Source organism: Cupriavidus sp. KB_39 (assembly GCF_052114485.1).
Classification (GTDB): domain Bacteria; phylum Pseudomonadota; class Gammaproteobacteria; order Burkholderiales; family Burkholderiaceae; genus Cupriavidus.
Map to the genome: position 1 here is coordinate 1 of NZ_JBFREV010000022.1, position 57,671 is coordinate 57,671.

A 57,671-nucleotide genomic window follows, 5' to 3' on the forward strand; every position below is an offset into this window, starting at 1 on the left:
TGGGCGTGATGATCAGCCTCAGCGCGCCGGTGCCGTTCTTCGACATCTCGGTGAACCGTCCGCAGTAAGCACTACACCGCTGTACGCATGACAGAAGCCCGCCTTCCGGCGGGCTTCTTCGTTTCTGCGCCCGGATCAGCCGGCTCAGGTCAGCGAGATGCCGCCGTCCACGCGCAGGTTCACGCCGGTGATGAAGCTCCCGGCATTGCCTGCCAGCATCACGGCGGCCGATGCCACCTCGTCGGCGCGGCCCAGCCGGCCCAGCGGGATGGCGGCGGCCATGGCGGCCTCGAAGCCGGGGCGCTCGGCCGGGCCGACGCCCAGCTTGGCCAGGATCGGCGTCTCGGTCGGGCCCGGGCTGATCACGTTGACGCGAATGCCGCGTCCCTTGAACTCCAGCGCCCAGTTCCGCGCGAASGCTTCGATGGCGGCCTTGCTGCCGGCATAGACCGCGTGGCCGTCGAGCACCTTGCCGCTGGCAATCGAGCTGACCAGCAGCACCGCGCCGCCGTTGCGCAGCACCGGCGCAATCTTCTGCACGCCGAAGAACACCGCCCGGGTGTTGGTGGCGAAGTGGGTGTCGTACTCGTCGATGCCGACCTGTGCGGATTCGGTGATGATGTTCATCCCGGCGTTGGCCACGTAGATGTCGGCGCCGCCGAAGCGCTCGGCAACGAGGGCGGCCACGCGGTCGTGGGTGGCGAGATCGGCGATGTCGCCGGTCAGGCCGACTGCCTTCGCGCCCAGTTCGGCCACGGCGGCCTCCACGGCGTCGTTGCGGCGCCCGACGATCACCACATGGGCGCCCTGGTCGACGAATTGACGGGCGATGGCGAAACCGATGCCACTGTTGCCGCCGGTAACGACGGCGACCTTTCCTGCTAGCGTGTTCATATGCGTTCCTCGATAACCCTGATGGGTTTGCCTACGCATTTAGCCAGAGCGGGCCGGGGCCTCCCAGCCCTACAATAGACCCATCACTTGTGCCAACCTGTCATCAATGTCGATCGAACGCCTGCATGGCTTGTCCGCCTTCGTCCGCGCCGTGGAAGCGGGCTCGTTCACGGCCGCCGCGCGGCGGCTCGGCACCACGCCCTCGGCGGTGTCCAAGAGCATTGCGCGGCTGGAGGCGCGGCTGGGCGTGAAGCTGTTCCACCGCTCGACGCGCGCCTTCGAGCTGACCGACGAGGGGCAGGCCTACTACGGGCGCGTGGCGTCGCTGGTGCGGGGGCTGGAGGAGGCCGCCGAGGTGCTGGGCACCCCGTCCACGGCGGTGGGCACGCTGCGCATCAGCATGCCGAGCGACCTCGCGCGCTCGCTGCTGGGGCCGGTCACGGCGATCCTGATGCCGCGCCATCCCCGGCTGGCGCTGGAGGTCAGCGTCAGCGACCAGCATGTCGAYYTGATCCGTGAAGGCTTCGACCTGGCCCTGCGCGCCGGGCAGGTGGTCGACAGCGGCCTGTTCGCCAAGCCGCTGGCGGACCTGCCGCTGGTGCTGGTGGCCTCCCCGGACTATCTGGAGCGGCACGGCGTGCCACGCACGGTGGCGGATCTGGCCGCGCACCGGCACGTGCGCTACCGGCTGGCCGGGCAGGTGGTGCCGATCGCCTTTGCCGATGGGGCGCGCGTGCCGCTGGAAGGCGCGTTCGACTCGGACAGCGGCGAGGCGCTGCGCACCGCCGCCGTCAACGGGCTGGGCATCGCCCAGATCCTGCGCACGGCTGTGCAGGCCGATCTCGACGCCGACCGCCTGCGCGTGGTGCTACCCGATGTCGGCCTGCGGCCCGTGCCGCTGCAGGTGCTGCACAGCTTCGGGCGGCGCCTGCCCGCCCGCGCGAAGGTGTTCATCGACTTCGTCGCGGCGGCACTCAACCGATCGGCGCCGGGATCAGATCCGGCTCGGGGTTGAAGTCGGTCAGGCAGTTCAGCGCCTGCGCGCGGATCGCATCGGTCATGAAGTCGATAAACACGCGGATGCGCGTGGGCAGGTGCTGCCGGCTCAGGTAGCAGAGGTAGTGCCCGCGGTCGTCGGGCGCGTAGCGGCCCATCGCCACCACCAGTTGCCCGGCGGCCAGGGGCTCGGCGATCTGGTACCCGGCCAGCTGCGCGATGCCCCAGCCCTGCAGGACCGCATGCAGGACCAGGTCGGCGTCGTTGAACGTGAGCCGCGCGGTCGGCATGACCTTGCGCAGTTGCCCCTCCACCTTGAACTCCCATTCGAAGACCCGCCCGCTGGCAAAGCGGAAGTTGATGCAGGTATGCCGGCTCAGGTCTTCCAGCGCATCGGGCAGGCCGTGCCGCGCCACGTAGGCGGGCGACGCGCACAGCGCCATCTGCATCGGAATCAGCTGCTTGGCGATGATGCTGGAGTCCTCGATGCGCCCGTTGCGGAAGGCCACATCGACCTGCTCGGAGGCGAAGTCGGTGGGCCGGTCGTCGAGCAGCAATTCGATGGCGATCTCGGGATAGGCGGCCATGAATGGCTCCAGCAGCGGTGCCACCACCTTCCGGCCAAAGCCCACGGTGGCGCTGATGCGGATCATGCCGCGCGGCGGGCCTTCGCGCAGCTCCAGCATGTCGTTCATGGCCTCGACGATATGCGTGACGCCCTGATGACAATTCTCGAAAAAGCGCTGGCCCTCGCGTGTCAGCTGTGTGGTGCGCGTGGTACGCAGGAACAGCCGCGTGCTCAGCTGCGTCTCCAGCTTCTGCACGTTGCGGCTCACCGCCGAGCGGCCGATGCCGAGGCGCTCGCCGGCCTTGGCGAAGCTGCCCTCGCTGGCCACCGCCATGAAGGCCATGATGCCGGCGTAGCTCGCCGCAAAGCCCGTGGACAGCGCATCGGCGCGATTCGGGAGGCTGACGCGGAAGCCACGTTCCATGGCCTCCCCGGGCGCCAAGGGCGTCGCCGGGACGATCGATGCCACGCCTGCCGCCGGGTCCAATGTGTCGGATCGGTTCATTCCTGCTGTTCCCCAGTCGAAGCGGTTGCGGATCGATATACGTAAGTCGTACGGGAGTCGCCGAGTGCATGACTGAGTTTCCGGGGCCGGACTGCTACTCTGCAATCCAAGCCCACCTCACCCTCGAAAACGCCATGGACACCCTCCCGAACCCCCTCACTTCCGCCACCGCCGCTGGCGATGCGTCGGGAGAGCAACCGGGCGCTCCGGTCATTGCGYTTCATCGTCGGCAGATGTACCCGCACCTGACCGCCGCAGACATCGCCCGGATCGCGCCTTATGGCGCTGAACGGACCTGGCGTGCCGGCGAACTGGTGGTGCGCACCGGCGACCCGGCCAGCGGGCTGGTGCTGGTGGTGGAAGGGCGGGTGCGCATCGTCCAGCGTGACGGCATCGGCGACAGCACGCTGGTCACGGAACACGGCCCGGGCAACTTCCTGGCCGAGATCGGCCAGCTTTCCGGCATGCCGGAACTGGTGGACGGCATCGCCATGGAGGATGTGCGCGCCATCGTCGTGCGCCCGGCCTGCCTGCGCTCCCTGATGGTGGCGGAGGCGGTGCTCGGCGAACTGATCATGCAGGCGCTGATCCTGCGCCGCACGGCGATGATCCAGCGCGGGCGCGGCCCGTCGCTGGTCGGCCACGGCAGCGACGYCGCCATGGTCGAACTCCAGGCCTTGCTGCGCCGCAACAATTACCCCTACTCGGTGTTCGATCTCGACACCGACGAGGACGCCGCCGGCATGCTGCGCAAGTTCGACGCCCACGAGGCCGACCTCCCGCTGATGATCTGCCCCAACGGCACGGTGCTGCGCCGCCCCGATACCACGCAGGTGCTGGCCTGCCTCGGCTTGCTGCCCGAACTCGACAAGGACCGCGTCTACGACGTCGGCATCATCGGCGCCGGCCCGGCGGGACTCGCCGCCGCCGTCTACGCGGCGTCCGAAGGCCTGCGCGTGATCGTGCTGGACGCCCTCTCGCCCGGCGGGCAGGCGGGCGCCAGCGCGCGCATCGAGAACTACCTCGGCTTTCCGGCGGGCATCTCGGGCCACACGCTGACCGCCAATGCCTACGCCCAGGCGCAGAAGTTCGGCGCGCATATCGCGAGCCCCGTCGAAGTCGCCCGGCTGGACTGCGGCACGGTGCACAAGGTGCGCACCAAGGCCGGTGATACGGTGCGCGCGCGCACGATGATCATCGCCAGCGGCGCCGCCTACCGTCGCCCGCCGATCCCGAACCGGGCGATGTTCGAGGGCCGGGGACTCTATTACTGGGCATCGCCGGTGGAAGCCAAGCTCTGCGCCAGCCAGGAAGTGGTGCTGGTGGGCGGCGGCAACTCGGCCGGCCAGGCCGCCGTGTTCCTCGGCGCGCACGCCGCGCACGTGCATATCGTGATCCGGGGGGCGAGCCTCGAACAGAGCATGTCCCGGTACCTGATCGACCGCATCGCCGCGCAGCCCAACATCACCGTCCATGCGCATACCGAAGTGACGAACCTGAGCGGCGACGCCCGGCTCACCGGCGTGGTACTCCGCAACCGCGAGACGGGTGTGGAAGAGAAGAAAGCGATTCAGCATGTGTTCCTGTTCACCGGCGCCGACCCGAATACGGCATGGCTGGGCGGTTGCCAGGTGGGCCTGGATCAGAAGGGCTTCGTGCTGACAGGCACCCTGGCAGGGCAGCCGACCAACACGCTGGAAACCTGCGTGCCGGGCATCTTCGCCATCGGCGATGTGAGGTCCGGATCGACCAAGCGCGTGGCCACCGCCGTGGGCGAAGGGGCTGTGGTCGTCTCGCAGATTCACGGCTACCTGGCTGCCGCGCAGGAAGCGGCCTGAGCGTGCCCACCTRAGGGTGCCCACCTAGGGCACCCACCCGGAGCCGGTGCGCGGGCCGCCGCGGGGATTACGCCGCCAGCGACAGCTTGGCCAGCTCGGCCCGGCCGGCCGCCAGTTGCAGGGCCACACGCGCCACGCGCGCACCCAGGTAGGCTGAAGTCTTGAGGTCCGCCGCGGTGGCGCCGTCATCGGCGCAGACATCCGCATCGCTCTGGGCCGCCGCGCCAAGGAAGTAGCCATGACGATTCATGCTGTCCTCGGTGGAGCCGGAGTGGTTGTGGCCGGGCGGCAGGCCCAGGTTGACCCAGTGCATGCCGAGCTGCGCGGCGTAAATCGCCAGTTGCTGCAGCGTGTTCAGCTTGTCACCGGAGCGCGAGGCCGCGTTGGTGAAACCGGCGGCCACCTTGTCTTTCCAGGCGCCGGTGGCGAACACGGTTTGCGACGAGGCGTCCATGAACGCCTTGAACTGYGCGGAGGCGCTACCCATATAGGTGGGCGTGCCGAAGATGACCGCGTCGACCGATTCCAGGTCCTTCCAGTGCGCGTCGACGTCTTCCACGGGAATCAGCACGCTCCTTACCCCCATGACACTGGCGGCGCCCGCGTGCACGGCTTCCGCCTGTCGGCGCGTGTGACCATACCCACTGTGGTACACCACCGCGACGCGTACTGCATTGTTCATGCTTGCTTCTCACTAAAGACTTCGATGCCGGCCGGTTTTTCGGCCTGTTCTGGACTTGCTTCGATGGTAATTAGGGGCCAATGTGACGTAAATGACAGCGTTCCCATAATTCCTGCCAAGCTGCCCGCCGCGTTCGGCACGTACCGGGCATCGGCCGGGCGATTGGTGCGTACGGGGAAACTTCGTGGCCGCGCCAGGTGTCTTGTTCACCATCCCGCGCCTGACTAGACTCGCTCTGACAGTGTCCCGATCCAGCCTGCGCCAGCGTGGGCCCCCCGACTCCCCGATGAGACAAGACCCGTATCGCGTGCCAACGGCTGTGCTGCCGACCCTGCTGCGCCGAATTCCCGCCGTGCAGCACACGCAGTCCCTGGGTGACGCGCTGCGGATCCTGGCCCAGCATCCCACCGCCAGCGCGGTGGCCGTGCTGAGGGGGGAGGTGCCGGTGGGGGTGATCTGCCGCGAGCTGATTGGCGAYGTGGTGCGGCTGCCGTGCTACCGGGGCTGGATCCATCGYGAACACTGCGTGCAGTTCGTCTCGCACGCGCCGCACCGGCTCTGCATCGATGCCACGGTCATCGAGCTGGCGCGGGCACTGAYGCCGACGCTGCACCGGCACCCGGCGGACCCGCTGGTCGTGACCCGGGACGGTGCCTACCTCGGCATGGTCGAACGCCCTGCGCTGATGCAGGCCGTGATCGATCTGCGCCACGTGCCGCCGGGTCCGCCGGGTCCACCAGGCAGCCCGACATCCGCCGGTCACGGTCTTGCGCCAGATTGTCCGCAAGACTTAACATCCACCGATTTCAGCGCTACCAGCCATGGGCCAGACACCTACGCCGTACGCAGGGAACATTGAACAGATGCCACGCAATATTCTTTTCGTGGTCTATCCCGAAGTGAGCCTGCTCGACCTGGCCGGACCGCAAACCGTGTTCTGGGCCGCTTCCCGCTACGCGCACGAGCACGGGCTGGCGGGCTACCGTTGTCATACCGCCAGCCTGGATGGGGGCGCCGTACCGTCGGCGGAAGGCACGATGCTGCAGGTCGAGTCGCTGGAGACGTTCGATCTGCGCCTTGTCGACACGGTGATCGTGCCGGGCTCCCCGAAGATCATCGACGTAGCCCAGCATTCCGCGTCGCTGATCGCCTGGCTGCACGACGCGCCGTGCAAGGTGCGGCGCGTGGCGTCCGTGTGCACCGGCGCCTTCCTGCTGGGCTTCGCCGGCCTGCTCGACGGCAAGCGTGCCACCACCCACTGGGCGATGCGCGACCGCTTCCACGAGCTGTTTCCCAGCGTGGACCTGGACGCCGACGCCATCTTCGTGCAACAGCAGCATCTCTGGACCTCGGCCGGCGTCACCACCGGCATCGACCTCGCGCTCGCCATGGTGGAGGCCGACTACGGCCACGAGGTGGCGCTGAACACCGCCAAGGAACTCGCGGTGTACATGAAGCGGCCCGGCGCGCAACCGCAACTGAGCGAGATGCTGATCACGCAGAGCCGGCAGGTGCCGGTGTTCGAGTCGCTCCATATGTGGATCGTGCAAAACCTGTCCCGGGCCGAGCTTTCCGTCGAGCAGCTGGCCGACTATGTCGGCATGAGCCCGCGCAACTTCGCACGGGTCTACAAGCAGAAGACCGGCCGCACGCCGGCCAAGGGCGTGGAGCTGTTCCGGCTCGAAGCCGCCCGGCGGGCGCTCCAGGACCAGAACCGGGCCATCGACCAGATTGCCAACGAATGCGGCTTCGGCAGCGAGGAGCGCATGCGCGTGACCTTCCAGCGCCACTTCGGCCTCTCCCCCAGCGAATACCGCCTGCAGGTGAACCGCTAGCCTTCTTTTTGTACGTCTCCTTGTGATTGGTGCGAAACAGGAAACACCGTGCGCTTGGCGTCGGTCTGGCGCCACGCGCCGCCGGTGTCTAGCATGAGGGTGAATTCATCCCCCCTCGGCAACGCAGCACTCAGCAAGGAGAAGCATCATGAAGATTGTGGTCATTGGCGGAACCGGCCTCATTGGCACGAAGGTCGTGGCGCGTCTCGTCGCGCAAGGGCATGACGTGGTGGCGGCCTCGCCGAAGTCGGGCGTCAACGCGCTGACCGGCGAAGGGCTGGACAAGGCGCTGGCCGGTGCCAAGGTGGTGGTGGACGTGGCGAACTCGCCSTCGTTCRCCGACGACGCGGTGCTGCACTTCTTCGAGACGTCCGGCCGCAACCTGGCCGCCGCCGAGAAGGCCGCCGGGGTCGCCCATCATGTGGCGTTGTCGGTGGTCGGCACGGACAAGCTCGCGCAGAGCGGCTATTTCCGCGGCAAGATCGCCCAGGAAGCGCTGATCCGGGGCGCCGGCATCCCCTACACCATCGTCCGCTCCACGCAGTTCCTCGAATTCCTCGGCGCCATCGTCCAGTCGGCGGGAGACAGCGACACGCTGCGCATCACGCCCGCGCTGATCCAGCCGATTGCCTCGGATGACGTGGCAGACGCCGTGGCGGACGCCGCCCTGGCCGCGCCGGTCAACGGCATCGTCGACATCGCCGGCCCGGAGCGTTTCCAGATGAGCGACCTCGTACAGCGCTACCTCAAGGCCACCGGCGCTACCAAGACCGCCGTGGCGGATCCGGACGCGCGCTACTTCGGCGCCGAACTCCAGGAGGGCACGCTGGTGCCGGAAGGGGAGGCGCGGCTCGGCCACATCAGCTTCAGCGACTGGATGCATCGATAACAACCAGCCGGGAGACACGATGGATAACGAGAGGCTGGAACCTCCACCGCTGACGCTGCTCGACCGATACCGGGGCCAGGGCTTCACCGCGCTGTATACGACCACCGTCACGGTATCGGGCGGCACGGCGGAGCACGGCCGTGCATCCGGGGTGGCGAGATCCGATGACGGCAATCTGATGCTGGACCTGCGGCTGCCCGCCGCGCTGGGCGGCCCGGGCAGCGGCACCAATCCCGAGCAGCTCTTCGCGGCGGGCTTTGCCGCCTGCTTCCACGGCGCGCTGAGCCTGATCGCGAAGCGCGCGCACGTCGATGTCGCAGCAATGACCGTGGCCGTCGAGGTCGCGTTCGGGCGCGACCCCGCCGATGGCGCCTACGCGCTGATCGCGGACGTCCGCATCCGCATGCCGGGTGTGGAACGGCACGTGGCCGAGGAGCTTGTGCGCAATACCGAGCGCATGTGCCCCTACGCCAAGATGGCCCGCGAGGGCATGCGAAGCGTCATCGCCATCGCCCACTGAGTACACCCTCGATTGGTGCCTGCGCGGCAACAGCGTGCGTACCGTGGCGGTACTTCCGGTCCACCGCCCCTCCACCTACGATTCATCCCAAGCAGGACGGCAACCAAGCCGCACCGCCGCAGTGTCCCCGCACTGCAGCGGTGCCCTGCCCTCCCGTAGGTATCCCATCGCTGCCGTGCCCGGCGGCACCCCTGGCTGAGATAAAGAGGAAACGACCATGAAACAAAGGATTCTGATTGTGGGCGGCGGCTTCGCCGGCGTCTGGTCCGCACTCGGTGCGGCGCGTGTCGTGGACATGGAGCGCAACGCGGACACCGTGGTCGAGATCACGCTGGTRTCGCCCAAGGCCGAGCTGCACGTGCGCCCCCGCCTGCATGAAGCCCAGCCTGAGCAGATGGCCGTGCCCCTGCTGCCGCTGCTGAACGCGGTCAACGTGAAGTTCATCGAAGGCACCGTCGACCGGATTCACCCGGGCGACCGCAGCGTCGATGTGACCACCACCTCCGGCGACACGCAGTCGGTCAGCTATGACCGCCTGGTGCTGACCAGCGGCAGCCGCCTGTTCCGTCCGCCCCTGCCGGGCCTGACCGAGCATGCCTTCGCGGTGGACCAGATCGACGAGGCCGTGAAGCTGCGCGAGCACCTGCAGGGCCTGGCCGCGCGCCCGAGCACGGCCTCCCGCAATACCTTCGTGGTGGTCGGCGGCGGCTTCACCGGCCTGGAAGTGGCGACCGAGCTGCCCGAGCGCCTGCGCGCCATCTTCGGCAAGGACTACCAGCCGCGCATCGTGGTCGTGGAGCGTAACGAGGCCATCGGCCCCGACCTCGGCCCGGGCCCGCGTCCGCAGATTCTGGAAGCGCTGGACCAGCTWCGCATCGAAACCCGCCTGGGTGCCGGTGTGGTGTCGATGGACGCCACCGGCGTGGTCACGGCCACCGGCGAGCGCATCGACACCGACACCATCATCTGGACCGGCGGCATGGTGGCCAGCACGCTGACCAAGCAGGTGTCCCCGAACCTGGACCGCCAGGGCCGCATGGACGTGACGCCTGACCTCCGCGTGATCGGCGCCAAGGACGTCTTCGGCGCCGGCGACGTGGTGCGCGCGCTCACCGACGACCAGGACCACTACTCGCTGATGTCCTGCCAGCACGCGCTGTTCATGGGCCGCTTTGCCGGCCACAACGTGGCCGCCGACCTGCTGGGCCTGCCGACGCTCGACTACAGCCAGCCGTTCTACGCCACCTGCCTGGACCTGGGCAGCTGGGGCGCGGTCTACACCGAAGGCTGGGACCGTCAGGTCAAGCTGACGCACGCCGAAGGCAAGGAACGCAAGATGATGATCAACACCCAGTGGATCTACCCGCCCGCGCCAGTGCGCGAGCAGGCGCTGGCCGCCGGGAACCCGAACATCACGTTCTAAGCCGTCCCGCTTCTCTCCATCCTGTCTCCTCCATCCCGTTTGACCGACGGCTTCCTCCTCCGGGGCCGTCGGTTCTTTTTTTGTCGTCCGTATCCGGGGCGATTGGTGCGGACTTGGAAACGCGGCCTCCCGGGCATGCGTCTTGTTGGCTGCCGTCTGCCTGCCTAGACTTCCAGCAACTGAAATTGTTGTCTGCAAGACCCGGAGCCCATCGTGAAATCCCTGCCACCGAAGTCCCCTCACGGCTGCGCCCCCCTCGAACCGCTGATCTACATCGTCGATGACGACCCCGGCATGAACGACGCCCTGGCGAACCTGCTGCGCTCCGTCGGCATGCGCTCGCGTTCCTTCCTCACGGCGGAAGAGTTCCTGGCGGTGAAAATCGACGACTCGCCCAGTTGCGTGGTGCTCGACGTGCGCCTGCGGGTGGCCAACGGGCTGGAGGTGCAGCGCGAGATGAACCAGCGCGGCATGTGCCTGCCGGTGGTCTTCATCACCGGCTATGGCGATATCGAGATGTCGGTGCGGGCGATGAAGGCCGGCGCGGTGGACTTCCTGACCAAGCCGTTCCGGGACCAGGATTTCCTCGACGCGGTGTCGGCGGCAATTGCCGTCGATCGCACCAAGCGTCACGCGCTGCAATGCGGCGACGACCTGCGCGCCCGTTATGCCACGCTCAGCGAGCGCGAGCGGGAAGTGATGACGCTGGCCGCCTCGGGCCTGATGAACAAGCAGATTGCCGGGAAGATGGGGATCAGCGAGGTCACCATCAAGATCCATCGCGCCCGGGCCATGCGCAAGATGGCAGCGCGCACCTTCGCCGATTTGGTGAAGATGGCGCTGGAACTCGGCCTGTGCCCGCCACGCGGGGCCAGCCCGGCCGCGCCGCGCCCGGGAGATGGCGCGGCCCAGCCGGCGGCGATGGGTTACTGAGTTACTGAGCGTCCTCGGCCTCTTGCCGATGGATGTCGTGCGTCACGAACGGTTCCTCATGCGTGGGCATGGCCAGCCATYCCGGACGGCTCAGCGTGTCGCGGATATCGTCCAACCCGCTGGTCCAGTGTTCCCGCATCGTCAGCGGCCCGAACTGGAAGTCCTTCGCACTGCCTTCGAACGATTTATCGCGGTAAATCAGCTGGATCACGTTGCGGCGCGCATCGCAGGCGCTTGCCGCCGCGCGCAGGTAGGCCTCGGTCTGGCGGCGCGCCGGGGGCACCAGCGCCAGCACGTCGTTGAGCAGGCGGCGGAAGTTCTGCTGCTCGCTCATCGAGTCGGTAATGAGGCGCGTGCGGCTGGAATACTGCACGTCCTTCTGGCGCGTGGCCACCGCCATCAGGTCTTCCGGTAGCGCGCCCTGGGCGCTCCACAGGTCCACCTGGAAGATCAGCGCGTTGCGGCGCGGCTTGGCCTGCAGGATGGCCGACAGCGGGGTATTGGAGACCAGGCCGCCGTCCCAGTAGTACTCGCCGTCGATCTCCACGGCCGGAAAGCCGGGCGGGAGCGCGCCGGAGGCCATGAAGTGCTCGGCGCGCAGCGTGATCTGGGTATTGTCGAAATAGACGAAGTTGCCCGTGCGCACGTTCACGGCGCCCACCGACACGCGCATGTCGGCATGGCGGTTGATGCGGTCGAAGTCGGCAAAGCGCTCCAGCGTGGCCTTCAGCGGCGAGGTGTCGTAGTAGCTCGCGCTGTGGGCGCCCGGCGTGCGCCACACGCGCGGCGAGAAGAAGCCGCGCTGGCCCTCGACCAGTGCGCGTGCGGCCTCGATGCCATCGAACCAGATGCGCAGCGGGTCTGGCCAGTGCTGGGCGCTGTCGGCAATCGTCTCGTACGGGAACAGGCTGGGCAGCCAGGGCTGCCGGCAGATATGGGCCCAGAACTCGCGCAGCCGCGTCACCCGGTGCTCGGGGGCGTTGCCGGCGATGATGGCCGCATTCAGCGCGCCGATGGAGATGCCCGCCACCCAGTTCGGCGCGATGCCGGCCTCGGCCAGCCCTTCGTAGACGCCCGCCTGATAGGAGCCCAGCGCGCCGCCGCCTTGCAGCACCAGCGCCCGCACGGCATAGCCGCGATCCACTTCGATTCTTGCCCGCGCGGCGCCGGAGCTGCCCTGCAGGGGTTGCTTCTCGAGAAACATGTCTTCTCCTCGCCTCGGTTGGCGTGTGGCGCCCCGGGGTTTCCCACGGGGCGCCCGTCGCCCTTACTGCATGTACCAGCCGTGGCTGACCACGAACGACTGCCCGGTCAGCGCGGTGGAGGGGAAGGCGCACAGGAACAGCGCCGTCTCGGCCACGTCCTCCACGGTGGTGAACACGCCATCCACGGTGCCGCCCAACATCACGCGGCGCACCACCTCTTCCTCGCTGATGCCCAGCTCGCGCGCCTGCTCCGGAATCTGCTTGTCCACCAGCGGCGTGCGCACGAAGCCGGGGCAGATCACGTGCGAGCGCACGTTGTGCTCGCCGCCTTCCTTGGCCACCACGCGCGCCAGGCCCAGCAGCCCGTGCTTGGCGGCCACGTAGGCGCACTTCAGCGGGGAAGCYTCGTGCGAATGGACCGAGCCCATGTAGATCACCGTACCGCCCCGGTTGTCGCGGTACATGTGCTTAAGCGCCGCGCGCGTGGTCAGGAAGGCGCCGTCGAGGTGGATGGCCTGCATGCGCTTCCAGTCCGCGAAGCTGTATTCGTGGATCGGGGCGACGATCTGGATGCCGGCGTTGGAGATCAGGATGTCCACGCCGCCGAAGCGCTCCGCCACCGCCGCCGTGGCGGACTCGACGGCATCCTCGTTGGTCACGTCCATGGCCACGCCCATGGCCAGGCCGCCAGCGGCCCCGATCTCGGCCGCGACCTTGTTGGCGGCGTCCGCGTTGAGATCGGCCACGGCTACGGCCGCGCCCTCACGGGCCAACGTTTCTGCGATGGCCTTGCCGATGCCGCTTGCCGCGCCGGTCACGATGGCCGATTTGCCTTGGAGCTTCATGTTTGTTTCTCCGAAAGAGGGGAAGGGAAAGAGAAAAGGGATTGGGGCTAGCGCTGGAGGTAGTCGAACACCACCTCGCCCAGCCCGAGGGTCAGGTCGGCCACGTAGTGCTTCGCGCCCAGCACCTCCAGCACGGGCAGGTCTGCCACCGGGGCCAGCGCGTGCGGGAACAGCGACAGTGCGGCCGGGCCGCTCCAGGCGCCCTTCACGTCCACATCCTTGAGGAAGTAGCAGACCAGCTCGCAGATGCGGGCCGTGCCGTCCACATGGGGGATGATCTTGAGCAGGTAGTTGGGCGTGTTCGCCAGCGCGTCGTGCACCTCCTGCTGGTCCAGCGCCTTGTGCTTGTAGCCCATGGTGCCGGTGGCCACGCGTACCGGACCGTAGTCGAGGGTGCCCAGCAGCGTGTCGGTCTCTACCGCCAGGCGTGGCGTGGCCAGCTTCTTCGGAAAACCCCACAGCTCGCGCCCCGCCGCCAGCGGCGGGTGATCGTCGAGGAACATCGCATGGGTGTAGTTGCCGCGCCGGCCCTGGTAGATCACCGGAATCACCTGGCCGGACTCGGTGTAGTCGCCAAAGCCGGTGGAGTCCGGCATGCGGATGAATTCGTAGTGGACCACCGGTTCGGCAATCTCGAGCGGCTCCGGCACCACGGCGCGCAGCCGCTCGGGGTCGGTGCGGTAGGTGATGACGAAGAACTCCCGATGGAGAAAGCGGTACGGTCCCATCGGATAGGCCGGGCTGCAAAGCGGCGCGGCGAACGCGCGCTCCCGGATGGTCTGGACGTCCATGTGCTTGTGCCTCCTGAAGGCGGTCCGTGCGGCGCGGTCGCTGTCCCCATGACAGTGAGCCGTGACGGTCCGGTTCATTCTGGAAGGCCGGCGGGGGGGAATCCATCAGACGTGGGTATCGACCGCCGCGCGGCCAGTGCTGGCAAGGGCTGGCGGCGAATTGCGGCGGATGGGGACGGGCCGGCGCTATACCGACGGCGCCGCCATCATCCCTGAGGCGTAGCCGATGGCGTCGGACGGATGATCGATTGTGACGACGACGGCACAGCCGGGGCCGCGCCCTACGCAATCCCGTCAGCCTTGTTACTCCCCAATCCCGACTCCGGGTGCCAAACTAGGCTGGGATCGCCCCGTACAGGACGCATAGGAGATAGCGAACCATGACGACATCAACCAAGGACATGAAGACYCCGCCGGTGGTATCGCCGGACGCCTGGGAGGCAGCGCGCCAGGCGCTGCTGGTGAAGGAGAAGGCCCAGACCCGCGCGCGCGACGCGCTGGCCGCCGAGCGCCGCCGCATGCCGTGGATGGCGGTGGACACCCCCTACACATTCGAGGGGCCCGACGGCAAGCGCAGCCTGGCGGACCTCTTCGACGGCCGGCGCCAGCTCATCGTCTACCGCGCTTTCTATGAGCCCGGCGTGCACGGCTGGCCCGAGCATGCCTGCCGGGGCTGCTCGCTGGTGGCCGACCAGATCGCCCATCCGTCCCACCTGAACGCCCGGGACACCACGCTGGTGTTCGTCTCGCGCGCGCCGCAGGCGGAGATTGCGGGGCTGAAGGCGCGCATGGGCTGGAAGGACATTCCGTGGTTCACCATCACGGACCGCTTCGATGCCGACTTTGGTGTAGACGAATGGCATGGCACCAACGTCTTTTTCCGCGACGGCGACCGCATCTTCCGCACCTACTTCCTGAACAATCGCGGCGACGAGCAGATGGGCAACACCTGGAACTGCCTCGACATCACCCCGCTGGGGCGTCAGGAACTCTGGGAGGATTCGCCCGAAGGCTACCCGCAGACGCCCACCTACAAATGGTGGAACTGGCACGACAGCTACGTGGACGGCGCAGCGCCCGACAAGAAGTGGGTCGAGATATCCACCGCCGGCGAGAAGGCATTCCGCGAAGCCTCGGCGGCGGAGAAGAAGCCCTGAACGCCGCCGCACCCTGCGGCGGCTTTCGGCAAGCCGCTTACGCCATCAGCACCGCCAGCGCGTCGCGTGCCTCCTGGCGCAACTTCTCCACGTCGAGCCCYACCACCTCGCCCTGGCGCACGACGTGCCGGCCGCGCACGAACACATCGCGTACTGGGGTCGGTTCGCCCGCCGCCACCGGGGCCGTGGCGATGTCGTGGAAGCCGGCAAAGCGCAGGCCGCCCACGTCGTAGATCGCCAGATCGGCGGACTGCCCCGGCGCCAGCGTGCCCACGCCGGGCAGGCCCAGCACCTGCGCGCCGCCGGCCGTGCCCCAGTGGATGACCTCTTCCACGCGGGTCTGCGTCGCGCCGCCGAGCGCCCGGTGCACCARCCAAGCGAAATTAGCCTCGTGCACCATGCTGCCGGACTCGTTCGACGCCACGCCATCCACGCCGATCGACACCGGCACGCCGGCATCGGCCATCGCCCGCACCGGCGCGATGCCGCTGCCGAGCCGCGCGTTGCTGACCGGGCAGTGGGCCATGCCGGTGCCGGTACTGCCGAGCATGCGGATCTCGTCCGGCGTGACGGTGACGAGGTGGGCGAACCAGACGTCMGGGCCGAGCCAGTCGTGGTCSGCCACGAACTGCACCGGCGTGCAGCGGTACTTCTCCGCGCAGAAGCGCACGTAGTTGTCGGTCTCCGACAGATGCGTGTGCAGCCGCAGCCCCATGCCACGGGCGAAGCCGGCTACCTCGCGCAGCAGCACGGGCGGCAGCGAGAACGTGGGCGTGGTGGGCGCCACGGCCACGCGGCGCAGCCCGTCTGGCGCGGCGTCGTGGTAGCGGGCTTTCAGGCGTTCGATATCGCCGAGCATCTCGTCGAGCGTCTCCGGCACCAGCGCGGTCGCGCGCATGCCGGGATGGTCGCTGGCCGACTGGATCGCACCGCCCCGGCACAGCACCAGCCGCATGCCGAGCGCTTCGGCTTCCTCGAACAACGCGTCGCCGGTYTCCGCGCCGTGGCCGTGGTGGTAGAGGTAGTGRTGRTCGGCGCAGGTGGTGGTGCCSGACAGCAGCAGCTCGGCGATGCCCAGCCGCACCGCCGTGCGGAACAGCTCGGGCGTGAAGCGCGCCAGCCGGGGGTAGGGCACGCTCGCCAGCCATGCCTGGAGATCGGCATTCATGCCCGCCGGCACCGCCTTGAGCAGGTTCTGGAACAGGTGATGGTGGGTGTTGACCCAGCCGGGRTAGACCACGCAGCCGGTGGCGTCGATGACCGTCTCGTCGGCGCCCGGCACGAGCCCGGCCGCCAGTTCGGCGATGCGCCCATCACGGATGCGGATGTCGACGGCGCCCRCGCGTGCCGCGGCGCCGGCCCGGCCGGTCATCACGGCCGCCGCGCCGCGCACCAGCAGGTTGCCTTGCGGGGAAGGGGAGAGGGGAGGGGTCATGGCTTACATCTCCGGGATGTGCTCGGGCGCGACGGCCAGCGCCGGCTCCTCGTCGCGCGCCGGGATGCCGTTGAGCAGCAGGTTGAGGAAGACCGACACCACGCAGGCAATGATCACGCTGCTGTGGACGAACGGCTGCAGCGCGGCCGGCAGCTTGGCGAGCAGGGACGGCATGATCACCGGCATCAACGCGCAGCCCAGCGTGATGGCCACCACGCTGAGGTTGGCCGGCTTGCGCTCGTAGTCCACCTGGCCGAGCGTGCGGATGCCCGCCGCGACCACCACGCCGAACATCACCAGCGTGGCCCCGCCGAGCGCGGCCGAGGGGATCGACGAGAACAGCGCGCCGATCTTCGGCACCAGCGCCACCGCGCAGAGCATCACGCCGCAGGTGGCCACCACCCAGCGGCTGCGCACGCCGGTGACGATCACCAGGCCCACGTTCTCCATGAAGGCGATGAACGGGAACGCGGCGAACATGCCGCCGATGGCACTGGCCAGCCCGTTGGCGCGCAGGCCGTTGGTGGCCTCGCGCTCGGTGACGGGCCGTTTGACGATGTCGCCAATGGCCACGAACAACCCCATCGACTCGACCATCTGCACCACCATCACGATCACCATGGTGGCGATGGCGCCGGCGTTGAAGGTCGGCAGCCCGAACGCGAACGGCGTGACGAGGGTGAACCACGGCGCGCGCGCCACTTCGTCGAAATTGCCCATGCCGAGCAGCCACGCCGCCACGCCACCGACCAGCAGGCCGATCAGCACCGCCAGGCTGCGCACGAGCTTGCCGCCGTGGCTGTTCACGAACAGGATCAGCGCGACCGTGCCGAACGCCACCACGAAGAACATCGGCGAGCCGAACTCCTTGGCGCCGTGCCCGCCGCCGGTCCACTGGTAGGCCACCGGGAACAGCGACAGCCCCACYGCAGTGATGATGCAGCCGCTCACCACCGGCGGAAAGAAGCGCTTGAGCCGGCCGATCACCGGCGCCAGGAACAGCGTGAGGATGCCGGCGCCGATCACCGCGCCGCAGACGCCGTTGAAGCCCAGTGCGGGGTCGCTGCCGATGGCGATGACCGGCCCCACCGAGCCGAACGCCACGCCCTGCATCAACGGCAGCCGCACGCCGAACTTCCAGAACCCCACGGTCTGCAGCAGCGTGGCGATGCCCGAGGTGAACAGCGCGGTGCTGATCAGCAGCGTGGTCTGGGCAGGCGTCATCTTGAGCGCGCCGGCCACGATCATGGGCACCGCGATGGCGCCGAGGTAGCTGACCAGCATGTGCTGGAAGCCGAGCGAGACCATCGCCCGGGCGGGCAGCATCTGGTCGACGGGGTGGATTGGGGGTTGCATGGGGTTGTCTCCTGCCATGTTGGAAGGGCGGGCCGGCCGATCGTGGTCGGGCCGTGCTGCCGCCGGCAGCCGCGTGGCCGCCTGCCCTGACAGTAGCGAGCGCGGCGCGGCGGCCGTAGCATCGATACGAAGCCGCCAGCATCGAAACGAAACCGCGCGAGATCCGGACAGGGGCACGGCACAGCGGGTTTCCCTGACTTGCCCGAGCGGAGCGTGGCTCCTACGATGGCCGCACCTCACCGGAGACGTGCCATGACGCAGCGCGCCGCATCGCAGACAGGCAACACGGCCCACGCTGGCCGCGCGCGGGCGCTGGACCACGTGCAGTCGCTCTCCGCGCGGGTGTTCGGGCCCACGCGGCTCGATGTAGGGGAAAGCGTCGGAAAYGCCGAAGACGCGACGCCCGACGTGCAGCTGCGCACGTGCCAGATCGGTCACCTGACGCTGGCCACCACGCGCTATGGCCGGGCGATGGAGATCGAGCCGCGCGTCGGCAAGGACGAGTTCGTGATCCAGACCGTGACGGCGGGCCGCTGCCGGCTGATGATGGAGGGCAGCGCCGACGAGATGCCGGTGGGCGCGGTGCGCGTGTTCTCGCCCTCGCTGCCGGTGCGGCTACAGGCCGATGCCGACTGCGAGCGCTTCAGTGTGGTTATCCGTCGGCAGGCGCTGGAAGCGGCGTTCCTGGAATGCTTCAGCTTCGACGCGCCGGCGCCGCTSGTCTTCGATTTCCACGCSGYGGATACGSCGCGCTGGCAGGCCATGATGGCGTGGCTGCGCACCGAGTTCGACGCCCGCGCGCATGGCGCCGCGCTGCCGGCCACTGACGCCGCCATCGAGCGGCTGATCCTCGGCACGCTGCTGGTGGACCAGTTCGGCCATGACGGCAGCCTGCTCCCGCGCGGCTTCCACGCCGCCCTGCCGGCCTACGTGCGCTGCGCCATCCGCTACCTGCGCGCCCACCTCGACAAGCCAATCACGCTGGGCGCGCTGGCCGCCCATTGCGGCGTCTGCGAGCGCACCCTGCAACTGGGCTTCCGCAAGGCCAAGAACACCACGCCGATGGAATACCTGCGCGTGCTGCGCCTCCAGGCCGCGCGCGCGGACCTCCAGCGCGCCACCCTGGAACGGGGCGCGGTATCCGCCATCGCCCTAAGGCATGGCTTCACCCACCTGAGCCTGTTCTCGCGCGAGTACCAGCGGGAGTTTGGGGAGCTGCCTTCGGTGACGTTGCGGGGCTGAGGGGGATCGCCTGCCGCCACGCTCGCTAGGCGGCGATCAGCGTCCTGGCATCCCTGCGCAATTCTTGCGGGCTTGCGCCATAGGTGCGAACAAAGACCTCTCGCAGATGATTGCGATCGCGGAAGCCAGTTTCCCGCGCGATCACTTCCAGGGAATGGCGCCCGCGCTCGATCATGGTGCGTGCCGTTTCGATGCGAAGCTGCTGAACCGCTTTCGCCGGGGAGTGGCCCGTCTCGGACTGGAAGATGCGTTGGAACTGCCGCGTGCTGAGATGTGCGGCCCGCGCCAGTTCATCGATGCGTAACGGCCGCGACAGGTGCTGGCGCGCATATTCGAGCGCCGTCTGGATGCGGTCGGATTTGGGGGCGAGCTTGAGCAGCTCGGACTGCTGGGGCTGGCCGCCCGCGCGCCGCTGGTTCATCACCATGACGCGAGCGACTTTGGTGGCTACCTCGCTGCCCAGGTCCTTCTCGACCAGCCCGAGGGCCAGGTCCATCGCTGCCGTCAGGCCGGCGGACGTCCAGATGGCGCCATCCGCCACGAAGATATGGTCAGGCTCGATACGCGCAGCAGGGCAGCGCGCCTGCAGCGCCTCGGCGAACGCCCAGTGTGTGGTCGCCCGCTTGCCGTCGAGCAGGCCGGCATCTGCCAGCACGAAGGCCCCAGTGCAGAGGCCCGCCGTGCGGCGCGACTGCTCCGACGCCGTCCGCACGAAATCCAGTTCCTGGGCGGTGCTGGTGCGTTGGGTCGGATCGACGATGCCGCTGATCATCCAGGTGTCGGCCTCGGTGCTCGCATGCACGGGTGTCGTCTTGACGGAAACGCCGAGGGACGCTTGCACCTCGCCGCCATCCAGAGAGTAGTTCGTCACGCTGTAGACACGCTCACGCGCCACGACGTTGGCGAACTCGAACACCGATTGGGTGCCGATGGCCATGACCTGGAAGCCATCTGTCAGGAAGTAGCCGATCCGATGCATCCTTTCCACCCCTACCGCTGCCTGAAAACCCGGATTATAGATGTCAAGCGAAATGTACGTGCGGCATCGTGGAGACTGGGAATGGTGCCAGGCGATCCTGACCGCCGGCTCAATGCTCGGCTTCGAGCGCGGCGGACAGCCAGTCGACGAACACGCGCAGCGACATGGATTCCCGCGTTCGGCACGAGTGGACGGCGTGAATCGGGAGGACGCCGGGTCGGCAATCGGCGAGAACTTCCTCGAGCCGGCCGCTGGCCAGATAGGGTCGTGCCACCGCATCCCAGACCTGAATGACGCCACCATGCTGGAGACCGTAGTGCAACAGCAGGTCCATGTCGTCGAAGGCGATGGACTCCGGCACAGGATGCCGCGTGTGGCGGCCGCCAAGCTCGAACGCGAACTCCCAAGGGCGGCCGGCACCGTGCTGTGCGGCGTGAGCCGTGCGATGCCCCGCCAGGTCTTCTACCTTGGCAGGACATCCATGCCGCGACAGATAGAGCCGGCTTGCCACGGTGATCAGGCGGTAGCTCCCTATCCGGCGGCTGAAACTGTAGGAATCCTCGAGTTCGCCCAGCCTGATCGCGCAGTCCATGCCATCGCGGATCAGGTTCGAGGCGTGCCGCGGTGTCGAGATCTGCAGGCTGACGTCCGGATACTCATGCCGGAATTGGGTCAKGTGCGGCATCAGCTGGCGTGCGATATCGCCCGGCAGCTCCACACGCAGCTTGCCGCTCGCCTTGCCCGCGCTGGACCCGATCACGGATTTCACGTCGGTGATGGCGAGGAGTATCTTGAGGCAGTGTTCGTAGAAGGTCATGCCGGCCGGGGTGGGTCGAACCTGGCGCGTCGTCCGGTGCAGCAGCTTCACTTGCAGATGGACTTCGAGCTGCTGGATCAGCAAGCTCGCCGAGGCCTTCGGTATGCCGAGAAGACTCGACGCACGCGTGAAATTCTCGCACTCGACGATCCGCGCAAATACCTCCATCGCTTGCAGCATGCGTTCCATGGCCGGTTTCCCCTGTGCATCAGCTCGATTGGTGATGCCGTCGAGTGTAGGGACGGCAGCACGCCCGCAATAGTCGCGATTGGCGCATGGTGGGCGACACGTTCGTATAACCGTGCGCAACGTGGCGGCACGGGCCGGGCGCGTGTCGCGTCAGGGTATCGAACCCAGGATGCGTGACATCCAGTCGACCAGCTCATCAGGATCCACCGGCTTGTCGAGCATGCATGCCGCACCGAGCTGCATGGCCTCGGAACGGTTTCGAGGCGTGCCATGGGCGGTGACGAAGATGCACGGTGTTGCGTGCCCCGCATGACGGAACCGTCGCAGCAGTTCGAGGCCGGAGATACCTTCCAGCGCGATATCGCAGATCAGGCAGTCGTAGGCGGTGCTGCTCGGATGGGCGATGAAGCTTTCGGCACACGAGAAAAAGGAGACGCCCCAACCCAGCGCGCGGATCAGCGCGCCGGTGGAACTCCGGACGGACGGTTCATCATCGATGACACAGACAATCTTGGCAGGCACGGGCGTCAGGACTGACACGACATATCGGTAGCGCAACGCGGCGAAGGGTCTCTCGYCCGGACATTAGCGCAATCGCGGTGCCGGGGACACTTATACGGACGTATCGCGGCACGTACGCCATGGCACATCGGGTTTGTCCCGAAGAAGCCTCCGGCCTCGGGGCTGGTGGCGCCGTAGCTTCAAGGCCCACAGGGCGGCAGACTATACGTTCGTATAGATGCCGGTACATCCACGGTCCGGCATGATTGCCATGGCGCCCGCGTGACCTGCCGCCCATATCCGTCTTCCATGATCCATCCCAGCCCCGAAGCTTCCACGCCCCAGATCGCAATCGACCCCGACGCCTGTCCACGCCTGGCATCGTGTAGCCATCCTGGGGATGAGACCTTTCGCTTCGCGCCGATTCCCATCCTGATCGAGGACTGGTCCGGGATCCGGCAATGGGTTGACGCGCGCAAGGCGGAGGGCGTGACGGATCTGGAGGCCTATCTGGACGCCAATCCGATGGCCATCCAGGAATTGCGCGATCGTCATCACGTTTTCGTGGACGCCAATGACGCCGCGCTGGCGTTGTTCGATGCGGACTCCCGGGCATCTTTCTTCGCGAAGGCCAGGGACCTGCTTCCCGCCAGCCGGCTTAGCAACTCGAAGGTACTCAAGGCGATGTTCGATGGCGCGACAGCCTGTCAGGGCGAGCGCACGCTGACGTCGCTGACCGGACGGACGATCCCCATCGTATGGCGCTGCTCGTTGCCGGCCCAGCCTGCCCGCTATGCGCGGCTGCAGTTCTTCGCGTTCGACATCTCCGAGTACCAGGAGAACATCAGCCGCCTGCAGTCGATGCGCGCCGAGATGGCACGCGCCGGACGCATTGCACTGATCGGACAATTGGCGGCGTCGATCACGCATGAGATCAGCCAGCCGCTGTCCGCGACCAGGACGTCGATCGAAGCCGCAGCCCGATGGCTGGAGCGCGACCAGCCGGAGATGGAGGAAGCCAAGTCATCCGTGCGCGACGCAGCGCGCTGGGCCCGCGACGCCACCGAGATCTGCCACAAGCTGCGCGGTTTCATGACACATACGCCGCCGCAGGCCAGGTTGCAGTCGGCGGCCGAAGTGGTGGCGTCGGCGATCTTCCTGATCACGCCTGAAGCGGAGGCGAAGGGCATCGTCGTGGAAACTGACGTGGATGCCGGCCTGCGAGTGTTCGTGGACCGTCTGCAGCTGCAGCAAGTCCTGGGCAACCTGCTACTGAACGGTATCCACGCCATCGAAGCGAGAACGAATGCGCCGGTACGCCGTCTCGCCGTGCAGGCGGAGCCGGAAGGCGAGGACAGCATTCGGTTCAAGGTGGCCGATTCCGGGCCGGGTATCGACGCTGAAGCGTTCCAGAGGCTGTTCCAGCCCTTCGCGACGTCCAAGGCCGAAGGCATGGGCCTGGGCCTGTCCATCTCGAAGTCGATCATCGAGGCCCACGGCGGCCGCATCTGGGCCGAGTCGATGGGAGGCGAGGGCGCGACGCTCTGCTTTACGCTGCCGGGCGTGCAAGGACAGGCGCGGCGGCCCTGATCAGCGCCACATCGGCTCGATGCCAAGCATCTGCGCCTTGCGCACGATGTCGGCGACGGAGTTCGATTTCATTTTCCGCATGGCAGTGCCACGATGCACCTTGACAGTGACTTCGCTGATGCCGATGCCGGCAGCGATCTGCTTGTTCAGCGCGCCGCCTACCACGTAGGCCAGCACCTCGCGCTCGCGCGCGGTCAGCGAGTCATAGAGCTGCGCCAGCTTGTTGCGCGCGTGATCCGCATCGAGCAGGGTCTTGTCCAATGCCAGGGCGGCCGTCACGGCGTCGATGACATCCTGCTCTGCCAATGGCTTGAGAAGAAAGTCCGCAGCTCCGGCCTTCATCGCCTTGATGCAGATGCTCACGTCGGCATATCCCGTCATGAAGATGATCGGCATCCGGTGGTTCGCCTTCTCCTGCTGCTGAAAGAACAATCCGCTCTCTCCACGCAGGCGAACATCGAGTAGCAGGCAGCCCGGTACGTTCGCGCTCGCCGATGCCTTGAACGCCGCTGTCCCTTCGAAGCTGCGGACGGTGAATCCCACGGAACGCAGGAGGTTGGTCAATGACGAGCGGGTCGATTCCTCGTCGTCGACGATGTAGACGACTGACGTCGCGTCCTGTGTCTTGGCATCCATGGACATGCTTCACTTCACGGGTTTAAAAAACGCACCAACCGCGATGACAGCGTTGTGTTTCTGTCTTCAAGGTCGCGGCGATTGTCGCATATCCCCCCTGTGCGAAGTGAACGTGTCATGCCCCGGAAACGTGCGGGAAACTGGCGTCAGCGCGGCATTGGAGACCCATTGTTCGGCCCGCACGGATGTACTGTTCAGGCGTCCACGCTTTATCCGGTCTGGCTTTGCGGCTAGTTTTGATGCTGGCGCGGCGCGCATCGAAAGCGCCGCGATTGGGAGGGCGCGGCACGGCATTCAGGGTCCGCATGTCCGAAAACCTCACGATAAATGTCGTTTGAGATTTTCTGCGGAGCGGGAATCATGAAGGCCTGGCATCCGTGCCTCACAGTGCATCGATGGTCATGCAAGGTTGGACTCAATGAATGCTTCAACGGCCGAAGTCTCGGCAAGCCTCACCGCGAAAACCCGGTTCGCCGACGTGCCGGGACGGCGCCTCGCCTATCGCACCTTCGGGCGTGGAAAGCCGGTCGTGCTCTGCGTGCGGTTCCGGGGCACCATGGACGCCTGGGATCCTCTCTTCCTCGATTCCCTGGCCAGCCAGGGCTTCCAGGTGACCGTGTTCGACTACAGTGGCATGGGGCAATCCACCGGTGAGCCGACTTATCAGCCTGCGTCGCTGGCCCGTGATGCGATCGACCTGATCGCCGCGCTAGACCTCGGCAAGGTCATCATCGGCGGTTGGTCGGTCGGCGGTATTGCTGCCCAACTCGTGATGACACTGGCGCCTCAGCTCGTCAGCCACGCCGTGCTGCTCGCCACGACACCGCCGGGCGAGCTGGCCAAACCGGGCGAGGCGCTGTTCTATACGCTGGCCAAGCGCGAGAACGACTTCGACGATTTCGTCAGCCTGTTCTTCGAGCCGGCCTCTCCGGAGAGCCGGGAGGCGGCCAGGCAATCCGCAGAGCGGCTCGCCGCGCGCAAAGCCGACGTCAGCCCCGAGGTGCCATGGCAATGGGCCGGCGCCCAACTTGGCGATGGGCCGCGGAACCCCGCCTTCCCGGTCGAAGCCGTGCTTCACGCGCTCAAGTCCACGCACATTCCGGTGCTGCATGTGGGCGGCGATCACGACATCGTGTTCCCGGTCGAGAACTGGTATGCGCTGAACAACCAGTTGCCGACCCTCCACCTGGTGACGTTCCCGCGCGCCGGGCACGGTCCCCACCTCCAGTTTCCTGTTGCGGCTGCTCGGCACGTGGCCGCTTTCATCGATACCCACGCTTAGCGGATACCGACCGGCACACGGCGCGCCGGTCGCACCATTTCCCCACCTTCGCGCGTCAGCGTCGAAGTGGATCGTTTCGTCTTCAGAAAGGTAAAGCATGTCGGATTTGATCAGTTTCGCCATCGAGGCCGCGGGTGGCCTCGAACGCTTCCAGGGTTTCCAGCGCGTGTCGGCGCGCCTGCACCACACGGGTGTCCTGTGGACGCTGAAGCAACGTGAAGGGGTCTTGACGGATTCACGCGTGACCGTCGACCTTCACGCACAACGGGTGTCGCACGAACCCTTCGCACCGACCACGAACCACTCGGTCTTCACGCCGGCGCGCGTGGAGATCCTGCAACCGGACGGTACGCCGGTCGAGACCCTCTCGAACCCCCGTGCCTCATTCGCCGGCTTCGAGCTTGAGACCCCCTGGTCGAATGCCCAACTGGCGTACTTCGCTGGCTACACGATGTGGACGTATCTGACGTCGCCATTCGTGCTGCGCCACCCCGGCGTGCGTGCCACCGAGATCGAGCCGTGGGTGGTGGACGGCCTCTCCTGGCGGCGTCTGCGTGTGACCTTCCCCGATGCCGTGGCCACGCATAGCGCGGAGCAGACCTACTACTTCGACGCGGACGGCCTGCTGCGCCGTCATGACTACGAGGTGGACATCCAGGGCCGTAACGCCGCCGCCCGCTACCTTTCCGACTATGTCGAGGTGCAGGGCATTCGCATGCCGACGCGCATGCGCATCTACCCGCGCACGCCCGAGAACCTGGCGATGGCGGAGCCGCTGATCGTGGGCGTGGATCTGTCGGACTTCCGCTTCGAGTGAGGGCGCAACCATGACTGCAACGCAAACCTATCGCGCCGCCGTAGTGGTGGCGCCTGGCAAGCTGGCGCTGATCGATCGCCCGGTGACCGAGCCTGGACACGGACAGGTCCGTATCCGCGTGGAAGCGTGCGGCGTCTGCCACTCGGACAGCGCCACGGTGGGGCGCGCTCCCGCCGACCCGGAGCGGCCCATGGTGCCCGGCCACGAGGTCGTGGGCCGGATCGAGGCACTGGGCCATGGTGTCGATGGTTGGCGCATCGGCCAGCGCGTGGGCGTAGGCTTCCTGGCCGGCGAAGACCGTAGCTGCCCGTCATGCCGGCAGGGCGATATCGTCAACTGCGAGAGCCCGGTCATTACGGGCATGACGACGGATGGCGGCTACGCCGAACGGATGCTCGCCGAAGCGCGCGGGCTGGTACGTGTGCCGGAAGAACTCGACGCTGCCGAGGCGGCTCCGCTGCTGTGCGCCGGCCTGACCACCTTCAACGCCTTGCGTAACGCCAATGCGCGGGCCGGCGACGTGGTGGCGGTCCATGGACTGGGCGGCCTCGGCCATCTCGCGGTGCAGTTCGCGCGCAAGATGGGCTTCCATACCGTGGCGATTGCGCGTGGCGCCGACAAGGCGGAAYTGGCGGCCGAGCTGGGCGCCCATCGCTATATCGACTCGGAAAGCGARGACGCTGTGGCCGTGCTGCGCAGTCTCGGCGGGGCCAAGGTGGTGTTGGGAACGGCACCTACGGGCGCCGGCATGTCGGCGCTCGTTCCSGGCCTGGCGGCGCGCGGACGGCTGGTCGTCGTGGCCGTCCCGGGCGACCCCATCTCGCTGACGGCAATGGACCTCGTGTTCGGCGCGCGTGCGGTGGTAGGCGCTCTCACGGGAACGGTCTTCGACAACGAGCAGACCCTGGCCTTTGCCAACTTGCAGGGCATCCGGCCCATGATCGAGACCTTCCCGTTGGAGCAGGCGCAGGCAGCCTACGACCGCATGATGCGTGCCGATGTCCGGTTCCGGGCGGTGCTGGTCATGCCCGCGTACGACGGCTCCGCGGCGGCATGACAACGATGGCTGAACAACACTGGACACSAGCATGACACCCGTAACCTCATCCAATGCCCCGACGCAGTATGCCGAAGCCGAGGGCGTCCGCTACGCCTATCGGCGCTTCGGCAACGCAAACGGCGGCTTCCCCCTGCTTTGCCTCCAGCATTTCACTGGCACGCTCGACAACTGGGACCCGGCGATCATCGACGCGCTGTCCGCGGACCGGGAGATCATCCTCTTCGAGAACGCGGGGGTGGGACGCTCCGGCGGTGCCGTGCCGGCCACCATCGAGGCCATGGCCCGGCATGTCCTGCGGTTCGCCGACGCCATCGCACTCCGCAAGTGCCACATCCTGGGCTACTCGCTCGGCGGCTTTCTCGCGCAGGATATCGCGATCGCCAGACCGGAACTGGTGGCGCGTGTGATCCTGTCGGGCAGTGCGCCGCAGGGCGGCGAGGGTGCCGGCATGGATCGTCCCGAACTGGTTGCGATCTACACGGATGGCGAGATGCCGATGCCGGAAAAACTCAAGCGCCTCTTCTTCCCGGCGACGCCCGCCGGCACCGCCGCTGCGCAAGCTTTCCTGGAGCGCCTTGCATCGCGAACCGGCGAGCCGGACCTGCCGGCCAGCACCGAGGTTGCGCCGGCGCAACTTGGCGCGATGATCGCCTGGGCGAACTGGGAGGGTGACGTCACCGGCAAGCTCGGCAAGATTTCGCATCCCGTGCTCGTGACCAATGGGGACAACGACACCATGATCCCTACGCGTAACAGCTTTGTGCTGGCGGAGGGTCTGCCAGATGCGACATTGATCGTCTATCCGAACGCCGGTCACGGGGCCCTCTTCCAGTATGCCCCCACCTACGTCGCGCACGTGCGCGAGTTCCTGCGCGGCGCGTAGCCTGTTCTATCTATCGAGGAGTCAAGCAGAATGAAAGCGATTGTTTACGACAAGGCCGGGCTACCCATCGAGGATCCGCGTGCCTTGTACGAGGTGGACCTCCCGCGGCCGGAACCGGATTCCCGTGATCTGCGGGTCCGGATCGAGGCGATTGCAGTGAATCCGGTGGACAGCAAGCTACGCCTCGGTGTGCAGCCGGGCGCGCCGCGCGTGTTGGGATGGGACGCCGTCGGCACGGTGGAGGCCGTTGGCGCTGCGGTGGAGTTCTTCAAGGTGGGCGACAAGGTCTGGTACGCCGGCGATATCACGCGCCAGGGCAGCTACGCCGAGTATGGCCTTGTCGACGAACGGATTGCGGGGCATCGGCCCACTTCGCTCGCGCCCGCCGAGGCTGCGGCGCTGCCGCTGACCAGCATTACGGCGTGGGAGCTGCTGTTCGATCGGCTGCGCATCCCCGAGGGTGGCGGCCAGGGACAGAGCCTGCTGGTGATCGGCGCGAGCGGTGGTGTCGGCTCGATCCTGATCCAGTTGGCGCGCAGGCTCACCGGCGTGACGGTCATTGGCACGGCTTCCCGGCCCGCGACCCGGAAGTGGGTGAGCGAGCGAGGCGCGCACCATGTGATCGACCACAGCCAGCCGCTGCAGCCGCAACTGGCGGCGTTGGGGCTGCCTCAGGTCGAGCATGTCATCAGCCTGACGCACACGGACAGCTACTACGCCCAGATCGTCGACCTGCTCAAGCCCCAGGGACAACTGGCGCTGATCGACGATCCCGCAACGCTGGACGCGATGCCGCTYAAGCGCAAGTCGATCTCGCTGCATTGGGAATTCATGTTCACGCGGTCGATGTACCGGGCCGCCGACATGATCGCGCAGCACAAGCTGCTCGGGCGCGTGGCGGCATTGCTCGATGAGGGTGTGCTGAAGACCACGGTTGGCGAGCACTACGGCGATATCACGGCCGAAAACCTCCGTCGTGCSCATGCAGCGCTGGAGAGCAACAAGACCGTCGGGAAGATAGTCCTCGAGCGTAGCTAGCCGAGGCAAGGCAGGCGCAACGCCCAGAACCGCGTTTGCGGTCCTGGGCGCGCTTTCGTGACTGCCGGTTAAGTGGTGCGACGGAACAGACGACCTTGCAGCAACAGGCGCAGTGTCATCAGGAACAGCGCGCCGACAAAGAGATTGACGAAGACGAACAGGGGCAATGCGASGTTCGCGAATAGAGAAGCAGGTGCGATGGTCGCGGCGCGCATGCAGGACAGCCCCAGCGCGGTGACCCCGAAGCTGAACGCCCAGAAGCCCGGTGTCGCGCCCGCCGCCGAAAACCAGGTTGCGAGCCGCGCCAGGAACAGTAGCTGCAGGACGCCATAACCGAACATTGCGTAGAAGGGCCAGTCCAGGCTGCCACCTGTGACGGCAAGGTATGCCACCGCGCCAACTACCGGTGGCGCCAACTGGATACCCAGTGTCGGTCGCACCGCAGTGGCCAGTTCGTCGCCAAGATGCAGTCGGTAGGTGAGGATCGACTCGATCGCGAGCCACGAGAACAGGCCGGCGCCGAAGAAWAGCTTGGCGAGATCCATCCAGCCAAGCGAACTCATGGCCATCGCGGAGACAAAGTTGCCCGCCACGGTGGGTAGATACATCACCGCGGTGGTATCGCCGAGCTTGCGACCCCCTCGCATCATGCCGCCGCTGCGGAACGTCGAGAAGGCCAGTTGGGCAACCACGCCCACSACGATCAGRGCGCGCCCCAACGTTGGAACGTAACCGTGTAGCCAGACCGCAATCAGCAGCGTGGCCACCGGGATCAAGCCGATAAAGCAACAGGCGACGGGATGTCGTGCCTCCGCCAATGCTTCGCTACGATGCCCCACCCACTTGGCGGCGTACAAGAGCACGAGCACGGCCCAGATGAGCGTGGTGACCGCAAAGAGCGCGTCAGAAATCTCCGCGCTGACACCCCATAGCGTATGAGCGACCCGCCAACAGTTCGATAGGCCGGCCATGCCGAGCACAATGCCCATGGCAGAGGCCGGAACGGCGAACCCGGCACGCGTGGCGGCGACGGGGGCGGATATATTGCKGGGGGTCATGAGGTTCCTCCGGATGTCGAACAAAACGTGCGACTGATAGCCGGAATGTTAGACAGATGGAGGTCGGACGCCAATTCTCAGTCTGTATCCGCATCATTGTTCGAAGAGCCATCGACTCCTATGCCAAAGCATAGGGGCGGAAGCGGCTGCCACTGGCCAGCGAATTCGCTCACGCCGACTTCGCGGCGAGCAGATCCACCATCCGGTTCGCGAGCGGGGACAGGTAGGCGCCCGCCCGCGACAGCACGCCGACGCGGCGGCCCAGGTCGAGTGCATCGGCGCGCAGCGCGATCGGGTGCAGTCCGGCAATCCGGCTGTTGCCGTTGGCAGCGGCCATGCACAGGATGTCGGTGCCGCGCACGAGGTCGAACAGCGTGGCGCTGCCGAAATCCGTCTCCACGCGCAGGATGGGCGGTGGCAGGCCAAGCTCGGCAAACGCGGCCTCGAGTTGTTGGCGAATCAATACGTGGGCGCTGGGCAGCATCCATTGCTGGCCGACCAGATCGGCCAGCGTGAGGTTGCGCCGCTGCTGCAGCGGATGGGCCTCATCGGCGACCACGGCGAGGCGGTCGGTGAACAGTTCCCGCATCTCTAGCGCCGGGTTGGGCTGGCGCGGCAGGGGAGCCAAGGCCAGGTCCAGTTCGCCGGTCTCCACCAGATCCATCAGTTCGCGCGCTACGCGCATTGTCAGCCGCAGCCTGGCTACCGGCCGCTCCCGGATCAACTGGCGGCACGCGCCGAGCACCAGCCCGGTTGGCATCGACGGCGAATAGCCCAGCCGCAGCAAGCCCAGTTCCCCCGTCTGGATGCCGCGCATCTCCTTGAGCGCGTCTTCGTATTCCAGCCGGATGCGGCGCGCCCGTTCCAGGAACACCGCTCCAGCCGGCGTCACCCGCATGCCGAGCGCCGTGCGCTCGAACAGCGACACGCCGAGTTGCGCTTCCACGCGCTGGATGGCCTTGGTCAGCGCGGGCTGGGTCATGCCCAGCGCGTCTGCCGCCCGCCCGATTCCGCCGTGCGTGCCCACTGCCAGCACGTAGTCCAGATCCCGCGTCTCCATATGGCATTCCTGATGGTTATGGCTTCATGCCACTTACCTCATTGTGGTGATGGGCCGCAGCTTACAGACTGGGGGCACAAAAACCAAGCCATCAAGGAGACACCCATGTCCTTCGCCTATTTCCTCAGGCGCGCGGCGCGTTACTGGGGCGATAACCCCGCTGTGCTGTACCGAGACCGCGTGCTGACCTATCGCCAGCTTGAAGACCGTTCGACCCGGCTGGCCAACGCGCTGCTGGCGCTGGGCCTGCGCAAGGGCGACCGCGTGGCGATTCAGTCACGCAACTGCCCCGAGATCGTCGAGATTGAATGCGCGCTGTACAAGGCCGGGCTCGTCAAGGCGGCGCTGAACCCGCGCTTCACCGCCGCCGAGGCTTCCGACGTGGTGGAGAACTGCACGCCGCGCGTGATGATCGTGGGGCCCGGATATACCGGCTACTCGCGGGATACCCAAGGCTTTGGCAGCGTGGAGMACTTCTTCGCCATCGAGACCGKGGCACCGGGCCATGGTGACTATGAGTCGCTCGTGGCCGGTGGCGGCATGGCAGCGATCGACTACACGCCGCACCCCGACGATCTGGCGGTGCTGCATTTCTCCTCGGGCTCCACGGGCAAGATCAAGGCGGCCATGCAGAGCTATGGCAACCGGCTGGCGGCGCTGCGCAAGATGATCCTGACCATGGACCGGCCCGCGCGCCCCGGCGACCGCCTCGCGCTGATCGGCCCAGTCACGCATGCCTCCGGCATGCTGATGCAGCCGTACCTGTTCCTCGGCGCCACGCTGGTGTTGTTCGAGAAGTTCGAGCCCGCGCATTTCCTGGCCGAGGTCGCGCGCCTGCAGTTGACCCATGTCTTCATGGTGCCGGCGATGATCAACATGTTGCTGGCCGAGCCGACGCTTGCCACTGCCGACCTGAGCAGCCTCAAGACGCTGGCCTATGGCGCCGCACCGATGGCGCCGGCGCGCATCCGCGAGGCGTGGCAGCGCATCGGCCCGGTGCTGTCGCAGGGCTATGGCGCGAGCGAATCGACGTCCGGCGTCACGCGGCTTTCCACGGTCGACCATGCACTGGCCATCGACGAATACCCCGAGCGGCTGGCGTCCTGCGGCCGCGCGCTGGGCGAGACCGAAGTCCGCGTGGTCAACGAGCGCGGCGAGGAGGTCAGCGGCGAAGAGATCGGCGAACTGGTGATTCGCGGCGCAGACGTGTTCCAGGGCTATTGGGGCGAGCCGGCGTTGACCAGCGAGGTGCTGGTCGATGGCTGGCTCCATACCGGCGATCTCGCCCGCGTGGATGCGGAGGGTTATATCTATCTCGTCGAYCGCAAGAAGGACATGATCATCTCGGGCGGCTTCAACGTCTATCCGAACGAAGTGGAGGCCACGCTGTACCAGCACCCCGACGTGATGGAGGCGTGCGTGATCAGCGTGCCGGACGATACCTGGGGCGAAAGCGTCAAGGCTGTCGTGGCGTTGTGGCCGGGCCGGCAGGCCAGCGCGAACGAACTGATCGGCCATTGCCGCGCGCGCATTGCGGACTACAAGTCGCCGCGCTCGGTGGACTTCGTGGCGGAACTACCCAAGAACGCCAGCGGCAAGCTGGCCCGCAAGCTCGTGCGCGAGCAGTACTGGGCCGGCGCCGGCCGCCGCGTGAACTGAGGAGTGCTTATGTTCGACCATCTGACCAATCCGGTGCTGATCGATACGCGGGCCGCCGTGGCGCGCTTCATCGACGATGAACTGCGCCCGCTCGAACAGGAGCTCGGTCTGGGCACTGAAGACCCATGGCCGCGCGAGGTGCTGCGCAAGGTATGGCGCCGTTCGAGCGAACTGGGCCTCTACGCCGCCTGCCTGCCGGTAGAACTTGGCGGAAAGGGACTCAACATCCAGGAGCAGTGCGCGCTCAAGGCCGACCTTGCCGCCAGCGGCGCGGTACTGGCACCGCACGTGCTGGGCGATCTGGGTGGCCCGCCCCGCGTGGGCAATATGCTCAAGTACGCCACGCCAGACCAGGTGGCGCGCTACTTCCGCCCGGTGATCCGGGGCGAGAAGTCCACTTGCTTCGCGCTGACGGAACCCCATTCCGGATCTGACGCGCAGAGCATTCGGACCACCGCCGTGGCAGATGGCGACGATCTGGTCGTCAATGGCCAGAAGCACTACATCAGCGGGGCACCGTTCGCGGACTTCGCCATCGTGATGTGCGTGACCGATGCAGGCACCACGCCGCCCGCGATYACCGCAGTGCTGGTCGACCTTGACCTGCCCGGCGTCACCGTCGAACAGGCCTACGTGCCGATGTCCGGCCAGCATATCGATGCGGATATCCGTTTCGAGAACGTGCGTGTGCCGCGCGCCAACATCTTCGGCGGGGAAGGGCGGGGCTTCAAGCTCGGCATGTCGCGCATCAACGTGAACCGACTGCTGCATTGCCCCTCGATGCTCGGGCTGGCGACGCGCGCGTACSAGGCATCGGTCGAGTACGCGGGACAACGGCGGCAGTTTGGCGGTCCGATCGCGCGCTTCCAGGCCATCCAGCATATGCTGGCCGATATGGCGGCAGCGCTGTGGGCCTGCGAGAGCATGATTGCGCAGACGGCGATGCTGGCCGATGCTGGCGCCGACCTGCGCATGAAGGCCGCCGCCTGCAAGCTGTTCGTGTCCGAGCGCTGTTTCGAAGTGGCCGACAAGGCCGTGCAGATCCACGGTAACGTGGGCGTGACACGCGGACATCCCGTGGAGCAGACCTGGCGCAAGCTGCGCATGTTCCGCATCTTCACCGGCACCAGCGAGATCCAGCGCAACACGATTGCCAAGGCGATCCTCGATCCCGCTGCTGCCTGAACGCAGACCGGTGACGCGGCCCAGACCGCGCGCCTATCAGGAGACAACCATGAATCGTCGTCAATGGCTTGCCAGCGCAGGCGCCGCCGCCGGCGCCGCGGCGCTGGGCGGCACGTTTGGCCGCGTGGCGCTGGCCGCCGCACCGTATCCCAGCCGGCCCATCCGGCTCGTCGTGCCGTTTGTCGCGGGCACCGCGCCGGATTCCATCGCCCGAACCATCTCGGCCGAACTCGGGCCGGTGCTGGGGCAACCGCTGGTGGTGGAGAACGTCGGCGGGGCCGGCGGCATCATCGGCGCGCGCGCCTTGAAGCGGGCGGCTCCCGATGGCTACACGCTGGGCGTGCTGGCCAACCAGCACGTGATCAATGTGCACCTGTATCGCGAACCGCCCTACGATCCGTCGCGCGATTTCACGGCGATCTCGGCGCTGTCGGGCGGGCCCGTGGTGCTTGCCGTGCCGGCTTCGTCGCCCTACAAGTCGGCCCGCGAACTGATCGACGCGATGCGCAAGGGACCCGGCGCGCTGAACTATGGTTCGGGCGGCAAAGGCGGTGTGTCGCATCTGGCGGTGGAAACGCTGCTGCATGACACGCACACGGAAGCGGTGCACATCCCGTACAAGGGCGCCAACGAAATCCTCACCGCGATGATCAGCGGGCAGACGCAGTTCGGCATGCCTGTGCTCAGCACGGCCGCGCCGATGATCCGGCAGGGACAGGTGCGCGCGCTGGCSGTGTCCGCGGCGGCGCGTTCCATACATTTTCCGGAAGTGCCGACGCTGGCGGAATCGCTACCGCCCGGCTTCGTGCTCGACAACTGGAGTGGACTGTTCGCGCCAGCGGGCCTGCCGGCCCCGATCGCCAGGCGGCTGTTCGAGGCGGTAGCCGCCTTGCAAGCCAGCGGCAAGCTGGACGCCACGATGAAGGCCAATGGCGGGGAGATTCGCAAGAGCGCCTCGACTGCACAGTTCGCGGAGCTGGTTGCAGCGGAAACCTCACGCTACGGGGCGCTGGTGACGAAGATCGGGATGAAAGGCGAGGCTGGATAGCGATCAGCGTGGCGCTGCGGCCAGGCCGACGAATGAAGAGAGCGCTGCCGTCTTGTACTGCATGGTACATTTTGCACCCCGCGCCCTATTCCTGACTCCGAAGCCAAGGATGCCAAAAACCAAAGCCTCGCCGCCCGACCGCTCCGCTAGCGAGCAGGCCATTCAATTGCTCGATGCGGCAACCGTGCATGTTCTCGAGAACGGTCTTGGGGATCTGTCGTTGCGCAGTGTGGCGGATGCACTGGGAACCAGCCACCGGATGCTCATCTACTACTTTGGCTCCGCTGACGGCTTCTGGCAGGCACTGCTGTTCCGCGTGCGGCATGCCGAGCAGCAGGCACGTGAGCAATTGCACGTGGATGGACTGGATGCGGAAGCGACCCTGGTGGCGGCATGGGAGCGCTACTCCGCGTCGAGCTATCTGCCCATCATGCAGTTGCTGTTCGAAATCTACGGAAGAGCYATCCGGGATCGTGAACGCTTCAGCGGCTTTCTTGACGATGTCATTGGTAGCTGGACCGCMGTRATTGCCGAGCGATTGCAGCAAGCCATGCACATCAGCGCGGARGARGCGCGGCTGTTCGCACGCGTSGAAGTGGCGACGATTCGCGGCCTGCTGCTGGACCTGATCACGACGGGCGACCGCAAGGGCACCACGGCCGCGCTCAAGTACTTCGCCAGCAAGATGACCTCGCCTGGAAAGTCGAAGAAGGGCGCGTAGCCCCGACCGACCCCCGAAGCACTCTCACCCGACACCGTCGTTGCGCGCTCGCGTAAACCCCAATTTCGYCCCATCGTGTACCACATGGTACATTTCGGTCATCGTCGCTAGCGGTAGCGACGAACAGATGATTTCAGGGTGCGAGATGAACGTGCAAAAGTTATKGGGATGGACTGCTGCGGCGGTTGCGTCACTGGCGCTGTCGGCCACCGCCGGCGCGCAAGGTTTTCCGACCAAGCCCATCCGGTTGGTAGTGCCGCAGGCGGGTGGAACGGGCAACGATGTGTTGGCACGCGCACTGGCCGAGAAGCTCGGGCAGGCGTGGAAGCAGCCGGTTGTCGTGGAGAACAAGCCAGGCGCCAACGGCACGCTGGCCATCTCGTACGTACTGGGGCAGCCGGCCGATGGCCACACGCTGTTCTTTGCCGGCGTGTCTAACCTGGCCTTCAATCCCTTCCTCTATCCGAAGCTGCCGTACTCGCCGACCAAGGACCTGACTGGCGTGGCCATGCTCGCCAACTCGCCGTTCGTCTTCGTCGCGGCTCCATCCCTGCACGTGCAAACGTTCCAGGATTTCGTGCGCATGGCCAAGGCACGGCCCGGCGAGATCAGCTTTGCGTCCGGGGGCATCGGCAACTCCACGCACCTCGCCATGGAACTGGTGGCGGAGCGCACCGGCATCAAGATGCAGCACGTGCCCTTCAACGGGACGGGGGGATCGACCAGCCTGATGAATGGACAAACGCCCGTGATGATGAACGTCGTGGCGGGTGTGCAGCCGTTCATCGTGGGCAAGAAACTGCTGCCCTTGGCGGTCACCGGTGAGCGGCGCCTGACTGCGCTGCCGACGGTGCCTACGTTCAAGGAGCTGGGCTACGACGTCGAGGTGCCMGGCTGGTACGCGATCGTGGCGCGGGCCGGCACGCCGCCGGGGGTGGTCCAGCAGATCAACGCGGATATCAACCATGTTCTTGACGATCCGCAGTTCAAGGAAAAGCTGGGATTCCAGTTTCTGGATGCCATCAAGGGCCCGCCTTCGGAAGTCGAGCGCTATATGAAGCGCGATGCCGACGCGTGGGGCCCCACCATTCGCCGTCTCAACATCKCTCTCTAGGCCACGACATGCCTCATCTGACCAACGCTGTACACGAATACCGGCTGTCGGCCATGCGACGCCTGATGGACCGCTTGCGCGTGGATGCCCTGGTGTTCGGCACGCCYGACTTCTTCCAGTACGCAACGAAYTTCCAGCTCGATGTSTGGCCWTGGGAGCGRCCGGTGTTCGTTGTCGTGCCGCGYAACGGRGAYACGTTCGCGGTRATGAACGAGCTCTCCACCAACCACATGCGCTTCGCCACGGAGAAGGGCACGGTCTGGCTGTCGGACGTGACCTACTATGCCGAGCACCCGCGTGTGGCCAACCGTCTTGCCTTGCCGTCGCAACTGCCGGAGGTGGTAGCAGGCTTGTTGAGCCAGAAGGGGTTGGCGATGTCGCGCATYGCTGTGGACGTGCCGCATCCCATTCTGGCCGGGGCGCAGCGCCACCTTCCCGAGATGACGTTGCGACCGGCGCTTGCCGAGATGCGCAGTCTCCGGTGGGTCAAGCATGAAGAGGAACTCCAGAACATGCGGGCGTTGGCCGGCCTGACCGACTGGGTCCAGGATCGGTACCGGGAGAACATTCGCCCCGGCCGTCTGGTTCAGGAGCTGGACCACGCCATGGCGGCGCTSATGGTGGAAGAAGCGGCGAGGCGGTTCCCCGGCGAGGACTTCGAGATCCTGAAGTGCTGGACCCTCACCGGCGCTGCATCCGCTTCCCCGCACGGCGATGGCGCCTCTTGCGGCGCGCGCATTGCGAAGGGCGACACCATCGTCAACCTCGTACTCCCGAGGCTGAACGGGCTCTACGTCGAGAATGAACGTACGTGGTTCTGCGGCCAGCCGAGCGACGAGCAGGCGAAGTTCTATCGTGTAGCCGCGCAGGCGACGGACGCTGCGGTGGCCGCCGCCGTRGTCGGCCGGCGCGTCTGCGATATGGATGCCGCCGCGCAGGCCGTGATCGAAGCCGCGGGATGCGGGGAATTCGTCTTCCACAGGACCGGCCACGCGGTGGGCCTCATGCTGCATGAGTACCCCGAAGACATGGCATTCAACACGCGGGCACTGCTGGCCGGGGAGGTCTATTCGGCCGAGCCGGGCCTGTACGTCTACGGTCTCGGCGGCTTYCGTCTGGACGACACCGTCATTGTTGGCGATGCGCCTGARGTGATCGTCCAGACGCCGAAGACGTTGGCGTACGCCACGGTTGGGTAGCGCGSCGCATCTGCCCTACATCAACGATTCCACCGAGTAGGCGACGCCATCGCGTCCGGGGTCGGCGCCGCCTTCCAGGCGGCCGTCGCTGAGTCGCACAGCGTGCACCCAGCCGATGGTGTAGTTGTAGGGATTTCGGATGACTTCGTAGCCGCGTTGCTCMAGTTGCCGAGCCACTGCCCGCGGTACCCGATTGCAGATGTCGATGGCGTTGCTGGTCGACGAGAACCGGGGCGCCGACACGGCCTCCTGCATCGTCATGCCGCGATCCACCACGTTCAGGATGGCTTGCAGCACGCCCATGGCGATCTGGGTRCCCCCGGGCGCGCCGAGCACGATCTCCGGCTTGCCATCCCGGAACACGATGGTCGGGCAAGACGACGTGAAGCGGCGCTTGCCCGGCGCGATGCTCCCAGCCCGACCGGGCCGGGGATCGAACACGCCCATGCAGCCGTTGTACATGAACCCCAGTCCGGGTGTGATCGCCCCGGCCGGCATGGCGAGCGAATGCGTCAGCGACACGCAGTTGCCATCGCCATCGACCACCGAGAGATGCGTGGTGTCGCGCGGCACCGCATGGCCCGGATTGACGCGCGTCACTTCGACACGCTGCCCGCTACGCACCGCGTCGGCCGTTGCCGCCGCCCGCTCGGCCGACAGAAGATAGTCGAGCGGGACGTCGACATAGGCGGGGTCGCCGATATGGCGGTCCTTGTCGACGGTGGCCTGCTTCATGATCTCGCACAGAATCGTGAKGTACTCGGGCGAGTTGTGCGGAATGGCCGCCAGGTCGAACTGTTCGAGCGCGTGCAGCATCTCCAGCAACATGGCGCCACCGCCGGGGGGCTGGTTCGTCGCCACGACGCGGTCGCGGTATCGACCGAACAGCGGCTTTTGTCGGACCACCTGATAGTCATCGAGATCCGCTTTCGAAATCAGGCCGTCATGGCGCTGCATGTCTTCGACGATCGCAGCAGCAATTTCACCACGATAGAAATCGTCGGCACCGACGCGACCGATCCGCTCCAGCACGTTGGCCATGTCGGGATTGACGATGGGCGTGCCAACGGATTTGGGACTGCCATCCGCCTTGCAGTAGAGCGTACGGCCCGATGCGCTGAAGGCCAGCCGCTCCCGGTTGCTGGCGCGGCCCAAGGTGGCGTCGTCGTTCCAGAAGGCATACATGCCGGGGCGGACGAAGTAGCCGTGCCGCGCCCAGTCGACGGCCGGGGCGACCACTTCGGCCCACGGCAGGCGGCCGTGCGCGGCGTGCATCGCCTCGAGTCCGCGCAGCGTGCCCGGGGTGGCGACGGACTGATAGCCGATGTCGTTGAGGCGGTCCTTGATGAAGAAGCCGAAGCCGTCGCGGGCTTCGCCTTCGAGCAGGTCGGCCCACATGTCCGGTCGGGCATTGCCCGGCGCGGTCGCGTGGAAGTCGAAATACTCATGCACGTTGCTGCCGGGCAGGTAGACCGCTGCGGTGCCGAATCCGGCGATACCGCACATCAGCGGATCGACCACGGTCTGGGCGAGCGCGCACGCCACTGCGGCGTCGATGGCGTTACCGCCGGCTTTCAGGATCTCCGCGCCCGATTCCGCAGCTTCCGGCTGCGGGCACACCACCATTCCACGCGTGCTCATGGTCAGTTCGCCTTGAAATCGACGTCGGACATCGMGCTCTGCAGCCGGGCGGTGTCGCGTTCGGTCAGTTGCATCAGCAGGTTCGACGGTCCCGGCATCGGGATCACCTGCATCGTCTTCATCTTCTGAAGCACGGCGCTGTCGGTCAGGAATTTTTGCGAGGCGGCGTGCAGGCGGCGGATCGTTTCAGGCGGTGTGCCAGCCTTGGCAGCAATCCCCATCCAGCCGAGGTCGTCGAACCCCGTCAGGCCCAGCTCGGATGCGGTGGGCACGTTAGGCAGTTCGGGGACGCGTTTCGGCGAGAACAGCACCAAGGGAACCAGCTTGCCGGCCTGAATCTGCGGCGTGGCGGTGGCGACGGTGGGCGCCATGACCTGGGTCTGTCCGCTGACCGTCCCGACGATGGCATCGGGCTCGCCCTTGTAGGGCACATGGGTCATGCGGAGCTTCTGGTTCTTCTGGAACAACTCCACGATGACGTGCGTGGAATTGCCCTTGCCCGACGATGCGAAGTTGATCGCGTCGGGCTTGGCCTTCGCCATCGCCTCAAGGTCCTGCAGGGTGCGGATACCGGATTGCGGATTGGCGACCAGCACGAAAGGCGTGGTCGTCAGCACTGCCACCGGCGCGAAGTCGACTTCAGGCTTGTAGGCGAGCGGCGCGTAGGCGAACTTGTTGAGCACCATCTGSGACACGCCGGCCAGGAAGAGCGTGCAGCCGTCGGCAGGTTGGCCGAGCACGTACTTCGCCGCGATCACGCCGCCAGCGCCAGCCTTGTTCTCGACGACGACCGTCGTGCCCAGTTCCCGCCGCGCGGTTTCGGCCCACATGCGTGCCAGCGTGTCGGTGCCACCACCGGCCTGCTGCGAGACCACCAGGCGGATCGGGCTGGTGTTACCGGCCTCCCCGCAGGCCCAGGCCGGCCCCGTGGCGCCCAGCGCCAGCGCGGCAGCCAGCATCGTCCCCCGAGTGGAGATTTTCCTCATGTCGTATCCTTATCTTCAGTCGTGTCGTGGTTGCAGTGCGGCCGCTGCTATCGCATTATTGCCGCGACTTCCCGGTCGTCGCCAATGAAAACTTACGAACCTACTATGAGGAAATGCTCATGCAGTCACCGCAAGACGCCGTAGCGTGGGCCCGGCGGTTGCGCATGCGCCATCTGGAGTCGTTCCTGGTACTGATCGAGGCGGGGACGCTGACGCTGGCTGCCGACCGGCTCCACATGACCCAGTCGGCCGTCTCGCACTGGCTCAGCGAGATGGAGGAACTGGTCGGCGCCCGGCTCGTGCTACGGGGCAAGCAGATGCGGCTGACGCCAGCGGGCGAAGCCGTGCGCAAGCTGGCGCTGCGCGTGCTCGGCGAAGTCAGCCGGACGAATGACGAACTCGTTTCGCTCGAACGAGGCGAGGTGTCGCGSCTGCACATTGGGAGTGTGACGGCGGGGATCGCCCATCTGCTGCCGCGTGCCATCCTCGCGTTCCAGAAAGACGAAGGCAACGTGGCCTTCCAGGTGTCGGAGGGTGTCTTTAACAGGCTGCTGAGCCAGCTCGAAGAGCGCGAATTCGACCTGATCGTGGGCTCGATCGATGCACGCGCCTATGGGCCGACGCTTGAGCACGAAGTGCTGTTCGAAGACGATATTGCGATCGTGGTCGGACCCGACCATCCGCTCTCGGACGCCACCCAGATCGACTGGACGGACCTGTACGCCTATCCATGGGCCATGCCGCCGCGYGATACGCTGATGCGCGTGCGGCTGGAAAACACGCTGCTGGAGCGGGGCGGTGCGGGAATCGTGCCGGCATTGGAGACAGGATCRGTCATGGTTCTCGAATCCATTCTCCATGCCAGCGATTATCTGGGMGTCTGCTCGGGCGCCATGGCCCGGCACCTCGTGGCCCGCTCGCTGGTACGCCGCCTGCCCCTGACCGACGTGGGCTCGTTCGGCCCAGTCGGCGTGGTGTGGCGACGTGGCGGCCAGGATGAAACGCTGGTGAARTTCGTCTCGATCCTGCGGCGCGAAGCGAAGAGGACGATGCGGGGGGAGTAGGAAAGCGTGTGGACGATCAGCCCGTCTGCCGAATCGGGGCGGCAGTCAGCGCATCGGCGAATTCATGGTTCACGTCCCGGTGACCAATTTCATCCTCTCTGACTGCAATGACGACTTCCCGCAGGCGAGCATTCTCGGGAAGATTCCAATAGGCGATGGCGGATGCCGGGGCCGGAATGTTTTCTACCCGACCGGCGTCAATCTCGGCGAGGTACAGCGTATAGCTGATGACAGCCTGTTCCTCAAAGTACGCCACCATGCGATGCGCAGTACGTGACGAGCTCAGATACAGCAGGAAGAACGCGACAAAGAAGATGGCCTGCACAGCCAGGATGACCAGTCGTTCAAACCAGCTCGGCTTGGCGATCTGGACAAACGTCATAAGGTGCATGCGTTCATTATCGGCTTCATCGAGCAAGGTGCGGATCCAGCCATGGTCGGCCACCATCCAGCGTAAACAACGTAGGTGGATAAGCATGCCGCCCACCATGCCGGGTACCGCAGCGACTGTCTCAAGCACAATGGCACGATTGCCATAGCGCTTGGCGAAGAAGGTATCCGCAAGCACCCGCAGCGTCAGTGTGATGCCCAAAGCGACACGGTCGGACATATTCTCGGCGGAACGATGCCGTTCCAGGTTGGCCGAGGCGGCGGGGGAATCCATTGCTTGCTCCTAAAGGTTAGCGGGGAAACTAAGCTGGAATCGATCTGACCAGATGGATTCCGGTAAAACATGCATTCACAATACACCTTTAAGAGCGACGACACAACGGCGCCGGGTGGACCCCCGCAGCTGGGCGCGCCGAAGTAACGCCGGCGCGACTTAACCGGAGGGAGACGCGGTCAGGCCGGATGGCTGACCGATGGTCGCGCATCCATCCTGGCCCGCCATGCCATCAGATGAACGCATTCGGCCGGCACCGGAATCTCGGCAAAGCCCGCGAACAGAAGCCCCGCCCACACAGTGATATCGGCCATCGAGAACGYGTCACCCGCCACATACGCTTGCTTGGACAGCACCGCGTTGAAGTAGCGCATACCGGCCTCGGCCTTCTCGCGCTGGCGATTGCCCCATTCCACCCGTCCGGTCCAGTCCGGACTCTTGTAGGGCTGCAACCCGGCGCCTAGCCCGGGCGTCGCGTGATGGAAATAGATGCCTACCGCATCGATCAGTTCAGACTCAGCGCGCTTCTGCATCATATGGATGACGCCCTTCTCCTTTGGCGTGCGGCCGGTCAGCACCGGCTTGCCATCGAGATTGTCGAGGTATTCCGTGATGGCCGTGCATTCTGCAATGTACGTGCCATCGTCCAACTGCAGCACCGGAACGGTGCCTGTGGGATTGATGGCCAGGAAGGCTGGCTGCTTGTGCTCGGCGGCGGGAAGATCGATCTTCACGAAAGTCACGCGGTCGGCCAGCGATTTTTCAGCGAGAACGATGCGGATGCGCAGCGGATTAGGAAAGCCTGGGATGTCGAAGATTTTCATTTTGTGCCTGTAGCGCGCGTTCTTGGGTGGCTTACCTATTGATAAGTAGGCAGATCCTAAAGGCTCATTCGCACCGCGTCAAGCTTACTTAGCGCTAAGTCATTTAGTACAATGCGGCATGGCTTCGACAAACACCAAACAACGCATCTTAGAAATAGCCCGAGGAATGGTCCAAGCGCAGGGCTATAACGCGCTCAGCTTCCGCGACATTGCGGCTCGGCTGGGCATAAAAGGACCCGCCGTCCATCACCATTACCCCACCAAGGGAGATCTCGGCGCAGCCTTGGCGCGCGAGTACACGGATTCAGGCGCGGAGATGCTGGAACAGTTGCTCAAGACCTCCGAGGATCCGACGGCACTGCTCGACGCGTATGTGGCGATCTTTCGGGCCGCGCTGCTGAACGGCAACCGTATGTGCCTCTGTGGAATCATGGCAGCGGAACAGGAAGCCCTGCCTGAGGCCGTGCGCTCGGAAGTGGGCCGTTTTACCGATGTCAATATCGCGTGGCTCATGCGAGTGGTGGAAATGGACGATCCACTTGCGGGCGTGCAGAAGCGCCGCCAACGCGCATTGGCGATGTTTGCCGCCATCGAAGGCGCGCAACTGGTGGCGCGTGGGCGCCGGGACATCGGCCTGTTCGATAACGCGGTTATGGGCTGCCGCCAGGCCGGCCTCATTCCCTAGTCGCCTGAACCGCCCGCCGGCGCGGGTTAGGCTTGACCATCCACGGTCGGAGGCGAACACGATGAAGGCGCGCGACTTGGCATGGTGGTTGCAGGAATCGTTAATTTCGATGCGCAGGGCACGGAGGATGAAATGTCCACGATCACGGCGAGCTTTTCTAATCAATCTTCTGCAGCCAGTGCCTGTCAGGCTTTGCGAGACACTTATCCCGGCCTCGCCGTTAGCGTCCAGCTTTCACAGAAATCGGTGGGCGAGGAGGGCGAGCAGGGAGTTTTACCCGCACTTCGCAGCCTGATTGTGGAAATCGTAGGCGCTCAGAGCCCGGAGGCCCACGAGGACTCAGRTGGCGATTGCGCGAGATTGATCGTCACCGGCGTGGACCTGTTGCAGTTGGAAGGCGTGGAGGCCCTGCTTTGGAAGCATCGCCCAACCGTGATCAATGAATCGACCGAGAGAGCAGGCCATGACGGTAAGTAGAGTGGTCCTTCGTGCGGCTGTGCCTATCTTCGCCCCGGCACTGGCGTTTCTAGTGGGAATGGCTTGGGCAGCTTGGCAGCGGCGGAGGCACACACACGCTGGATGGTGAACGAAGAACGAGCGTGCCGCGACCTATGGGCCGCCGGCAATATCTACAATTCTCCCCTCCATCGCTGCGCAATTTTCGATTGGCGTTGACGGTATGGGAAATACCCTCCTGGCCAAGTCGCGCCGCATCACCGTCAACGCCGACTGACGGCACACGCCGGCGGACGCTCACGCGTCTCGCCGGTGTGAACCGAATGTCGAGGACATCCTGGAGTTTCGTGTCGAATGGCTAACACTCGGCCGCCACCGTACACGCCTGCGCTACGATATTCCTGGCACCTTCCTACTGGCGCGAAGGGAGGGCGCAGTCATACGCTTCTGTGGTGATGGGAAGTCACCGCAACTGTCGTCGGCGACTCGGCCAACGGCACGAAGCGTCGGGTCGTGCCGTCCAGTGCGTCGATGCTACCTGCCTCGATGTCGTACACCCAGCCGTGCAGATTCAGTCGTCCTTGCTCGAGGGCTAGTGCCACAGAGGGATGCGTGCGCAGATTCGCAAGTTGCGCGATCACGTTTTCGCGCACGAGCCCGTCGAGCTTGGCGCGGGGCGTGTCGAAATGGTGCACCGCGTTGATGGCTTTGGCGGCATCCGCATGGCGCAGCCAGCTCGCAACCGCCGGGAGATGGTCAAGACACGTGCACCGCGAAATGGCGCCCATCGCGCCGCAGTCGGAGTGGCCGCATATCACGATGTCTTTTACGCCCAGCACCGCGACCGCATACTCGACGGTGGCCGAGACCCCGCCGGGTTCTGGACCGTACGAAGGCACGATGTTGCCGGCATTGCGAATCACGAACAATTCGCCCGGTTCACGTTGCGTAAGGAGTTCAGGCACGACGCGGCTGTCCGAGCAGGTGACGAACAGCGCCTTTGGATGTTGCGTCGTCGCGAGTTGCTTGAAGAGCTCAACGCGTTGCGGATAGACCTCTCGCTGAAAACGCAGGAAGCCGTCGATGATGTCACGCATTTGCGTTCTCCACGTCGAAATAAGAGATGCAGGCACACGCCGTTCCATTCGTCGCGCCGCGGTCGTTATTATGAACTGGGATTGGGGACTAGCCGAAGGGCGACGGACCGGGGACTCGAAARAAGTGTCGCGGCCAGCCTCGCTGTCCGCCTGGCGATCCACGCGGGAGGCACCTTTGCGCATCTAGCCGTGAATGCGCATTGGGCGTGCGGGACGCATGAACATTAACCTCGAAGCGCGGCTTAAAACATATGGGCTGTTGTTTTGAGGCATATCTGCGGTACTCAGGCGTATCTTTCTATTCGCAAAATTGCGAAAATCCCGCCCCGAGGGGGCCATCTCGTGCACCGTTTCGGCTTTTTGCCGATGCCACTGATGTTCGCACGGGCGCCCGCCTGCACATTAAAACAATGAAAGCGCACGCATAGGCGGCAAGCCGCTGGTCGCCGCGCAGGGAAAAGGGTCGCCGGCCTGGCCGGCCGCAAATTCGCATGACAAGAGATTCGAGCCTCACCGCCGGTGAACAGCCGTGCCTGCGCGCCATTGCCGGCGCTGTTGCCATCCTCATGATGTCCCTTTCCGGGTCGCCGGCGCAGGCCGCTGGCGGCAATGGTGGCGCCGGGGGCTACAGCTTTAACCTGCCGGGCGGGTTGGGCGGCGTCGCTTCGGGCCAGGCTGGCCAGAGTGGGCTGACCGTGCCCGATGGCGACGGCACCGGCGGCGGGGGCGGCGCGCGCAACGCGGCCGGTGGGGCGGGCGGCATCAACGCGTCCCAGGCGATGCCGCGGGGGCTGGCGGGCGCAGCGGGTACCGCGCCGGGCCAGGGTGGTGGCGACGGTGGCAACGGTAACTTCGACAATGCCTCGTACGCAGGTGGCGGCGGCGGTGGCGGCGGGGGTGGCGCGGATGGCATGGTGATGGGTGCCGTGCCGACCACCATCTCCACCGGCGTGTTCGGCGGCAGTGGTGGCAAGGGTGGCAACGGTGGCGATGACGGCTATTTGCCGGTAGCGTATCAGGGGGGCGGCGGCGGCGGTGGCGAAGGTGGGTACGGCCTGATCCACGCGGGCGGTACCGAGATCGTGGTGAAGGCGGGCGGCGGGGTGTCCGGCGGCCGGGGCGGCAATGGCGGGAACGGCGGYGGGTCGAAGCCGATCGCGGGCCTCCAAGGCGCGGGCAACGGCGGCGACGGCGGTGTCGGCATGTTGCTGACCAGCGCAGCCACGGTACATATCGAAGCAAATGCCGTGGTGGCGGGTGGCAATGGCGGGACCGGGGGCAACGGCGGCGACGGCGTCTACGATTTCTACGGCAGCGTGGGCGGCAAGGGCGGCATGGGCGGCAGCGGCATGGAACTGGCCAGCGGCTCCACGCTGCTGAACGAGGGCACGATCAGGGGGGGCGCGGGGGGCGCGGGTGGCCAGGGTGGCATGAACTTCGATGGTTCGCCGGCCGCGAACGGCACTACGGGTGCGTCCGGCGTGGGCGTGCGCGGCAGCAACCTGACCATCGTCAACAAGGGGACCATCGTAGCAAGCGGCCCCGGCGCGGCGGCGGTCCAGTTCACGGGCGGCACGAACCGTTTCGAGTTCTGGACCAACAGCTTCGTGGGGAGCATCGAGGCCTACGGCACTGACGACACGTTGGCGCTGGCTGGCGACACGGGCGCTGCCACGCTGACCGGCGGCATCGGCAACGCCGGCCTTTATCGTGGCTTCGAGCATTTCGAGAAAATCGGCGCGTCGGTCTGGACCCTCGCCGGTAGCAACACGGATATCACGAGCTGGCAAATCCTGGGCGGCACGCTGGCGATTTCGTCCGACGCCAACCTTGGGGCGGCAGCTGGCACGCTCGGGCTGAACGGCGGCACGCTGCGCACCACCGCAGCCATGACCACCGCGCGCGCCACCACGCTCGGTGCCGGCGGCGGCACCTTCGAGGTCACGAATGGCACGCTGACGCACAACGGTGTCATCGACGGCCCCGGCGGCCTGACCAAGACCGGCAACGCCACGCTGGAACTGAACGCCGTGAACGCCTATGCCGGCGGCACGCAGGTCAGCGCCGGCACGCTGATCGCCAACGTCAACGGCGCGCTGGGCAGTGGTGCAGTCAGTGTCGCTGGCGGCGCAACGCTGCGCCTGAACGGCGGCTTCGACCTGGGCGGCCGGCAGGTGGTCAATCGATCCGGCTACATCAACCTGTACGGCGCCGGCACGCTTGGCGATGCCCAGGTGACGAACCTCGGCGGGTTCACGTACCTGCTCGGCAGCAGCACGGCGGCCAATGCCACAATCGTCAACAACGGGGGCGTGATGTCCTTCCAGGAAGGCAGCACCGGCGGAAACAGCCAGGTCACCACCCGCAGTGGCAGCTATACCGAGTTCTGGGGCTGGAGTACCGCCGGCAACGCCTCGCTGGTGGCGGATGCGGGCGGCTGGGTCGATTTCTCGGGCACATCCGGTCCGGCCTTCGACCACCGGATCACCGCCGGCGCCATCGCGGGGGCGGGGCGCTTCCAGCTCGGCCAGAACGTCTTGACCGTGGGCAGCAACAACACCTCCACCACCGTGAGCGGCACGATCGAGGATGGCGGGGCCGGTGGCGGCACCGGCGGCGGTCTGATCAAGATCGGCACCGGCACGCTGACGCTGAGCGGCACGAATACCTACACCGGTGCGACGAAGGTGAACGCGGGCACGCTGGCCGTGAACGGCAGCGTGGCGGGTGCGGTCACGGTCAACAACGGCGCCACGCTGGGCGGCGCCGGCAGCGTGGGCAGTACCGTGATTGCATCGGGCGGCACGCTGGCACCGGGCAATTCCATCGGCACGCTGACCGTCATCGGCGACCTGACGCTGGCCGCCGGTTCGACCTATCGCGTGGAAGCCGACCCGGCCTCGTCGGCCAGCGACCGCGTGGCGGTGAGCGGTACGGCCACACTCGGCGGTGCGGTGGTCCATGTCGGCCCCGACGGCAACTTCGCGTCCACGCGCCGCTACAGCATCCTGACGGCSGGGACGGTGCAGGGCCGCTTTGCGTCGGTAAGTTCGAACTACGCGTTCCTTGACCCGACGCTGACATATGGCCCCAACGAGGTCACCCTGGCACTCGCGCGCAAGGACGTGACGGACCCTGTATCGCCCGTCTCGCCAGTCGATCCGGGCACGGGTGGCGGCGCAGGTGGCGGGATTGGCGGAGCCGCCCCGCGCCCGATGCGCTTTGCCGACGCCGCGGTCACCGGCAACCAGCGTGCCGTGGCCAACGCACTGGAGACCCTGTCGGACAGCAACCCGGTGCACGAAGCCGTGGTGACGTTGCCCGAGGGCGCGCCGCCGGCTGTCTTCGACAGTCTCTCCGGGGAGGCCCACGCCAGCGTGGCCACGGGTCTGATGACCCTGGCCGGTGGCGCACGGGCGCTGCCGCTGGCGCATTTGAACGACAGCCTGTCCGCCGGCATGCTGCCCGGCGCGCCCATCGCCCAGCTAGGCGGCCCCCTGCCGGCCGCAGCGCTGCCCATTTCCGCCGCCCAGCCGCTCTGGGTGGAGGTGCTTGGCAACTGGCAGAATTTCCATGGGAGTGCCGATGCGGCGCGCGCGCGCCAGCAGACTGGCGGCTTCTATCTCGGCGGCGACGGGGCGGTGGGGCAAGACTGGCGCATCGGCGGGGCGTTCGGCTACGCCAACAGCACGCTGCGCGTGAGCGAACGGTCCTCGCGCGCCATCACCGATTCCTTCAGCGCCACGCTATATGGCGGCCGCGCCTTCGCGCTCGGCGGCGGCAAGCTCAAATGGCTGTTCGGCACCGCCTATAGCTGGCACGACGCCGACACCGACCGGCAGGCCAGCCTCGGGGGCAGCACGGTCCAGTCCCTGACGGCCAGCTATCACGCCAGCACGGCGCAGGTCTTCACGGAAGCCGGCTTCGCCATGCCGCTATCGGCGGCAACCCAGCTCGAGCCGTATGCCGGCGTGGCCTGGAGCGACACACGCACGCGCAGCTTCGCGGAGACGGGCGGCTCGACGGCCCTGCACAGCCCGGGCGACAGCAACACGCTGACCACCACCACGCTCGGCCTGCGCACCAGCGCGCGCGTCCAGTTTGGCGGCACCGACGCGGCGTTCTACGTCGGGGCGGGCTGGCGCCACGCGTTCGGCGACGTACACCCGGCCACAACGCTGGCGTTCGACGGCAGCCAGCCGTTCACGGTGACGGGCGCCCCGATCGCCCAGAACGCGGCCCTGGCCGAACTGCGCGCCGATTTCGCCATCTCGCCCATGGCCACGCTCGGCCTGCGCTATACCGGGCAGTTTGGCGGCGGCAACCAGGACCATACCGGGACGGTGGGATTGCGGTGGAGGTTTTAAACATCGTGCTTCGGTGGATCACCAGCTGATTGCCTAAAATCCCATAGAGCACCGATTGTATTTCCCTTGCGCGGCGCATTGCACTCTGGCGCAGGTGTCGGCKGGAGTGAGACAACGATCCGTCGACCGGTTGAATCCACGGCCGATCTCGGACGCACGCGGTCTGTTGGTCTAGATTTCTCGCCGCTGCTATCGGCCCCGTACCGTCGGATGCCAGAAGACGACGCGCCGGTGGACGGCCCGAACCCCCTCTACGCCAATGAGCCCTGTCAGCGCAAGCAGCAATACGCCCGCGAACATCGTGGCCGAGTTCATGCTGACCGACGATGACGCAATCAGGAAACCCAGCCCCCGCTGCGCGGAGAGGAATTCGCCCACCACGGCGCCGATCAATGCCAGCGATACGCCGATCTGCAAGCCGGAGAAGATGTCGCCCAGCGTTGCCGGCAGCTTTACGTGCCAGAGCAGGAAACCGCGCGAAGCGCTGAAGGCGCGGCACGCTTCGAGCAGTTCGGGATCGGTGCGCCGGATGCCGTTGACCGTGTTGACGAACAGCGGAAAGAAGCAGACCAGGGCCACCAGCACAATCTTCGATGCTGCGCCAAAACCGAACCAGACCAGCAGGATGGGTCCCAGCGCTACCTTCGGGGTGGCTTGCAGGCCCACCAGCAGAGGGTAGACAAAGCGTTCGAAAGTCTCGGATTCCGCCAGCAACGCGCCGAGTACCACGGCCAGCACGCTGCCCACCGCAAAGCCGGCCACCGTATTGAGCAGCGTGGCGCCGATATGCGGCCACAGCGTGCCCGTGAAAAAGCCATCTGCGAGCGAACGAAACACCGCCTCTGGCGGTGGCAGCAGGTAGTCGGGAATCTGAAGCCATCGTACGGCCTGATCCCAGGCGAGCAGCAGYAGGCCGATGCTGATGGCGGGATAGACCAGTGCGGGCAGCCGCCGGGCCACGGTGTCAGTGGGCATTGAAATGTCTCCGCAGATGTTGGGTGAGCGTGGTGAACTCCGGATTGTCGAACGTGTCGAGACTGCGCGGGCGCGCCAGCGGATTTGGCAGTGACTCCACGATGCGGCCAGGGCGGGGCGACATGACCAGGATTCGGTCGGCCAGGAACACGGCCTCGGGAATGCTGTGGGTGATGAATAACACCGACTTGCGCTGGACGCTCCAGATGTCCTGCAGCGCGAAGGTCAGGGTCTCCCGGGACAGCGCGTCCAGCGCGGCAAAAGGCTCGTCCATCAATAGCAGTGCGGGGTCAGGTAGCAACATGCGCGCGATGCCGACGCGTTGCTGCATGCCGCCCGACAGCTCGAACGGATAATTTTCGGAGAAGGCGGTCAGGCCGACAAGGTCGAGCAGTTGATCCGCACGGGCCTTTGCGCGGGCAGGGTCCAGTCCCTGCGTGCGTGCTGACAGCAGCACGTTTTCGCGTACGCTCTTCCAGGGCAGAAGGCTCGGCTTCTGAAATACCACGCCGGTGCTGCGGCTGGGCCCCTCGACGGGCCGCCCATTCAGTGCGATGTGTCCGCGCGTCGGTGAAAGCAGGCCGGCGGCAAGGCGCAGCAGCGTGGATTTTCCGCATCCCGAGGGGCCGAGCAAGGCGACGAACTCGCCTTCACCGATCTCCACATCGACGTCGGCCAGGGCCTCGGTCTGGCCGGAACGCGTCGGATAGGTCAGACCCACGCCGCATATCGAGAGTGCGGCGCTCATGACGCGGGCGCTCCCACAGCATGACCGCTTGCCGACCGCTGCTCGGCATCGGCGAGGAAATTGACCACCCGTGCCCAAGAGATGGCGCTCGCCCTGGCGTTAGCCATCGCGGTGCCACCGCCATCGAGCAGCAGGCCGGCCACCGGGTGCGGCTTTGCGATCAGCGTTGCGGGCAACTGCGGTAGCCCGATTGCGTGTCCGGCGCCTTCGCCGCGCACGTGCTCTACGGGCGCCCCGTTCTTGCGCTGGCCCAGTACGTCGGCCACCTGGTCACTGTAGAGCGTGGATGGCCAGAAACCGTCATCGGTGCCCGATATCAGCAGAACGGGTCCCAGGATGTTTTCCACKGGGATGCGGGCGCGTGCCATGGCCCCGGYGTTGCGCAGCGGTGTATGGAAAGCGGCTGCCTGACGTACCGGTTGGCCGGGTGCGGGCGGATGATCGAACGCGTGCCAGTCGGCGTCGGGGTTGTCGCGCCAGACATTGGGCAGCGGCGCGCCGCGCCATGTCCACGCGGTGGCATCGCGTGGCTTGTCAGGATGGCCCGCGCGCAGCGTGCCATGCACCACAGCGCTGGGTACGTACGCGACGACGGCCGAGACCAGCGCAGGGAAGCAGGACGCCAGCAGCAGCGCGAGTTCACCGCCGCGCGACACGCCTGAAATCGCAACGAATCCGTGCCGGGGCGCCAGGCGATCGTGCATCCAGCGTAGCGCGGTTTCGAAGTATTCGAGCGGTGTGTCGTCGATATGATCTGGCCTGCCCGGTGCCTTGAAATAGCCRAGCGCCAGCGCCGCGTAGCCGTGCGAGGCGTACAGCGCGGCGCGTTGTTCGTGCATCCCGCCGCCCGAACCGGCAAGCACCAGTACCGCCGGATGCGGGCCGGGGCTCGCCGGGGTGTAGAGCGTGCCACTAAGCCCCGCTTCGCGTACCGGCCGATGCGTGACGCCGGGCGCCAGGAACCGCAAGGTGTATTGCGCGCGCGCCTGTGCGCCATATTGGCCCGTGGCTGTCAGCGCGATCTCTAGCGGTGCGGTGCCTTCGCTCCATGCCGGGCGCGTGGGGGCGCGCAGYCGCCGCATCGCCCAGACCGGCGCGGTGGCGTCGGCAACGATCCAGTCGCCGCTGACTGGAGCCGTGGCGCTGACCGAGACCGTGCCGTCGGCATCGGCAGTCAGCACGGCCTGGCTTTCCCACTGGCTGCCGTCAGGATGGTTCAAGGTGGCGGCCAGGGCCACGCATTCGTCGCCGTTGAAACCTCGCAGCGTGATCTCGCGCGGCACATCCACCAGCGCGTCAGCCGGCGCGATATCGATTCGCGCGTGCMGATGCCGGGTCATTGGGCTGCCTTTGCGCGACGTACCAGCGCGGCGCGATCGAAGTCGCTGAACGCCTGGACAAACTCGTTCGAGAAGATCTTCTGTACYGGCACGTCGGCGCTGGGATATTCGCCGGCCTTGGCCATGGCATCGATGCCGCGCTGGATGGCCGGCAGATCGTACTGGCCCGGCACGCGAAGCGTACCCGACGGCGTGTAAAGCACGCGTTTCAGCCGGCGCGTCAGCAGTTCGGACGCCTCGGCGAGCTGCCTGGCTTCGTCGCCGGCCGGTCTGGTCTCCGGATGCTGCTGCCAGAACGCTTTGACGCAGAATGCGGGATTCGCCTCGCAAACGATCTGGGCCTGGGTGTAGGCGCGGCCGAAGCGGCGCACCAGGTCGGGCTGGTCGCGCAGGGTATCGACGTGCGCGATGAAGCCGTTCCCGGCCGTCTCCTGGAACACCGCCGGATACGCGATGCGCCGGATCCTTGTGCCGGAGAACTCGAGCATGTCGTCCCAGCTGCTGTTGAAGTTCAGCGCATCAACGCGATGGGTGCGCAGCGCCTGGAACCCCGCTCCGAGCGCGCCCACTGCCACGTACTCGACGTTCTTGCCCGGCTCCAGGCCTGCGATGCGCAGCGCCGCGCGGCCGCCCGGAATCGTGCCCCATGTCAGCGCGCCCACGCCGATCTGCTTGCCCTTGAGGTCGGCCAGGGTGCGGATCGGCGAATCGGCCAGCACGGCAAACTCCATCGTATTGCCTGGGACCCCGTTATAGAAATAGCGCAGTGGCAGCGGGTCCTTGCCCGAGAAATAGCTCGCGATGACCGGTTCCGATGTTGGATAGCCGAACGTCACGCGCTTGCCCGCCACCTGGGGCAGCAGGGCGCCAGCACCCTGGAAGACGATCGTCTTGACGCTAAGGTTGGCCTCCTTGAACAGGCCCAGCGCTTCGGCGGCGGCATACGGCGCACCGTCGTGGACAGCCGGGGGAATGGCCAGCGCCACCGTGACTTCATCGAGCGCCTGGGCCGAGGTGGCGAAGAGAGCGGTGGTGCCGAGCGCGGCGAGGATGGCGCCGGCGCGCGCCGGCTTGCAGAACAACATCATGGACTCCTGCGGATTGCAATCGGGGGGGTGTTATGGAACCAGTAGGCGCACGGCTTCGTCGGCCAGTGCGCGCCGGTCGATCTTCTGCGTGGCGGCCAGCGGCAGCGCATCGACATACCAGATCTGCCGCGGGTGCTGATAGGCGGCCAGCTGTGTCAGCGACCATTGGCGCAGCGCGTGCTCGGTGGGCGGCGCGATGCCTGGACGCAGCACCACGAATGCCACCGGCTTGGTGCCCTTGATCTCATCGGGAACCGGGACTACGCTGGCCTGCTGCACAGCTTCGTGCCTCTCCAGCGCCTTCTCGATCTCGCCTGGGTAAAGGTTCTCGCCGCCGCTGACGAACATGTCGTCGCGCCGGCCCACGAAGGTGTAGAAGCCATCGGCATCGCGGCGGAACACGTCGCCGGTGATGTAATAGCCGTCATCGGTGAAGGGCCGCAATTCCGCACGCTGGTGGTAGCCAAGCATCAGCCCGGGGCTACGCAACTCCAGCACGCCTTCATCGGCCGCCTGACCCCGCTCGTCGATGAGCCGCATCGCCACGGCGGGATGCGGATAGCCGACTGATTGCGCTGGCGTAGGCAGCCCATCGGGATGTGGGCCGAAGACCACGGGGCCGCCCTCGGTGGTGCCATAGGCGTTGATGACGCGCGCATTGGGCAGCAACTGATGAATCTGTGCCTTCAGCGCGGGACTGACCGGCGCAGATCCCATGCGTACTGCCCGCACGCTGCTCAGATCGGTGCGGGCCAGCAATTCATGCTCGCGCAGCATCATCGCGATCATCGGCGGCACAGCGGTCAGCCAGGTGCATTGGTGGCGTCCGATCGCATCGATATAGGCAGCGGCCTGGAACTGSTCCAGCAGCACCAATGGCGCGTGGCAGGCCAACGCCAGCAGGATCAGCGCCAGCGCATTCATGTGGTACAGCGGCGCGGCAATCAGCACGCGCTCGTTGGTCAGCGGTGTGCTGGCCTGGCGTGCCCGCACCACCCAGAGGTGGCTGGCGTGGCTCAGGCGCACACCCTTGGGCCGCCCCGTGGAGCCGGAGGTATAGAGCAGCAGCGCCAGGTCTTCATCGGCGGGCGCGTACGGCGTGAAAGGCGATGTATCGCCGCTCGGCGCACTCAGGGCCGCGTATTCGGATGAGCCGAACGCGATGACGGGCGCGCCGGCGGGCACCTGCGCGTGTTTCGCCTTGTCGCACAGCACAAGCTTTGCGCCACTGTCGTCGACGATATAGTCGACCAGTGCCTGTGGCAGCTTGAAATTCACCGGCACCGCGATCAAYCCGGCGCGCATGATGCCGAGTAGTGACACGACGTAGTCGACTGAATTCACGCCAAGCAGCGCGACGCGGTCGCCCTGCACCAGGCCCCGCCGGAGCAGGCCGCGCGCAATGGCGTCCGCGGCGGCATCGATGGCGCCRTACGTATGTTGGGTTGCCTCCCCGTTCGCGCCGACGCCGACGATGGCCAGCGTGGCGGGATCGGCGTCGCGGGCAATCACGCTCCCGAGATTGCGGCCCTGTGCCGCGTGCGCTTCAGCTGCCATGATGCGTCAAGCCTGCGCAGGCGTGGCGTAAACGCCCCGGCCGCTGGCCACCAGACGGCCTTCGGCGTCGTAGACATTGGCCTCGGCTGCGCTCACCAGGCGCCCGGTCTTGATGACCGTGCCCACGACCTTCAGATCGCCGCGCGCCGGGCGATGGTAGTCCACGCGCAGGTCCACCGTCGGCACCCCCTTGCCGGTGTGCGAAACCAGCGCCCAGTCAGCGCCAAGGTCGACCAGCGCGGCCAGGATGCCGCCATGAATGTAGCCGCCGTCAGGGTTGACGATCCATTCGTCGCGGAACTTCGCGGTCAACGTGATCTCGCCTTCGGAGACGGATTCGACCTGCAGGCCGAGCCATTGGTGATAAGGGCCGCGGAGCAATCGTGCCTGTACCTCTGCGGCGGAGGGGAGGGTGGTGGTCTGTGTCATGTTCTCGTATCGATGTCGGTAGGGAGGCGTGTGCGAAAGCGGCTTGCGTCGATGCCTTAMGGCGTCACCACGACCTTGCCCAGCACGGCGCGGTCGCGGATCAGTGCCAGCCCTTTGGCGGCCTGGTCCAGCGGGAGCACGCTGTCGATCACCGGATCGAGCTTGCCGTCGGCAACCAGTGCCAGCAGGGCCTTGAGGTTGTCGTCGTAGAAGCTGTTCGACCCCTTGATGTTCAGCTCGAAGCTCCAGACGTAGCGCAGGTCTTCCTTCGGGTCATGGCCGGCTGTGGCCCCGCAGACGAGCAGCGTGCCGCCGCGCTTGAGGCTCTTGATCGAGGGCAGCCACGTATCGCCTCCGGTGAAATTGACGATGACGTCGACACCGCCATCGAAGGTACGCCGCTGCGGCTTGCCGTAGCGCTCGATGACCCACTTGCCGAAATCGACCTCGCGATAGTTGATGATGTGGTCAGCGCCCAGTGCCTTGAGTCGCGCACCCTTGTCGTCGGATCCCGCCGCAGCGATGACTTCAGCGCCCAGCATCTTTGCCAGCAGTACCGTGGCCGTTCCCACGCCTCCGCTGGCGCCTAGTACCAGCACCTTGTCGCCGGCCTTGACGGTCTGGTGGGTAACAAGCATCCGATGTGCCGTGCCGTAGGCCACCGGCAGTGCGGCGGCCTGCGCGAACGTGACGTTGTCCGGGAGGGCGATCAACTGACGTGCATCCACGCGCGCGAACTGTGCCATGCCGCCATCGGTCATCTCGCCCATCAGGCCCACGCCAGGCTTGAGCGGGTTCACCAGTACGCGGTCGCCGACTTTCCACCCGGTCACGCCGGCGCCCAGTTCGGTGATCGTGCCGGCAAGATCCAGGCCGATCACAACAGGAAACGGCACCTTGATGCCGGGCATGCCGTGGACGGTGAAGACGTCGTGATAGTTGAAGGACGACGCCCCTACGCTGATCACGACGTGGCCTTCGTCGGCCTTGGGTACGGATTTGTCGGCGACGACGCGCAGCCGTTCTTCGACGGTGCCGTGTGCGTCGAGCACCAGCGCTTGCATGGATTGAGTCACGATGGATTCCTTTGGGGGATGGGAAGGCGGAATGGAAAAGGTGGAATCAGTCAGGCGGGCTTACTTGAGCGCCTTGGCCTGCGCATAGGGCTTGAGGGCAAACAGATCGTCCTTCAGTTCGCCCTTGACGAGGCCGGATTCGACGAACACGGCGTGCTGGCGGCGCAGCGTGGCGATGTCCGCGGGCTCGAAGGTCACGCGGTTCATATCGTTCCAGTGGCTGACATAGACCTTGGCATCGTCCGCCGGAAGGTTGGCCTTCCTCTGCAGGATCTGAACGACTTCGTCGCGATTTGCGTTGCCCCAGGCCAGCGTGTCGCGCAAGGCAGCAATCACGCGTGCCACCACTTCCGGATGGTTGTCGACCAGATCGGCGCGCGCAGCGCCCACGCCGATGTAGGGCACGGCATCGGACTGTGTCAGCGTCTTCCATTCGGTGGCGAACGTGCCCAGCTTGCGTACCGGCAGTTCGTCGCCGAGTTGCTCCACGGTGACCGAGCGCAGCGCCGCCGCATCCACCTGCTTCTGGACCAGGAACTGCGCAAGGCGCGATTCGTTGCCACCGACCAGCGCGAAGTCGCCGCTCCTGATCTGATAGTTCCCGGCGAGCACGGCCCCGGCAATTACCGCGACCGAGGAGCCGGCGGGCGACATGCCCACCTTCTTTCCCTTTAGCTCACGGATCGACTGAATCGGTGAATCCTTTGGCACGACGAACTGCACA

The 57,671-nt window shown here is 66.4% G+C and carries 53 protein-coding genes (1 of these 53 running past the window's edge); 26 read left to right on the top strand and 27 right to left on the bottom strand.

Annotated features, from left to right (window positions below; all coding sequences use genetic code 11):
- Positions 1-144: 144 nt before the first annotated feature.
- Positions 145-894, bottom strand: coding sequence for an SDR family NAD(P)-dependent oxidoreductase (locus tag AB4Z27_RS17255; RefSeq protein ID WP_092294125.1), 750 nt, complete (start codon positions 892-894; stop codon positions 145-147).
- Positions 895-1,000: 106 nt separating this feature from the next.
- Here AB4Z27_RS17255 and AB4Z27_RS17260 point away from each other — a divergent pair, with 106 nt between their 5' ends.
- On the top strand, positions 1,001-1,909 hold the full coding sequence (locus AB4Z27_RS17260) for a LysR family transcriptional regulator (RefSeq protein ID WP_092294123.1): 909 nt from the start codon (positions 1,001-1,003) through the stop codon (positions 1,907-1,909).
- Here AB4Z27_RS17260 and AB4Z27_RS17265 read toward each other — a convergent pair.
- Positions 1,869-2,882 carry a LysR family transcriptional regulator gene (locus AB4Z27_RS17265; RefSeq protein WP_092294121.1) on the bottom strand — a complete coding sequence of 338 codons (1,014 nt, stop codon included), beginning with the start codon at positions 2,880-2,882 and terminating at the stop codon, positions 1,869-1,871. The two genes, AB4Z27_RS17260 and AB4Z27_RS17265, sit on opposite strands and share 41 nt — an antisense overlap.
- A gap of 215 nt (positions 2,883-3,097) precedes the next feature.
- Between AB4Z27_RS17265 and AB4Z27_RS17270 the strand changes: the two genes are divergently transcribed.
- A complete protein-coding gene (locus tag AB4Z27_RS17270; RefSeq protein ID WP_441644884.1) occupies positions 3,098-4,801 on the top strand; it encodes an FAD-dependent oxidoreductase in 1,704 nt (567 codons plus the stop codon).
- A 67-nt stretch (positions 4,802-4,868) separates the two neighbouring features.
- On the opposite strand, the gene AB4Z27_RS17275 is transcribed toward AB4Z27_RS17270, so the two are convergent.
- Positions 4,869-5,483, bottom strand: coding sequence for a flavodoxin family protein (locus AB4Z27_RS17275; protein WP_092294117.1), 615 nt, complete (start codon positions 5,481-5,483; stop codon positions 4,869-4,871).
- 286 nt (positions 5,484-5,769) lie between these two features.
- Here AB4Z27_RS17275 and AB4Z27_RS17280 point away from each other — a divergent pair, with 286 nt between their 5' ends.
- The 6 genes from AB4Z27_RS17280 to AB4Z27_RS17305 all read left to right on the top strand — a co-directional run bounded on the left by AB4Z27_RS17280 (position 5,770) and on the right by AB4Z27_RS17305 (position 11,083).
- On the top strand, positions 5,770-6,342 hold the full coding sequence (locus tag AB4Z27_RS17280) for a hypothetical protein (RefSeq protein WP_441644885.1): 573 nt from the start codon (positions 5,770-5,772) through the stop codon (positions 6,340-6,342).
- A 4-nt stretch (positions 6,343-6,346) separates the two neighbouring features.
- Positions 6,347-7,318 carry a GlxA family transcriptional regulator gene (locus AB4Z27_RS17285; RefSeq protein WP_255370791.1) on the top strand — a complete coding sequence of 324 codons (972 nt, stop codon included), beginning with the start codon at positions 6,347-6,349 and terminating at the stop codon, positions 7,316-7,318.
- A 148-nt stretch (positions 7,319-7,466) separates the two neighbouring features.
- On the top strand, positions 7,467-8,207 hold the full coding sequence (locus tag AB4Z27_RS17290) for an SDR family oxidoreductase (protein WP_441644886.1): 741 nt from the start codon (positions 7,467-7,469) through the stop codon (positions 8,205-8,207).
- A 19-nt stretch (positions 8,208-8,226) separates the two neighbouring features.
- Positions 8,227-8,727 carry an Ohr family peroxiredoxin gene (locus tag AB4Z27_RS17295; RefSeq protein ID WP_092294108.1) on the top strand — a complete coding sequence of 167 codons (501 nt, stop codon included), beginning with the start codon at positions 8,227-8,229 and terminating at the stop codon, positions 8,725-8,727.
- 217 nt (positions 8,728-8,944) lie between these two features.
- Positions 8,945-10,150 (top strand): NAD(P)/FAD-dependent oxidoreductase, encoded by a 1,206-nt coding sequence (locus tag AB4Z27_RS17300; RefSeq protein ID WP_441591208.1) that lies wholly within the window; start codon positions 8,945-8,947, stop codon positions 10,148-10,150.
- Between the two features lie 213 nt (positions 10,151-10,363).
- On the top strand, positions 10,364-11,083 hold the full coding sequence (locus AB4Z27_RS17305) for a response regulator transcription factor (protein WP_255370790.1): 720 nt from the start codon (positions 10,364-10,366) through the stop codon (positions 11,081-11,083).
- A 1-nt stretch (position 11,084) separates the two neighbouring features.
- Here AB4Z27_RS17305 and AB4Z27_RS17310 read toward each other — a convergent pair whose 3' ends face one another.
- The 3 genes from AB4Z27_RS17310 to AB4Z27_RS17320 all read right to left on the bottom strand — a co-directional run bounded on the left by AB4Z27_RS17310 (position 11,085) and on the right by AB4Z27_RS17320 (position 13,924).
- On the bottom strand, positions 11,085-12,287 hold the full coding sequence (locus AB4Z27_RS17310) for a DUF3734 domain-containing protein (protein ID WP_441644887.1): 1,203 nt from the start codon (positions 12,285-12,287) through the stop codon (positions 11,085-11,087).
- A gap of 63 nt (positions 12,288-12,350) precedes the next feature.
- Entirely contained in the window at positions 12,351-13,133 is a 783-nt protein-coding gene (locus AB4Z27_RS17315) for a 3-hydroxybutyrate dehydrogenase (protein WP_441644888.1), read from the bottom strand.
- Between the two features lie 47 nt (positions 13,134-13,180).
- Entirely contained in the window at positions 13,181-13,924 is a 744-nt protein-coding gene (locus AB4Z27_RS17320; RefSeq protein ID WP_092294100.1) for an acetoacetate decarboxylase, read from the bottom strand.
- A gap of 380 nt (positions 13,925-14,304) precedes the next feature.
- Here AB4Z27_RS17320 and AB4Z27_RS17325 point away from each other — a divergent pair, with 380 nt between their 5' ends.
- Complete coding sequence (locus tag AB4Z27_RS17325; protein WP_092294098.1) at positions 14,305-15,081, top strand: DUF899 domain-containing protein; 777 nt, start codon at positions 14,305-14,307, stop codon at positions 15,079-15,081.
- 37 nt (positions 15,082-15,118) lie between these two features.
- On the opposite strand, the gene AB4Z27_RS17330 is transcribed toward AB4Z27_RS17325, so the two are convergent.
- Entirely contained in the window at positions 15,119-16,516 is a 1,398-nt protein-coding gene (locus AB4Z27_RS17330; protein WP_441644889.1) for an amidohydrolase family protein, read from the bottom strand.
- Between the two features lie 3 nt (positions 16,517-16,519).
- Positions 16,520-17,872, bottom strand: a complete 1,353-nt coding sequence (locus AB4Z27_RS17335) for a nucleobase:cation symporter-2 family protein (RefSeq protein ID WP_092294094.1) — start codon at positions 17,870-17,872, stop codon at positions 16,520-16,522.
- Between the two features lie 252 nt (positions 17,873-18,124).
- Here AB4Z27_RS17335 and AB4Z27_RS17340 point away from each other — a divergent pair, with 252 nt between their 5' ends.
- A complete protein-coding gene (locus AB4Z27_RS17340) occupies positions 18,125-19,114 on the top strand; it encodes an AraC family transcriptional regulator (protein WP_441644890.1) in 990 nt (329 codons plus the stop codon).
- Positions 19,115-19,139: 25 nt separating this feature from the next.
- On the opposite strand, the gene AB4Z27_RS17345 is transcribed toward AB4Z27_RS17340, so the two are convergent.
- The 3 genes from AB4Z27_RS17345 to AB4Z27_RS17355 form a co-directional block, all read right to left on the bottom strand.
- Complete coding sequence (locus AB4Z27_RS17345) at positions 19,140-20,093, bottom strand: GlxA family transcriptional regulator (protein ID WP_441591214.1); 954 nt, start codon at positions 20,091-20,093, stop codon at positions 19,140-19,142.
- Between the two features lie 109 nt (positions 20,094-20,202).
- A complete protein-coding gene (locus AB4Z27_RS17350; RefSeq protein WP_441644891.1) occupies positions 20,203-21,099 on the bottom strand; it encodes a LysR family transcriptional regulator in 897 nt (298 codons plus the stop codon).
- A 150-nt stretch (positions 21,100-21,249) separates the two neighbouring features.
- Complete coding sequence (locus tag AB4Z27_RS17355; RefSeq protein WP_177219902.1) at positions 21,250-21,639, bottom strand: response regulator transcription factor; 390 nt, start codon at positions 21,637-21,639, stop codon at positions 21,250-21,252.
- 270 nt (positions 21,640-21,909) lie between these two features.
- Here AB4Z27_RS17355 and AB4Z27_RS17360 point away from each other — a divergent pair, with 270 nt between their 5' ends.
- Positions 21,910-23,190 (top strand): sensor histidine kinase, encoded by a 1,281-nt coding sequence (locus AB4Z27_RS17360; protein WP_092294084.1) that lies wholly within the window; start codon positions 21,910-21,912, stop codon positions 23,188-23,190.
- Here the strand turns inward: AB4Z27_RS17360 and AB4Z27_RS17365 are convergent, their stop codons facing one another.
- On the bottom strand, positions 23,191-23,832 hold the full coding sequence (locus AB4Z27_RS17365; protein ID WP_092294082.1) for a response regulator transcription factor: 642 nt from the start codon (positions 23,830-23,832) through the stop codon (positions 23,191-23,193). It lies immediately after the preceding gene.
- Between the two features lie 412 nt (positions 23,833-24,244).
- Between AB4Z27_RS17365 and AB4Z27_RS17370 the strand changes: the two genes are divergently transcribed.
- The 5 genes from AB4Z27_RS17370 to AB4Z27_RS17390 all read left to right on the top strand — a co-directional run bounded on the left by AB4Z27_RS17370 (position 24,245) and on the right by AB4Z27_RS17390 (position 28,906).
- On the top strand, positions 24,245-25,108 hold the full coding sequence (locus AB4Z27_RS17370; protein ID WP_092294080.1) for an alpha/beta fold hydrolase: 864 nt from the start codon (positions 24,245-24,247) through the stop codon (positions 25,106-25,108).
- 97 nt (positions 25,109-25,205) lie between these two features.
- Positions 25,206-25,925, top strand: a complete 720-nt coding sequence (locus AB4Z27_RS17375; protein WP_092294078.1) for a hypothetical protein — start codon at positions 25,206-25,208, stop codon at positions 25,923-25,925.
- A 10-nt stretch (positions 25,926-25,935) separates the two neighbouring features.
- The gene (locus AB4Z27_RS17380) at positions 25,936-26,982 is read left to right on the top strand and encodes an alcohol dehydrogenase catalytic domain-containing protein (RefSeq protein ID WP_092294076.1); all 1,047 of its coding nucleotides are present in this window, start codon (positions 25,936-25,938) and stop codon (positions 26,980-26,982) included.
- A gap of 31 nt (positions 26,983-27,013) precedes the next feature.
- Positions 27,014-27,868, top strand: a complete 855-nt coding sequence (locus tag AB4Z27_RS17385; RefSeq protein ID WP_441591218.1) for an alpha/beta fold hydrolase — start codon at positions 27,014-27,016, stop codon at positions 27,866-27,868.
- Positions 27,869-27,898: 30 nt separating this feature from the next.
- Positions 27,899-28,906, top strand: coding sequence for a zinc-binding alcohol dehydrogenase family protein (locus AB4Z27_RS17390; protein WP_092294072.1), 1,008 nt, complete (start codon positions 27,899-27,901; stop codon positions 28,904-28,906).
- Between the two features lie 68 nt (positions 28,907-28,974).
- Here AB4Z27_RS17390 and tehA read toward each other — a convergent pair whose 3' ends face one another.
- Positions 28,975-29,964, bottom strand: a complete 990-nt coding sequence (gene tehA / locus AB4Z27_RS17395; RefSeq protein WP_441644892.1) for a dicarboxylate transporter/tellurite-resistance protein TehA — start codon at positions 29,962-29,964, stop codon at positions 28,975-28,977.
- A gap of 169 nt (positions 29,965-30,133) precedes the next feature.
- Positions 30,134-31,024 carry a LysR family transcriptional regulator gene (locus AB4Z27_RS17400; RefSeq protein WP_092294068.1) on the bottom strand — a complete coding sequence of 297 codons (891 nt, stop codon included), beginning with the start codon at positions 31,022-31,024 and terminating at the stop codon, positions 30,134-30,136.
- Between the two features lie 105 nt (positions 31,025-31,129).
- Between AB4Z27_RS17400 and AB4Z27_RS17405 the strand changes: the two genes are divergently transcribed.
- The 6 genes from AB4Z27_RS17405 to AB4Z27_RS17430 all read left to right on the top strand — a co-directional run bounded on the left by AB4Z27_RS17405 (position 31,130) and on the right by AB4Z27_RS17430 (position 37,950).
- Positions 31,130-32,683 (top strand): AMP-binding protein, encoded by a 1,554-nt coding sequence (locus tag AB4Z27_RS17405; protein WP_441644893.1) that lies wholly within the window; start codon positions 31,130-31,132, stop codon positions 32,681-32,683.
- A gap of 9 nt (positions 32,684-32,692) precedes the next feature.
- Positions 32,693-33,868, top strand: a complete 1,176-nt coding sequence (locus AB4Z27_RS17410) for an acyl-CoA dehydrogenase family protein (protein WP_441644894.1) — start codon at positions 32,693-32,695, stop codon at positions 33,866-33,868.
- 49 nt (positions 33,869-33,917) lie between these two features.
- Complete coding sequence (locus AB4Z27_RS17415; protein ID WP_441644895.1) at positions 33,918-34,916, top strand: tripartite tricarboxylate transporter substrate-binding protein; 999 nt, start codon at positions 33,918-33,920, stop codon at positions 34,914-34,916.
- 109 nt (positions 34,917-35,025) lie between these two features.
- A complete protein-coding gene (locus AB4Z27_RS17420; protein ID WP_092294060.1) occupies positions 35,026-35,637 on the top strand; it encodes a TetR/AcrR family transcriptional regulator in 612 nt (203 codons plus the stop codon).
- A gap of 145 nt (positions 35,638-35,782) precedes the next feature.
- Positions 35,783-36,751: a Bug family tripartite tricarboxylate transporter substrate binding protein gene (locus AB4Z27_RS17425; protein ID WP_441644896.1), complete on the top strand. Its 969-nt coding sequence runs from the start codon at positions 35,783-35,785 to the stop codon at positions 36,749-36,751.
- A gap of 8 nt (positions 36,752-36,759) precedes the next feature.
- Positions 36,760-37,950 (top strand): M24 family metallopeptidase, encoded by a 1,191-nt coding sequence (locus AB4Z27_RS17430; RefSeq protein WP_441591224.1) that lies wholly within the window; start codon positions 36,760-36,762, stop codon positions 37,948-37,950.
- 15 nt (positions 37,951-37,965) lie between these two features.
- On the opposite strand, the gene ggt is transcribed toward AB4Z27_RS17430, so the two are convergent.
- Positions 37,966-39,591 carry a gamma-glutamyltransferase gene (gene ggt / locus AB4Z27_RS17435; RefSeq protein WP_441644897.1) on the bottom strand — a complete coding sequence of 542 codons (1,626 nt, stop codon included), beginning with the start codon at positions 39,589-39,591 and terminating at the stop codon, positions 37,966-37,968.
- Positions 39,592-39,593: 2 nt separating this feature from the next.
- Entirely contained in the window at positions 39,594-40,577 is a 984-nt protein-coding gene (locus AB4Z27_RS17440) for a tripartite tricarboxylate transporter substrate binding protein (protein WP_441644898.1), read from the bottom strand.
- Positions 40,578-40,696: 119 nt separating this feature from the next.
- Here AB4Z27_RS17440 and AB4Z27_RS17445 point away from each other — a divergent pair, with 119 nt between their 5' ends.
- The gene (locus AB4Z27_RS17445; protein WP_441644899.1) at positions 40,697-41,641 is read left to right on the top strand and encodes a LysR family transcriptional regulator; all 945 of its coding nucleotides are present in this window, start codon (positions 40,697-40,699) and stop codon (positions 41,639-41,641) included.
- A 16-nt stretch (positions 41,642-41,657) separates the two neighbouring features.
- Here AB4Z27_RS17445 and AB4Z27_RS17450 read toward each other — a convergent pair whose 3' ends face one another.
- A complete protein-coding gene (locus tag AB4Z27_RS17450) occupies positions 41,658-42,305 on the bottom strand; it encodes an alternative oxidase (RefSeq protein WP_441644900.1) in 648 nt (215 codons plus the stop codon).
- Positions 42,306-42,484: 179 nt separating this feature from the next.
- Positions 42,485-43,129 carry a glutathione S-transferase gene (locus AB4Z27_RS17455; protein ID WP_441644901.1) on the bottom strand — a complete coding sequence of 215 codons (645 nt, stop codon included), beginning with the start codon at positions 43,127-43,129 and terminating at the stop codon, positions 42,485-42,487.
- Positions 43,130-43,247: 118 nt separating this feature from the next.
- On the opposite strand from AB4Z27_RS17455, the gene AB4Z27_RS17460 reads away from it, so the two are divergent.
- On the top strand, positions 43,248-43,814 hold the full coding sequence (locus AB4Z27_RS17460; RefSeq protein WP_092294049.1) for a TetR/AcrR family transcriptional regulator: 567 nt from the start codon (positions 43,248-43,250) through the stop codon (positions 43,812-43,814).
- Between the two features lie 132 nt (positions 43,815-43,946).
- The gene (locus AB4Z27_RS17465; RefSeq protein ID WP_441644902.1) at positions 43,947-44,291 is read left to right on the top strand and encodes a hypothetical protein; all 345 of its coding nucleotides are present in this window, start codon (positions 43,947-43,949) and stop codon (positions 44,289-44,291) included.
- A gap of 416 nt (positions 44,292-44,707) precedes the next feature.
- Here the strand turns inward: AB4Z27_RS17465 and AB4Z27_RS17470 are convergent, their stop codons facing one another.
- Entirely contained in the window at positions 44,708-45,367 is a 660-nt protein-coding gene (locus AB4Z27_RS17470) for a carbonic anhydrase (protein ID WP_092294045.1), read from the bottom strand.
- Between the two features lie 491 nt (positions 45,368-45,858).
- Here AB4Z27_RS17470 and AB4Z27_RS17475 point away from each other — a divergent pair, with 491 nt between their 5' ends.
- Entirely contained in the window at positions 45,859-49,734 is a 3,876-nt protein-coding gene (locus tag AB4Z27_RS17475; RefSeq protein WP_441591229.1) for an autotransporter domain-containing protein, read from the top strand.
- Between the two features lie 189 nt (positions 49,735-49,923).
- Here the strand turns inward: AB4Z27_RS17475 and AB4Z27_RS17480 are convergent, their stop codons facing one another.
- From AB4Z27_RS17480 to AB4Z27_RS17515, 8 genes are all read right to left on the bottom strand, one after another.
- Positions 49,924-50,709, bottom strand: coding sequence for an ABC transporter permease (locus tag AB4Z27_RS17480; RefSeq protein ID WP_441644903.1), 786 nt, complete (start codon positions 50,707-50,709; stop codon positions 49,924-49,926).
- Complete coding sequence (locus AB4Z27_RS17485) at positions 50,699-51,457, bottom strand: ABC transporter ATP-binding protein (protein ID WP_441644904.1); 759 nt, start codon at positions 51,455-51,457, stop codon at positions 50,699-50,701. Before AB4Z27_RS17485 ends, AB4Z27_RS17480 begins: the two co-directional genes overlap by 11 nt.
- The gene (locus AB4Z27_RS17490; RefSeq protein ID WP_441644905.1) at positions 51,454-52,797 is read right to left on the bottom strand and encodes an acyl-CoA thioester hydrolase/BAAT C-terminal domain-containing protein; all 1,344 of its coding nucleotides are present in this window, start codon (positions 52,795-52,797) and stop codon (positions 51,454-51,456) included. The genes AB4Z27_RS17485 and AB4Z27_RS17490 overlap by 4 nt, the downstream gene beginning before the upstream one ends.
- On the bottom strand, positions 52,794-53,885 hold the full coding sequence (locus AB4Z27_RS17495) for an ABC transporter substrate-binding protein (protein ID WP_255370788.1): 1,092 nt from the start codon (positions 53,883-53,885) through the stop codon (positions 52,794-52,796). Before AB4Z27_RS17495 ends, AB4Z27_RS17490 begins: the two co-directional genes overlap by 4 nt.
- A gap of 30 nt (positions 53,886-53,915) precedes the next feature.
- Positions 53,916-55,442 (bottom strand): class I adenylate-forming enzyme family protein, encoded by a 1,527-nt coding sequence (locus AB4Z27_RS17500; protein ID WP_441644906.1) that lies wholly within the window; start codon positions 55,440-55,442, stop codon positions 53,916-53,918.
- 6 nt (positions 55,443-55,448) lie between these two features.
- Positions 55,449-55,871, bottom strand: coding sequence for a PaaI family thioesterase (locus AB4Z27_RS17505; protein WP_092294031.1), 423 nt, complete (start codon positions 55,869-55,871; stop codon positions 55,449-55,451).
- A gap of 56 nt (positions 55,872-55,927) precedes the next feature.
- Positions 55,928-56,935, bottom strand: coding sequence for a zinc-binding dehydrogenase (locus AB4Z27_RS17510; protein ID WP_177219907.1), 1,008 nt, complete (start codon positions 56,933-56,935; stop codon positions 55,928-55,930).
- Positions 56,936-57,007: 72 nt separating this feature from the next.
- Positions 57,008-57,671 carry the 3' portion of an ABC transporter substrate-binding protein gene (locus tag AB4Z27_RS17515; RefSeq protein WP_092294027.1) on the bottom strand. 362 nt of this gene lie beyond the right edge of the window, so only the last 664 of its 1,026 coding nucleotides appear in the window; its start codon lies beyond the right edge, outside the window — the gene reads right to left on this strand; the stop codon is at positions 57,008-57,010.

Excerpts from the sequence above, each read along its gene's own strand:
- AB4Z27_RS17265 (WP_092294121.1), bottom strand. The coding sequence starts at position 2,882 with ATGGAACGTGGCTTCCGCGTCAGCCTCCCGAATCGCGCCGATGCGCTG.
- AB4Z27_RS17285 (WP_255370791.1), top strand. The coding sequence starts at position 6,347 with ATGCCACGCAATATTCTTTTCGTGGTCTATCCCGAAGTGAGCCTGCTC.
- AB4Z27_RS17295 (WP_092294108.1), top strand. The coding sequence starts at position 8,227 with ATGGATAACGAGAGGCTGGAACCTCCACCGCTGACGCTGCTCGACCGA.
- AB4Z27_RS17320 (WP_092294100.1), bottom strand. The coding sequence starts at position 13,924 with ATGGACGTCCAGACCATCCGGGAGCGCGCGTTCGCCGCGCCGCTTTGC.
- AB4Z27_RS17345 (WP_441591214.1), bottom strand. The coding sequence starts at position 20,093 with ATGCATCGGATCGGCTACTTCCTGACAGATGGCTTCCAGGTCATGGCC.
- AB4Z27_RS17360 (WP_092294084.1), top strand. The coding sequence starts at position 21,910 with ATGATCCATCCCAGCCCCGAAGCTTCCACGCCCCAGATCGCAATCGAC.
- AB4Z27_RS17365 (WP_092294082.1), bottom strand. The coding sequence starts at position 23,832 with ATGTCCATGGATGCCAAGACACAGGACGCGACGTCAGTCGTCTACATC.
- AB4Z27_RS17370 (WP_092294080.1), top strand. The coding sequence starts at position 24,245 with ATGAATGCTTCAACGGCCGAAGTCTCGGCAAGCCTCACCGCGAAAACC.
- AB4Z27_RS17375 (WP_092294078.1), top strand. The coding sequence starts at position 25,206 with ATGTCGGATTTGATCAGTTTCGCCATCGAGGCCGCGGGTGGCCTCGAA.
- AB4Z27_RS17385 (WP_441591218.1), top strand. The coding sequence starts at position 27,014 with ATGACACCCGTAACCTCATCCAATGCCCCGACGCAGTATGCCGAAGCC.
- AB4Z27_RS17400 (WP_092294068.1), bottom strand. The coding sequence starts at position 31,024 with ATGGAGACGCGGGATCTGGACTACGTGCTGGCAGTGGGCACGCACGGC.
- AB4Z27_RS17450 (WP_441644900.1), bottom strand. The coding sequence starts at position 42,305 with ATGGATTCCCCCGCCGCCTCGGCCAACCTGGAACGGCATCGTTCCGCC.
- AB4Z27_RS17460 (WP_092294049.1), top strand. The coding sequence starts at position 43,248 with ATGGCTTCGACAAACACCAAACAACGCATCTTAGAAATAGCCCGAGGA.
- AB4Z27_RS17470 (WP_092294045.1), bottom strand. The coding sequence starts at position 45,367 with ATGCGTGACATCATCGACGGCTTCCTGCGTTTTCAGCGAGAGGTCTAT.
- AB4Z27_RS17485 (WP_441644904.1), bottom strand. The coding sequence starts at position 51,457 with ATGAGCGCCGCACTCTCGATATGCGGCGTGGGTCTGACCTATCCGACG.
- AB4Z27_RS17505 (WP_092294031.1), bottom strand. The coding sequence starts at position 55,871 with ATGACACAGACCACCACCCTCCCCTCCGCCGCAGAGGTACAGGCACGA.